Source organism: Streptomyces sp. NPDC033131 (assembly GCF_055578365.1).
On record NZ_JBVIPA010000018.1, the window covers coordinates 1 to 43,052 of the forward strand.

A 43,052-nucleotide genomic window follows, 5' to 3' on the forward strand; every position below is an offset into this window, starting at 1 on the left:
GTCGTCTCCAGTAGTCCCCGGCGTTCAGCGCCGCCATGCCGCCGGCGGAAACGGCGCGTTGGTAGGCGTGGACGAACGCGGTGACTTCCAAACCGACCGTGGGAGCCCCGGCCGGCATCACGGAACGGATGCCGTCGAGGAGGTCCAGCACCTGCCCGGTGGAACCGCACTCGTCCGGTGACAAATAGCCCAAGGCCTGAAGATGCGCCTCCCGATTCCACGGATCCCGGGCCTTGATCTCCCGCCAGACCGGCCCCACCTCGCCGTAAGGCTCCTGCTCACATCTCATCGCGGCCAGGAGCACGGTCCAGGGAGTGGGGTCGGCGGGTATCAGCTCGGCCGCGCGCAAGCAGGTCTCCCGGATGCTGCTCAGGTCCACGTGCGTTGCCTGCGCCCGCGCGTGCGTCACCTCCGACCAGGCGTGGAGCAGGAGTGCTCCTGGGTCCTGCGGGGATTGACGCAGCCAGATCTGTGGCAGTGCCCGCCCGGCTGCGTCGGCGAGCACTCCGAGGCGGTGCGCCTTACGGTCCCAGTCCTGCCCTGCGTCCAGGATCACCTTCTCCATCAGTGCGATGACCGTGGTGTCGAGTTCGCCGCGGGCCCAGCTGATGCCAAGGCGCCGCCGGACCCGGCCGAGGACCACGTCGTCGAGTTCGGGGGCCAGGCGAGGAGAGTTGCCTTTGCGTCGTCTGAAGGCGGCCATGCCATCGCTTTCTTCCTGTAGTGGGCTCCGAATACCGACGCCGCGGCATCCGGGGCTCCGCTGAACGCACGTCGGCACCTACCAGTGGCTGACAACTTCGTCGTTGGCGTTTCGGCCGATACCGCTGCGGACCAGAGAGACCGCCAAAACCAGCACGGCAACCAGCACCGACAGCAGCACCTGGATCCGTCCACCGCCCTCACTGTCGTCGGTGAGCATGTAGCCGAGCACGAACGTGATGATCGCGATGGCCGCCCACGTCAGGTACGGGAACAGCCACATCCGGACCAGGAGTCCCTCCGGGTTCTCGCGGAGGATGATTCTCCGCATCCTCAGTTGCGAGAAGCAGATGACCAGCCACACGAAGAGCGCGATCGCGCCTGAGGAGTTCAGCAGGAACTGGAAGACCGTGTCCGGCCACAGGTAGTTGAAAGTGACGGCGACGAAGCCGAAGGCGACGGAGGCCAGGATCGCGGCCTGCGGGACACCCCGCATGGTCGTGCGCGCGAAGGCCCTGGGCGCGTCGCCGCGCTGGCCGAGCGAGAAGGCCATCCGGGAGGCGGTGTAGAGACCGGAGTTGAGACAGGAAAGGACAGCGGTGAGCACGACGGCGTTCATGACCTGGCTGGCGTGCGGGATGCCGATCACGTCCAGGGCAGCGACGTACGAGCCCTTTTCGGCGATCGCCGGATCATTCCACGGCAACAGACAGACCACGACGAGGATCGATCCCAGGTAGAAGAAGCCGACCCGCCGGATCACGCTGCTGATGGCCCTGGTGACCGCACGCTGCGGGTTCTCGGACTCACCTGCGGCGAGGGTGACGATCTCGCTGCCCATGAAGGAGAAGACGACCAACAGCATGCCGGAGAGGATCGCGTCAGCGCCGTTGGGCAGAAAACCGCCGTGCGCGGTGAGGTTGGCGAAGCCGTCCCCCGGATTGTCCGAGCCGGGCAGTACACCGAAGGCCGCCAGTCCGCCGATGACGACGAAACCCGCTATGGCGACGACCTTGATGCCCGCGAACCAGAACTCGAATTCACCGAAGGAGCCGACCGATGCCAGGTTCGTGGCGGTGAGAACGACCATCACGACGAGTGCCCAGGCCCACTGCGGGAGGGCCGGTATCCATCCTTCGAGGATTACGGCACCCGCGGTCGCCTCGACAGCGAGCACCACGACCCAGAAGAACCAGTACAGCCAGCCGATCGAGAACCCGGCCCAGCGGCCGAGCGCCCGGTCGGCGTAGGCGGAGAAAGAGCCGGAGGTGGGGTTGGCCACGGACATCTCGCCAAGCATCCGCATCACGCAGACGACCAACGCACCGACCAGGGCGTACGACAGCAGAATGCCGGGTCCGGCCTTGGCGATGCCCGAGGCAGAGCCCACGAAGAGGCCGGCACCGATGATCCCGCCAATGGCGATCATGGACAGATGGCGGTTCTTGAGTCCAGCCTGCAGACCGTCCGAGCGATGAGTCTGCTCGCGGGTGCCAGGCGACAGGGCTCTCTTGCCGTTCGTCGTACTCATGAACATCCTTGACGTAAGGGGTTCGGAGATCCCAGGGGTTTTCGTCCGTCCGACCTGAAAATTGGGGACGGGGGATGAGCCGGGACGCGGCTGTGCGTGTGCGCTTCGAGAAACGGACTGGCGGTTCCCAGAAGCGCTACCGCAGGTCAGGGGGCCGCAGTGCCTCAGTGCCGCAGCACCAGTAGCCGGCCCGGTATGAGAGGCGCCGGGAACCCCGGCGGGGTTCCCGGCGCTTTTGGTCAGGCGCTGTCGACGACCGCGTCCTGCGGCGGGACTTCCGCGGAGCCGCCGAGGTAGGCGGCCTTCACCCGCGGATCGGCGGCCAGTTCCGCGGCCGGACCCTCCAGTGCGACCCGGCCGGTCTCCAGCACGTAGGCCCGGTCGGCGAGTCGTAGCGCCTGGCGGGCGTTCTGCTCGACGAGGAGGACCGCCGTGCCCTGGTCCCGGATCTGCCGCACGATCTTGAAGATGTTGCGGGTGAACAGCGGGGACAGACCGAGCGACGGTTCGTCCAGGGCGAGGAACCGCGGTGCGTTCATCAATGCCCTGCCGATCGCGAGCATCTGCTGCTCGCCGCCGGACAGTGTGCCCGCGAGCTGGTCGCGCCGCTCGGCGAGACGCGGGAACAGCTCGTACACCTGCTGTCGTCGCTGAGCCAGTGCCGCGGTGTCCTTGCGGGACAGGTAGCCGCCCATCGTCAGATTCGTGTCGACTTCGAGCGCGGCGAACACCCGGCGCCCTTCCGGCACATGGCCGAAGCCCATGCCCACGACGTCATGCGCCGGTGTACGGGTGATGTCCTTGCCGTCGAGCAGGACCTTGCCCGCCTTCGCCCGGTGCAGCCCGGTGAGGGTGCGCAGCAGAGTCGTCTTGCCGGCGCCGTTCGCGCCGAGGATCGCCACGATCTCTCCCGGCTCCACCCGCAGGGAGACACCGGACAGAGCCTCGATCGCTCCGTAGGAGGCATCCAGGTCCATGACTTCGAGCAATGCCATCTCAGTGGCCCTTCGCGAGAGTCGGGGCGGTGGACTCGCCGGGGCCGATGCCGGCGCCCTCGGCGTCTTCATCGTCGTCCTCGTCCACCCCGAGGTAGGCCTCGATGACGCGGGGGTCCTGCTGCACCTCGGCCGGCAGTCCCTCGGTGAGCCGCGTACCGGTCTCGATGACCAGCACCCGTTCGCACAGTCCCATGACGAAGGCCATGTCGTGTTCGATGAGTACGACGGTGACGCCCCGGTCCCGAATCCGGGCGACGAGTTCCATGAGTTCGGTCTTCTCGCTGGGGTTCATTCCGGCGGCGGGCTCGTCCAGGAGCAGCACCAGCGGATTACTCGCCAGTGCGCGGGCGATGTCGAGGCGGCGTTGATCACCGTACGACAGCTCGCGTGCGAGGCGTGTGGCCTTGTCGGACAGGCCCACGAACTCCAGCCAGTAGCGGGCCTCGCGACCGGCGCGCTGTTCCTCCTGGCGCTGGGCGGGCAGCCGCAGCAGTGAGGTCAGTACGCCGCTCTTCAGCCGCGAGGTCATGCCGACGAGGACGTTCTCGACGACGCTCATGTCGCCGAAGAGCCGCGCACCCTGGAAGGTGCGGGCCATGCCCCGCTGTACGACCTCGTGGGGACGACGCCCGACCAGCGACTCACCGCCCAGGAGGACTTCTCCGGAGGTCGGCTCGACCACGCCCGTCACACAGTTGAACACGGTGGTCTTGCCCGCGCCGTTGGGTCCGATGACGCCGAGGACCTCGCCGCGTCCAACGGTGAAGGCCACGTCGTCGAGCGCCATCAGCCCGCCGAACCGCATGGTCAGGCCGCGTACTTCGAGCAGCGGCTCGCCCGGTGTCACGGCGGTCTGCGGCAGCGGCGGTTCCTGCGCGGAGTCGGCGAGCCGCGCCCCGCGCCGGGTGCGCGCGGGCCACAGGCCCAGCGGCCGTACGAACATCAGGACGATGAGGAGCACGGCGAACAGGAAGATCCGCCACTCGTCGCCGATGCCCCGCAGCACTTCCGGCATGCCCTGGACGACGAGCGCGCCGAGGAACACCCCGACCAGGCTGCCGCGTCCGCCGATGAGGACCACCAGGAGGATCAGCACCGAGGTGAGGAAGGTGAAGCTGGTCGGGTTGACGATGCCGATGTAGGTGGCGAAGAAGGCCCCCGCCAGGCCGGCGATCACGCCGCCGACGATGTAGGCGAGCGCCTTGACCCGGATGGAGGGCACGCCCACCGCCTCGGCGACCTTCTCGTCCTCACGGACGCTCTCCCAGGCGCGGCCGATCTTCGAGCGGGTGAGGCTGGTGACGCCCAGACCCACGACGACGGCGATCGCCAGCACGAGGTAGTACATGCTGAGCGTGTCGTCGAAGGAGTAGCCGAAGAGCACCGGGCGGGAGGGGATGATGACTCCCTCCGGCCCGCCGGTGAACTCCAGGTTCTGGGCGGTGACCCGGACGATCTCGCCGAAACCGAGGGTGACGACCGCCAGGTAGTCGCTGCGCAGCCGCAGCGTCGGGTAGCCGATGATGAAGCCGCCCATGGCGGCGACCAGCATCGCTATCGGCAGGGTGAGCCACCAGTTGACGTCGTAGTTGCCGACCAGGATGGCCGTGGTGTAGCCGCCGATGGCGAAGAACGCCGAGTAGCCGAGGTCGAGCAGGCCCGCGTAGCCGACCACGACATTGATGCCGAAGCCGAGGACGACGTACAGCAGCACCTTGACGCCGACGTCGGTCCAGTAGTCACCCGCGAGATTGGGGAAGGCGAGGAGGATCACGGCGAACACGGCGAGGGAGGGCAGCTTGAACCGTGGTGAGTCCAGAAGTCCACGCATCGTTGTCACACCCTTTCTGCCACGCGCTCGCCGAGCAGACCGCTCGGTCGCACGACGAGTACGGCGATGAGCGTGCCGAAGACGACCACGTCGGTCCACCGCCCGGACACATAGCCGGTGGCGTAGGACTCCAGCAGCCCGATGATCAGCAGGATGGTGCGCTCGACGTTGATGCCCATCAGCCGTGCGGCGTCCTGGTCCATCGCCAGGGTGCGCATCGTGGTGCCGGTGACGGTGCGCTGCACGAAGAAGAACAGCGCGGCCATCAGCACCACGCTGACACCGAAGATGCCCAGCTGGGCGTAGGTCAGCCGGACGCTGTCGGTCAGCTGGATCGCGTTCTCGGCGGAGAGGAAGCCGATGTGCGGGACGCTCTTGAAGCCGGTGCCCTGCGACAGCGCGGTGCCGTACTCGACGGCGAGCGACAGTCCGAGGGCGGAGACCAGCAGCGACAGTTGCGGGGCCTTGAGCAGGGGCAGGTAGACGATACGGGCGGAAGCCACACCGAGTGCGCCGGTGACCGCCGTGGCCGCGACGAGCGCGACCACGACGAGGACACCGGCCGGCATGCCGCCGTTCGCCAGCAGGCTGAGCACTCCCAGTGCGAGGAAGCCGCCCACCATGAAGAAGTCGCCGTGGGCGAAGTTGATGAGCCGGATGATCCCGTACACCATCGTGTAGCCCAACGCGACCAGCGCGTAGAACGCCCCGACCGTCAGGCCGTTGAGCGTGTACTGGAGGAATTCGTTCATGTCGGTCTGTGTGCCGGCCCGGTCAGCCCGCGTCGACCCACGCGCCCGAGGCGTCGAGGGTCTTGCCGGGGACGAACTTGGAGTCCTTGACGACGGCGGTCACATAGACCGCGTTCTTCCGGTCGCCGTTCGGCTCGAAGTTGATCGTGCCGGTGATGCCCGCGTAGTCCTTGGTGGCGTGCAGCGCGTCGGTGATCTTCTGCGAGTCGGCGGACTTCGCCCGCCCGATGGCGTCGGCGATCACCTTGATCGCGTCGTACTCGTAGGGCGCGAACGGACCCGCGTCGGTGTCGTACGCCTTCTTGTACGCGGTGACGAACCCGGCGGCCGAGCTGATGAAGGAGGGCAGCGGGGCGGTCGTGGTGGCGAAGCCCTCGGAGGCCGAGCCGGCGGTCTTGATGACGGTCGCGTCCTGGGTCGCGTCGCCGCCGATGATCGGGACCGTGATGCCCAGCTCACGCGCCTGCTTGAGCACCAGGCCGGCGTCGGCGAAGTAGCCGGTGAAGTAGATCGCCTGGGGATCGGTGCTCTTCACCTTGGTCAGGAAGGAGGTGAAGTCCTTGGCGCCCGGGGTGATGGCGTCGAAGAAGACGTCCTTGCCGCCGAGCTTTCCGAGGCTGCTCCTGGCCGCCTCGGCGAGGCCCTTCGCGTAGGCCGTGTTGTCGTGGATGATCGCGACGTTCTTCGCCTTGAGGGACTCCACCAGGTACTTCGCGGCGAACTCGCCCTGCTTGTCGTCACGGCCGATGGTGCGGAAGACGTGCTTGAGGCCGCGGTCGGTGATCTGCACGTTCGTCTGCGCGTCGGCGATGAAGGGGACGTTGCGTTTGTCGGTGATCACGGTCTCGGCGATGGCGGCACCGGAACAGTAGCCGCCCGCCACGGCCACCACGTTCTGCGACATCAGCTTCTGCATCGCGGCGGTGCCGGTCTGCGCGTCGCAGGCGTCGTCGACGACCACGAGCTCGACCTTCCGGCCGCCGAGCAGGCCGCCGTTCTTGTTGATCTCCTTGGCCGCGAGCTTGGCGGCGTTCACGATGTCCGTGCCGGCGGAGGCGGAGTCCCCGGACAGCGGCGCGACCACACCTATCTTGATCGCGCCGGTCCCGCTGTCGCCGCCTGACGCACTGTTGCCACCACAGGCGGAGACCAGCGCGACACTGGTCAGTGCGACGCCGGAGCCAATAAATCTGTACCGGTTGTAAATCACTGGAATGCCTCCTAGAGCTGGATTCCTGCTACATGCAGGTATCTCTATGTGGTCGCACTGGGAGGCAATGAAGCATCTCCGCCGGCGGGTAGGCCGATACCTCCGGGCTACGTGGGCACAGACGGTAGATTTCCAAAACGCTTTGCACAACAGGGGTTTTAAATCGTTCGGATTCTTCTGACCAAGGGTGCGGAGATTCTCGGGAAACCTAAACGAGCGAAGGCTAGGGAGGAATTTTCAATTCGTACATGCTCCATCGCGTACGACAACCATCCGTCAATTGTCCGAAGCGGCGCTTGCGAACCGGGCAGAGTCCGTGCGTGGCGGAAGAGGCCGTCGCCGGGGCATGGCTGAGGTCGGTCAAAAGTCAGTGCGACCAGGGCGGTTGGGGTTGCCGACGCGCTGTGGAGAGTCGGCGTCGGTCGCCGTCGCAGGCGTTCAGCGCGGTGTTTCCAGCGGCTGGACCAGCGGGTTTGGGGTGAACCGCTTCCCGTTCGCCGCCGACCACCAACGCCGCTTTGGCGCCGAGCGGTTGTGCCAGGTCCCTCGCATTCGTACCCGCACGCGTCGGCACCCAATGGAACCGTCCGCCGCGTCGAAGAAGACGTCGCCGCTGCGCCCTGTCGGAGTGCGCGGACCCATCCGAACTCCGCTTAGCCTGCGGGAAATCCACGGCACGAACACCGCACGGAGAAGGAGTACGCCCGTCATGAGCGAACTTGTCCAGGAGCGCCGACTCGTCACGTCCATTCCGGTCCGAAGTCGCAGCAGCTGCCGGCCCGGAAGTCGGCGGCGGTCACCAACGGCGTCGGCGTGACGCTGCCGGTGTTCGTCACGCGCGCCGGTGGCGGCGTGCTGGAGGACGTGGACGGCAACTCGCTGATCGACTATCGGCGAGCTCGTGCTGGGCCGGCTGCGGGCGATCCAGGAGAGGTACGAGATGGTCGGCGACGTCCGCGGCCGGGGCGCGATGATCGCCATCGAGCTGGTCGAGCCCGGCACCAAGAACCCCGATGCGGCCGCCACTGGCGCGCTGGCCAAGGCCTGCCACGCCGAGGGCCTGGTGGTGGTCCTCACCGCCGGTGCGTACGGCAATGTGCTGCGCCTCCTGCCGCCGCTGGTGGTCGGCGAGGAGCTGCTCGACGAGGGCCTCGACATCGTCGAGGAAGCCTTCTCGCGACTGTGACCCGGAAAGTGGCTCCAGGCCGGTCCGGCTCGTTCGGCCGTGTCGTGCATCAGGGCGCGGATGGCCTGGTGGACCAGTGGAAGATGAAGGTTGTTACGCGTGAAAGCGAAGTCAACTGTTCAGATTGATACGGATCGAGTCGTCGTCACGGAGTGGTGCTTCGCCCCGGGCGCCGAGACGGGCCATCACGTTCATGCACACGACTATGTGGTGGTTCCCTTGATCACTGGAACGGTGCGCGTGGAGGAACCGGCAGGGGAACGCGAAATAGAGATGCACGCAGGCGTTTCCTACGCGCGGTCTGCCGGTGTCGCGCACAACCTCGTCAACGTGAACGGGTACGAATTCCGCTTCGTCGAAGTTGAGCTCAGGTAGAGCGCCACACCAGGCCGATAGGGCGTGTTCCCTCCCCCGATCTCGAGGATGATCCCCATGACCTCACAACCTTCAGTGCCGCCCCCGCCCGTCTCCGCCGCGACGGAGGACTGCCCCCGTGACGGCTTCCACCCAGCACTGGCCGACGGTCCGAGCGGCCCGCTGATCGAGGCGCGCAGGCGGGTGCACCACGTCCGTCGGACGGCGGTGGCCCTGGGCGACTCGTGGGCGGCAACGGCCGCGCGGTCCAGGGCGGTCAGCCGGGCCGGCAGCGGGCCGGGCTTCGCATCGGTGGGCACCGCGAGCGACACCGCCTCCAAGTCGGCGCCCTTCGTACCGGTCGAGAACTCCCCGTACCCCGGCGCGAACACCTTCTCCTCGGTCGAGCCGTCCATGTGCAGCTCGCGGACGGTCATCGCGCCTTTGATCTTGCTGTACGGTCCGTCGCCCGTGTGGTCCACGGCCTGGACGGTGACCTCCTCGAAGACGATCTCCGGAAGGTTCTCGGGGCGGTAGACGTCACCCTTCTCCGGGTCCGCCGGCATGATCATCGCGGCCGGTGCGTTGTCGCGGCCCGCCTGCCAGGTGCCCTCGGTGTCGGCGAGGACCCCGTTGTCGTAGTTGAAGACGTCCTCGCCGAGGTACCAGACGGAACCGTCGTCGGCCTGTGCGTACCAGTCGAGGGCGACCTCGTGGATCCGGCCGCCGGAGAACGCGGCGTACCGGCTGATGCGGGCCTCGACCGGCTTGCCGTCCACCTCGATGGTCTTCGTGCCGGGAAGCAGACTGACCTCGGTACGGAAGGGTTTGCCGTCCACCTGTCCGCCCATGATGGTCTGCGTGATCTCGCTGGTGGGGTGGAGCGGGTTGGTGATCCGGGTCGGGTGGGTGAAGCGCGGCTCGGTGAGGTCGACCCGGTCCTTCGCGGGCGCCGTGGGCAGGCAGGAGGAGCCGGTCCTGCCCGTGCTCGCGTCGAGGACGTGAACGCAGGCACTCGGCTCGGTCTGGCCGGCCGTCCCGCCCCCGTCCGCGGAACACGCGCCGGCCAGCAGCGCGGCGGCGGTCACGGAGGCTCCGGTCAGCAGGATTCGGCGGTGGGTGTTCATGGCGCCCTCCTTTGGGCGTGTGGCCTGCCCCGAGGGTCCCGCGCCCTCACTGAACGGACGCTGAACACACCTGAACGCATTGTCAGCGATCCGGGCGGGGCTTCGGTCGGCCGGCGACCGCGGGTTCGATGTGGCTGGTCGCGCCCATGATGGGGGTCCCCCCGCTCGAGCGAAGCCGAGAGTGGGGGAGGAGCCCCACAGTGTCGCAGCCCCGCGCCTCTAGGGGGCGCTGGCCAATGTCACCGTGAACCTCGCCCCGCCCAGCCCCGGCGCCGTCCCCACCGCCACTGTTCCTCCGTGCGCGGCCACCAGCTCCGCCACGATCGCCAGGCCCAGCCCGGCTCCTCCCTCTCCCCTGGCGCGGGCCTCATCCAGGCGTACGAAACGTTCGAAGATCCGCCCGCGCTCCCCCTCCGGCACCCCGGGCCCGTCGTCGTCCACGTCCAGGCGTACGACTCCGCCGACGGTTCCGAGCGCCAGGGCGACCCGGGAGCGGGCGTGGCGGGCCACGTTCTCGCCGAGGTTGCGCACCACTCGGCGCAGCGCGTCCGTGTCGCCAAGGACCCGCCCCGCCGACACCTCGCCGCTGTCGATCCGCAGCCCACCACCTCGCTCCCGCAACCGCCGGGCCTCCTCGAAGGCAAGGTCGTCGAGGTCGACGGGGCGCCGCCGTGGCCGGATCGTGTTCTCGTCGGCGTGGGCGAGCAGCAGCAGGTCGTCCACGAGGCGCTGCATGCGTACGGCCTCGTCGAGCACCGTCCCGGCCAGCGTCCCGGCGTCCGCACGCGCCGGATGGGCGAGGGCCACCTCGGCGTGCTGCCGGACCGTGGCGACGGGCGAGCGCAGTTCGTGGGAGGCGTCCGAGATGAAGCGCCGCTGCGCCATCTCGGCGCGTGCGACCCGCCTCAGCGTCCGGCCCACGGCCATCCAGGTCGCGGAGGCCGCCAGGACCAGCAGCGCCGGCAGGCCGATGAGCAGCATCCGCGTGACTGTCGATGTGGCCTCGGCGACCCCGGCGGGCGTACGGCCGTCCAGGACGGTCAGCCGCCGCTCGCCGTCCCGCGCCCCGACCGCCACCACCAGGAACGGGTCCTCGTCGAGCGGGGTGTCGACCTCGGTGCTGCCGCCGGGCCGCAGCCGGGCCAGCGCCGGCGCTCCCTCGACGTTCGAACTCGCCGCGACGACGGTCCCCTCCGCATCGACGACCTGCAGGAACTCCTCGTCCGGGTCGGCGACGGTGACGGCGGGCACCCCTCGGCCTGCCTCGATCACCCGAGCCACTCCCCGGGCACGGGACCGCGCGGCATCGCGTACGTCGTTGCTCAGCTCGGCCCGCAGCCCCAGCACCAGTGCGGCACCCCCGGCGACCAGGGCGAGAGCGACGGCCAGTACGGCGATGAGAGTGGTCCGCACCCGAACGGCCCGCAACCGCGCCCCGCCCCCACGGCCGGCCGGCTCACCCGCCATCCGGCACCAGCCGATGGCCGTGCCCCCGCAGCGTCCTCAGCGACTCCCGCCCGAAGGGGCGGTCGACCTTGTTGCGCAGCCGCCGCACGTACACCTCGACGATGTTCGGATCGCCCTCGAAGTCGTCGCCCGCCCCACACGTGGTCGAGGATCGTCCGCTTGGTCACGGCCTCGCCCGCCCGCCGCATCAAGAACTCCAGTACGGCCAGCTCCCGTGCGGTGACCTCGACTTGGCGACCGGCTCGGGTGACCGTGCGCGCGGCCGGGTCGAGGCGCAGGTCGCCCACGGCCAGCACGGCCGGCCGCTGGCGCGTCTCGCGCCGCATCAGCACCCGCAGCCGGGCGAGCAGCACCGCGTACGACACGGGCTTGGTGAGGTAGTCGTCGGCGCCGGTGTCGAGGCCCTCGATCTCGTCCCACTCGCCCTCCTTGGCGGTGGGCATGAGGATCGGCGTCCAGTCGCCCTCACCGCGCAACTCCCGGCAGATCCGGTAGCCGTTGAGGCGCGGCAGCATGATGTCGAGGACGATCGCGTCGTACGCGTTCTCACGTGCCATCCACAGTCCATCGACCCCGTCGAGGGCGACGTCCACGGCGAGCCTTCGGCCTCCAGCACACCCCTGAGCCCCGCGGCGAACCGCTCCTCGTCCTCGACGACCAGCACGCGCATACGGCTCACACTACGGGAGCGCCCGGCGGTGACAAGCCGAAGCGGTCGCGCGGGGAGCGGCTCAACAAGGAGATCCGCCGACGCGGGGACGTGGCCGGGATCTTCCCCGACCGCACCGCCCTGATCCGCCTCGTCCGCGCGGTGCTGGCCGAGCAGAACGACGAGTGGACCGAGGCCCAGAGATACATGGGCGTCGAACTCCTCGCCAAGGACCTTCTCCACCCCATCGTCGACCGTCTGCAGTCACAACCCGCTGTGTGACCCCACACAGGGCCGTTTTCTGTTCGGGCCGTTTCCGGACAGTCCAGCTTGCTCGCCGGCACCACGATCACTGAGCGGCAAAGGCGACCACCATCCTCCGGCGCATCGGACCCTCAATACCCGGATCGCCGATCGGCCACAACATCAGCGACACCCGCCGCCCCACCACTGACACCACAAAGACGAACCAGCGTCCGCTACACCCGGTGCGCGCGGTACCCGCCCGGACGCACTGCAGACGACGGCCCACAGCCAGCGAATGGGAGTGGCCGGGCCTGGATCCCACACACGCGACATCTCGCCGCCGTCTTGATCCCTGTCTGGTCCCTGGACCTTGGCTTCGAGCCCCGCCTCAGCAGCCCCAGAGGCCGACAAGAATCTTGATTACCTGTTCCACCGCAGGTCAGAGGCGTGAAGGAACGTCCGAAAAGCGCGGGACCCACGACATTCCGAACTCGCGAGCAGCGGATTCGGTCCGTTCAGCCGAAGTTGACGCCCCGGCACCCCACAAGGAACGTTTCCGCAGGTCAGAGACCTGCGCAGGTGGGGCGGGTGGGACTCGAACCCACGGCCGACGGATTATGAGTCCTTTGAGGATCTTGGCGGTCCTTGCCGATCAGTGCCGATTCACGCCGTTCTTGCAGGTCAGGCGTATGTACCTATGTCGGCCTTGAACGGTCCTTGTCGGTTGACTCCTGTCCTTGCGGTCCCTCCGTGGTCCCTACCGCTGCTTGAAGGTCTTCCCGACAGGGAATCCCGGACGTCGCTCCGGCTCAGCCGACATGGTCGAACCTCGGCGCAGCGGATTCCCCTTCCAGCGCACAGTGCGCCGCAGCGGACGACGAGGAAGGCTCGGGCGGGCTCGGGGCCAGGCGGACATCGCCTGGCCCCCGTACCTCCACCGGGCTGCTACACGGCGAGCCAGACACCTGCCTGGTCCGGTGCCGGCAGGCGACCTTCGACTGCCTCGCCGTCGGCATGGGGCCCGGACGCCTGGTCCGGGCCCCATGCCGACGATCGGTTCAGCCCGTGTGCCTCGTTCGCGGGTGTTGAGCCCATCGTCCGCTGAGGGTTACACCTGTGCCTTGGTCAGACGCCAGAAGCCGCAGTTGGCATTCGACCGGTCCCAGTAGGCGCTGGTGCACACGTCGATCAGGGCTTCGGTGGGCATCGGCCCGCCGCCGTTGGTCTCCAGGAAGCCGCCGACGTCGTAGAGGCTCCACAGCAGGACGATGTCGTTTTCCCGCACGGCCCGGTCGAGGGGGTTGGAGGTCTTGGCCAGGATCCGCCAGCTTGCGGTGCTCGCGCCCACCCGGTCGTTGCTGCTGTTGGTGGAGACGTCGTAGATCGCTGCCTGCGTCTGGGCGGCCGCGGCGCCGCCGCTGACGTCCAGGTAGCTGCCGGCGCCAAAGAGGTTGCGCAGGTGGATGATGTCCCCGCTCAGGACCGAAGCGCCGGTCTGCTTCCCGGACACGGAATCGATCTGCCACGTGCCGGAGCCGCTACTGCGGTTGCTCGTCGCGGCCGTTGCCACCTGGTACACGGCAGTGGGGCCCGCGCTGCTGCCCGTGTTGGCGTCGAGATACCCGCCCTGCCAGCTGTCGTAGCCGTTCTGGATGTGGACCTTGTCGCCGTACTGGAGCTCGCCTGCCATGACAGTCCCCTTGATCGTGACGGTTCCTCGTGCCGAGGAGAGGGAGTTCGCAAGTGGGTTACGCCTGATGGATCTTCCAGTCGGCGACGTTGCCCCCGCGGTTGAAGTAGGCGTTGGTGCAGACGTCGAGCTTGCCGCCCTGCGTACCGCCCCCGGCGTTCTGGTTAGTCTCCAGGAAGCCGCCGTTGTCGTCGTAGGTGTTCCACAGAAGGACCACGTCCCCCTCCCGGACGTTCTGGTCGCTGGGTGTGGAGTTCTGGGCGAAGATCCGCCACCGGCCGCTGCCAGGGGTGCGGTCCTTGGAGTCAGCTGTGGCTACGTCGTACTTGCCGCCGACGCTCTTCTGAACGCTGGTGGCGTGGTCAGCGGTGTCGAGATAACCACCGTCGCCGGCGTAGAGGTTGCGCAGGTGGACCAGGTCCCCGCTCAGGACCGGCTGGCCTGCGGCCTTGCCGGAAGCGGAGATGATCTCCCAGGTGCCCGTGCCCGTCGTGTCACGGGTGGGGGAGGCAGCAGTGGCCACGTGGTGCTTGAGGCCTGTCGAGGTGTGGCTGTTGAGGGTGTCGAGGTAGCCGCCCTGCCAGCCGTTGTACCCGTTCTGCAAGTGGATCTGATCGCCGTACTTGATCTCGTTCGCCATCCGGTATGCCCCTTGTTCGCCGATGTCTGTCTCAGACCCGGACAGTCCTTGCACAGAGCCCCGCCCTGCTGCGGCGCGCAGCCCCTGCTTCCGTCCAGACCGGTGGGTCGAGATCTCACACCGACGTTCGATGACGAGCGCCATCCCCCGATCCCCCTCCTTGTTCCTGCCGCGCTGTCCGGCTGGCCGCCCGAAAGGAGTGGCCTAGAACCCGGGGCTCACCCAGTGCGCCATGACTCCCGTACGTCCGTCGCCGTTGCTGATGACGGCGGTGTTGCCGCCACCGATGCGGTACGCGTGGAGCGTGATGACGTCATTGACGTCGAACTTCTCCAGGATCGTCTGCCCGGCGGTGGTCTGCATGACCGCGTTCCCGCCGGTCAGGGCTTCCGTGCCGGTGATGAGCCGGCCGTTCTTGAACAGTGCGGTGCGCACGAGTTCACCCGCCCCGCCGGTGTACGAGCGGGCGTGGTAGGAGATCTCCCACACTCCGGGGTGAGGGATCTTGAGTTCCTCGACCTCGGAGATCCGCTCATCGGCGCGGTCGGCGCCGGAGAGGGTGTGGTTGAAGTCGACCGGGGTGGTCTGGAGCCACGTCGAGCCCTGTCGGTAATTCGCTGGAGTCGTCATGCCATTCACTTCCTTTGCCGCGCCGGGATACACACTGTCCGTGCCGGGTGTTCATGCCGCCGACACCGGCCCTATGAGAGCGGCAGCACAGAGGTTGCGGTAGGCGACCCAACAACATGCAGGCCAATTCGGCCTTACGGGTTTATACGTCCTTCCGGCCCTGCGCCAAGGGCCTCCCGCACGCAGAAACCCTTCTCCATACAGGCATTCACCGCTTGGGGCGCTCCACAACGGCGGGAATACGGCCCTGCCACCACCCCTTCCGTCACCCACGGGAATGAACAACCACGCCCCCGTATTGACGTCGGCCCTGCCGTCATGGGCGAGGCATATCGGCCCCCGCCTCAGCTCATACGCACCGCGGGCCGGGCAACCGCGACGCACTGCAGCGGTTCCGCCTCGTCTCCTCTGGGCCCCGACCGCTCCCCAAACGCTGCTGCTCGGCAGGTACGAGCCCGAAGAGGGATGTCGGCCCGCACAGTCAGACAGAAGCCGGACCTCAACTTTGTCTCTCCTGCCAGGTCACCAGGTGAAGGCCACGCCGGTCAGAGTTTCCATCACCGTCAGGGCACCGAAGGCAGCAGCTAATCCCTTTCTCTCTGATCGGTCATGGGTGTCAACCAAGTGACCGACTGCTTCTCTTGTGGGCTACCGCGTTTCCGGCCTTGAGTAACTCGCGCGGGAGCGCATGGACCCCTGCGTCATGGCACGGGGGAGCTGCAAACATCACTTTCCAGATAATTTGCTCGGCCTATCAGTCTGCGTGTCTGTTTTGTTGTTCTCGTTGCGGACCAAGTACCGAGCACAACCTCGAACTGAAAGGCACGTGCATGGCTGATTGGAAGAAGATCTCCGGTGGGCTCTCGACGATCTCCGTCGGATCCAGGACGCACGTATGGGGGGTGAACAGCAGCGGTCAGATCTACCGGTACACCGGCCATGACGCGAACCCGTGGGTCGGTATCCCCGGCAGCGCGGTCGACATCGGCGCGGCCGCCGACGGCACGGTGTGGCACGTCAACTCCGCAGGTGGCATCTATCGCTACACCGGCGACCAGGGTTCCGTGAACTGGGTCAACGTCTCGGGTGGCCTGACCCGGATCTCGGCCGGGTCCAGGACCAACGTCTGGGGCGTGAACGCCAACGGACAGATCTACCGGTACACCGGCCATGACGCGAACCCGTGGGTCGGTATCCCCGGCAGCGCGGTCGACATCGGCGCGGCCGCCGACGGCACCGTGTACCGCGTCGACTCCGCGGGCGCCATCTTCCGCTACACGGGGGACCAGGGCTCTACCGACTGGGTCAGCGTCTCAGGTGGCCTGACCCGGATCTCGGCCGGGTCCAGGACCAACGTCTGGGGCGTGAACGGCTCCAACCAGATCTACCGGTACACCGGTCACGACGCGAACCCGTGGGTCGGTATCCCCGGCAGCGCGGTCGACATCGGCGCGGCCGCCGACGGCACCGTGTACTGCGTCGACTCCGCGGGCGCGATCTACCGCTACACCGGCGACCAGCCCTGACGTCATCCGTCACACAGCACGACGGGGGCTCGGGCCAGTATGGCCGGGCCCCTTTCGCCCTCCTGCCCCTCGACCGCAGGCCTGCAGAACCGCCTCGCCTCCCTCGGCGACCGACTCGACGAGTTGAGCCTCGAAGACGTCACCTATGCCTGCTCCCGACAGCCGTCGAGTGATGCCTGAGGGGCCGTCTTCTGTTCGGGCCGTTTCCCGTGCGCTCGACGGCGCCACGGCTACATGCGGTGCGCGCGGCGCCCGACCGGATACATCACGGACGACGGCCCACAGCCGCGGATGAGAAGCGCCCCGATCCTGGATCCCACACACGCGACGCAGTGTGTCGGCGCCGTCTTGGTCCCTGTCTGGTCCCTGGACCTTGACTTCCAGCCCCAAGACAGCCGCCCCGGAGGCCGACCACGGCCTCGATTGCCTGTTCCGTCGCAGGTCAGAGCCATCAAGGCACTTCTGAACAGCACGAGACCCACGAGATTCCCAACTCGCGAGCAGCGGATTCGGTCCGTTCAGTCGAAGTTGGCGCTCCGGCACCACACGAGGAACGTTTCCGCAGGTCAGAAGCCTGCACAGGTGGGGCGGGTGGGACTCGAACCCACGGCCGACGGATTATGAGTCCTTTGAGGATCTTGGCGACCCTTGCCGATCAATGCTCATCTTGGCCGTTTTCCCAGCTCAGACGCGGTTTGGCGCCTCAGTCCTTCTCGGCCCTTGTCGGTCTTTTCCAATCCTTATGTCCAACCTGCGTCCAGAACGCGTCCTGGAAGGACAAGCCCAACCAGCTTCCGAGACGATCGCCCCAGCTCGGGAGTGCGCCTCGAACTCGCCCGCAGCGGATTTCCCTTCCAACGCGCGAAGGCTCCACCCCGGCAGTCGGGGCGGAGCCTCTATGACCGGTGTCGTTGGCCAAGACGTCTGAACAGAGCATAGCCAGCCTTCAGGCTGACCGTTCTTCAGGGGCACACCGCGCTGCTGGGAGGTCGCTCTCGGCAGCGAGCTCTCCTGCCAGCTCACGGAAGAGTTGCCTCCGCGCAATTCACCTCCGCTCGCGCTGAGAGCAGACTTCGGCCCACGCGGGAAGATCCTCTACCGCCGGTTCACCTCCGCTTGTGCACCGCGACCCCGACCAGGGCGGCGTGTACGTCGGTTCACCTCCGCTCGCGCGGAGAGCAGGGACGGAGCGAGGCAACACCTATCGACGCGTGCGGTTCACCTCCGCTCGCGCGGAGAGCAGTGCAAGGCTCTTCCGGTCCCGCGGTTCTACGTCGGTTCACCTCCGCTTGCACAGAGAGCACTTCGCCCGCCAGTCCGCGATGTCCACCGTAAGCGGTTCACCTCCGCTTGCGCAGAGAGCACGAGGCTGGCATACCGCCAGTCGTCACGGGGACCGGTTCACCTCCGCTTACGCAGAGAGCACCGGCGGGCCGCGACTTCACCGGGACACGGTTCACCTTCACTTGCGCGGGGAGCACGCGATCTGCTCGACGGCTGTCTCCGCCACCAGCGGTTCACCTCCGCTTACGCAGAGAGCACATCAACTGGCCCGGCAACGGCTTCACGAACATGCTGCCGAACTGGCCGGGCACTGGATCACCTCCGCCGGGTTCGGGAGGTCGGACAGGTTCGCGGACGGTTCACCTCCGCTTGCGCGGAGAGCACTTGGGCAGCAGCGCGTTGGCGATGGCGACGCCCGGTTCACCTCCGCTTACGCGGAGAGCACATCGTCCACTCGAAGCCAGCGACCTCGTCCTGCGGTTCACCTCCGCTTGCACGGAGAGCACCTAGTCGTGCGGGATCCCGAAGGCCATCATCACGGTTCACCTCCGCTTGCGCGGAGCGCACAGCAGTACGGCCGAGGACGTGGCCGCGTACTCGGGTTCATCTCCCCTTGCGCGGAAAGCAGCCGCTGATCTTGACTGTGACCTCGCGGGCCATCCATTCATCTCAGCTTACGCAGAGAGCAGTCGTCCGAGATGAGCCCGTGGGCGCCGAGGTACGGTTCACCTCCGCTCACGCGGAGAGCAGGGTGCATGGACCCATGAGGACCATGCTGAGCGGTTCACCTCCGCTCGCGCAGAGAGCACGCTGACTTGCTGCCGTACTAGATCACGAGACGCGGTTCACCTCTTGGCTCTGACGTTGTTCAGCGGACCCGGCATGTTGGCTTCGAGCGGCCCCATTTAGTGAAGATCCCGTGTCGTCGCAACGCCTTCAAGTGGCCCCGGGGATTGTCTTGTTCTGGGACCACTTGTGAACCGCTTCGGCTTCAGAGCAGGCCGAAGGCGGGAGGGAACGGCTAGGGTCGAGGTCATGACAATCGATGACGAAGCCCTTGTGGCGGAGCAGATTGCCTACTACCGGGCCCGCGCGTCCGAGTACGACCGGGTCTATTCCGAGCGTGAGGACCTGCGGGAGCTACTGGCTGCGGTCGACGGCCTTCCGATCACCGGAGATGTACTGGAGCTTGCCTGCGGAACGGGTCAGTGGACTCGGGTGTTGGCCGCGCGGGCGCGCTCACTGACCGCTGTCGATGCCTCGCCCGAGGTGCTGGAGATCGCCCAGGAGAGGGCCGGCTTCCCCAACGTCCGGTTCGCCCAGGCCGATGTGTTCAAGTGGCAGCCGCCGCACCGCTTCGACGCCGTGTTCTTCGCCTTCTTCCTCTCCCACGTCCCGTTGTCCCGGCTGAGCGCCTTCTGGGACACCGTTGGTGCCGCACTCGCACCGCACGGCAAAGCGGTCTTTATTGACGAAGGCCCCGCCGAGGCAGCGCGGAAAGAGGTGGCCGCGAAACTGCGCCGGCTCGACGACGGCCGCGAGTACCGCATCGAGAAAATCTTCCATGACCCGGGAACACTCACCGGCGAACTCGCCGCGCTGGGCTGGTCGGCAGATGTCCGGTCCCGGGGAAACTTCATCGTCGGCGTCGCACAACCGCCGCCTGCGTCCGCCGCGTCCTGAAAGTGGCCCCGGGGCTTGGCTTGCGCCAGGACCGCTCGGGGCTTCGCGTCGCGGTGGTCTACTTTGGGTGTGGCTCCTTTGGAGGGACGAGCGTATCCAGGTGCGTTCCGCTGGTGGCGGGCTCCGCCCCGGGCCCGGCGGTCAGCGATAGTAGGGCTCGACCGCAGCCCGTACCTCGCCGAGCAGCGCGGGGCCGTCCTGCGGCACGGGCGGTCGGCTGCTGCCCGGCCTGATGTCCAGGAGCTGTTCGTTGGACAGGGCGAACACCACTCGCCGCAGCCCCGCCCATTGGATGACGGTCTCGCACATCCCGCACGGCTGGCAGCTGGTGTACATCGTGGTGCCTGCCGCCGTCTGCGCGTCGAGTTCACTTGCGGCCCACCTCGCCAATTTGAGTTCCGGGTGTGCAGTGACGTCGTTGTCGGTGAGGGTGGTGTTGTGCTCCTCGGCCAGGATCGTCCCGTCCGGTCCTGCCAACAGAGATCCAAAGGGCGGGTTGCCGCTCGCGCGTGCCTTGGCCGCGAGTGAGATGGCCTGTCGGAGGAGAGTGTGGTCGTCGGGTGTGGTCATGACTGCTCCATCGTGGTGCGGGGTGGAGTGCTGGGCGGGAGAAGGTGCGCGGCCATGGTGGCGAGTGCCTGCCAGGCCGCCTGCGGGTGACATGTCGCGTGGGGGTCGCCCTGGTAGGTGTCGAGGACGACGGACTTGGCACCCAGCAGCCGCAGTTGGTCGAGGTCGTCCATGATCTGGTCGATGGTGCCCTCACCGGCGAGCCGTCCCGCTCCGTCGACCGGTTCCTTGGTGAGCCGCAGGGCGATGCGGGGAGCCAGGGCGGGCACGGGCAAGTGTTGCTCGTCCGCGTACGTCTGCAGCCTGCCTGCGGCTTCGCGCAGCCACGGCACGGTGGGGTGCAGCGGATGCCATGCGTCTGCGAGTCGTACGGCCCGGCGCAGCCCCGCGTCGCTGTTGCCGCCGACCCACACCGGGATCCGGCGGTCTCCGTATGAGGCGGTGTCCTTCCAAGCGGCCCGGATGTCCCGCAGGTGGCTGTCGGTCAGCTGTCCGCGCTGTGAGAACGGAATGCCGAGGACGGTGAACTCCTGCCGCGCCCAGCCCACTCCCACGCCGAGGACCAGCCGGCCGCCGCTCAGCTCATTCAGATTGGCCGCCATCCGGGCGGTGAGCAGCGGGTGCCGGTAGGGAGCGATGAGGACCGTCGTGCCGAGCTGGATACGGGTGGTGAGGCCAGCCAGCCAGGACAAGGTGGTGATGGGCTCGTAGAAGGGTGCCGGATAGCGCTCGGCGACATCCGGCGTAATGGCGATGTGGTCCGAGATCATCAGTAGGTCGAAGCCCAGGCCCTCCACGGTCTGGGCCCAGCTTCGCAACACTCCGGGGTCGGTGCCCGGGCCGAAATTGAGGACGTTCACTCCGATCTTCATAGGGCCCAACCCTAGGCAGGGCGTATGGGTCGCCAGAAGGGATTCCCGCCTGTTCAGAGGCGGTTCGGCCGTGGATCCGCCGGTAGAATGGGCGTATGACCGAGAGTCTCGACGTGACGGACTGGGCGATCCTGACAGAAGTCCAACGGGACGGCCGGATTCCGTTCACCGAGCTGGCACGGCGGGTGAACCTGAGTGCGTCGGCGACCAAGGAGCGGGTGCGCCGGCTCGAGGAGGCCGAGGTGATCACCGGGTACCGCGCGGTGGTGAACCCGGAGCGGACCGGTTACCCGGTGATGGCGGTGGTCCGGCTCAAGTACCCGGGGCCGGGAACCCGGCACCAGCCGCTGCGCCGGCTGCTGGAGGAGCGCCCGGAGATCCTGGAGTGCCTGCGCACCACCGGAGACGACTGCTACGTCATGAAGGTGGCGGCCACGTCGATGGCCCACTTGGAGGAGATCGTCGACGAGCTGGCCGAGTTCGGCAGCACCACAACCAACCTCGTCCTCAGCCGGACGCTCCCGCTGCGCGGCCCGGGGGTGCCTCGGGTGAACACCGTCAGGTAGGCGCTGGCGTGGCGCGGACGCCACTCCATCGCCGGGGCCCGGCCTGGCGTCCAGCAGCGGCGACCATCAACTGCCCGTCATCCGCTGTCACAGGGAGATGGGACCGAGGTCGGCGGCGGTCTGGGCCAGTGCGCGGAGGGAGGGGCCGTCGGCGGTGGATCGCCACGTGAGGGCGTAGTGGATGGTGGGGGCGTCGCGAACGGGGAGGAAGACGATGCCGGGGGGACTGTTGTAGCGGGCGGCGATCTCGCCCAGCGGGTGGACACACTGTCCGGAGGCGACCAGGGAGAGAATCTCGTGGAAGGTCCGCGCGGCGGGCCCGCGCGGGATACGGCGGCCGAGCGGCGTACGCGTGGGGACCATGGTCGTGACCCAGTACTCGGGGGCGCCGGGGCCGAAGTCGACGACATGGTTGTCGCCGAGGTCCTCCAGTGACGCGGTGCCGCGCTCGGCCAGCGGATGGTCTGCCGCCACGGCGAGCACGCGGCCTCCGGTCAGCACGGTCGGGCCGACCCTGAGGTCCGGTTCGGCTACCGGAAGCCACAGCACGCGGCTGTGTTCTTTGTGCGGCGCGGCGCAAGTTCAATAGCGACGAAGCTGTTGTAGTAGGCGGGTGTTCATTGCTGAAGAGAGTGACGTCGTAGCCAACTCCGTTGGCTGGTAGGTGTATCGGTACGACCTGGAGTGTGCCCGGCACTTCGGCGCTCGACTGATATGCGCCGGTGGTCAGCCGGTGAAGGACTCGGGGCCGAAACGGCCCCATGCGACGAAGGCAGCCAGGGCGAGGTAGATCAGGTCGCCGGCGATCGTGGCCTTCTCGCCACGGCGCAGACGCATGGTGACCGCGCAGGCGAACAGCAGAACAAGTCCGGTGGCGGCCAGCGGCACCAGCACCGGCGCGATGTCGAGCACCGCGGGCAGAATCAGGCCGACCGCAGCCAGCAGCTCGACGGCGCCGATGGCCTTGAGAGTCCCGGGGCTGAACTCCAGGACCCACTGCGCAGAGGAGCCCATCGCGGCCAGCTTCTCCTGCGGCACGAACATCTTGGAGCTGCCCACCAGGCAGACAGCGGCGAGCACTCCAGCGATGATCCACAGCGCGACGTTCATCATCAACTCCCTGATCGAGGACTTCCGCACCCGAGACGAGGCAGCGACTCGGCCTGTGACATGCCCGAACCCAGACAGTGGAGAGACGTGGGTCACACCGTGCCGTGTCACAGGAGTGAGGGCCCTCTCGTCTTGGGGGTGAAGGCATCGACGAACGTGGAGGAGCACACGATGGACGCGCGATTGAACTACTTCGCCAACCCGGCCGCCGGCAAGGCGCTCAAGTACTTCATGTCGGTCGGCCGGGAGCTGAAGGAATCGCCGCTGTCGGCTACGACGCAGGAGTTGGTGGCGCTGCGCGTGAGCCAGATCAACGGCTGCGCGGTCTGCATCGACATGCACACCAAGGAAGCCGCCGCGGCCGGCGAGAGCGCGGTGCGGCTGAACCTGATCGCGGCCTGGCGGGAAGCGACGGTCTTCACCGCGGCCGAGCGCGCCGCGCTGGAGCTGGCGGAGCAGGGGACCAGGGTCGCGGACGCGGCTACCGGGGTCAGCGACGACGTGTGGGCGCGTGCCGCCCAGCACTATGACGAGGAGCAGCTCACGGCTCTCGTGCTGCTGGTCTCGTTCATGAACACGGTGAACCGGCTGAACATCATCACCCAGCAGCCGGCCGGCGATTACCAGGTCGGCCAGTTCCACTGAACCGCCACCGCACCCCTGGCCCGGGTCAGGCCTGCCGGGGCCAGGACGCCGTGGTCAAGGCGGGCAGGGCGGTCGCGGCACGAGCGTTGTCTGCTCCGCTCACACATCGGATGATCTTCGAAGGATGCCTCGCCGGCGCGGGTACGGCCGGGCACACAGACCGCAAAGGGGGGAGTCGGCGTGGGCAAGGTCGAGGAGTTCGAGGAGCTGCGGCCGCTGCTGTTCTCGATCGCGTACCGGATTCTGGGCAGCGTGGGCGAGGCGGAGGACGCGGTACAGGAGACCTGGCTCCGCTACGCTGCCTCGAGCACCCGGCCCGTGTCGGCCAAGGCATTCTTGTCAGCCACGGTGACCCGGATCGCGATCGACGTGCTGCGCTCCGCCCGGGTGCGGCGGGAGGAGTACGTCGGACCGTGGCTCCCCGAGCCGCTGCTGGACGATCCGTACCAGGACCCGGCCCGCGCGGCGGAGCTGGCCGACTCGGTGTCGATGGCGGCGCTGCTGCTCCTGGAGCGGCTCAGTCCGCTGGAGCGGTCGGTGTTCGTGCTGCGGGAGGTCTTCGCCTTCGGCTTCGACGAGATCGCCGCCGCGGTGGGGCGCTCAGAGGCGGCGTGCCGGCAGCTGCTCGTACGGGCACGCCGCCACATGCACGAGGGACGGCCCCGGTTCGAAGCGGACCGCCAGGAGCGGCAGGAGCTGGCGAGGCGGTTCTTCGAGGCACTGACGCAGGGAGACGTGGACGGACTGCAGAATCTGCTGTCTGCCGACGTCCAGCTCGTCGGGGACGGCGGTGGCAAGGCACCGCAGCTGGCCAGGGCCGTCACCGGCGCCGAGAACGTGGCCAGGCTGCTCGCCACTGTCTACCCGCTCATGGCCCGAATCGACATCACGTTCGAACCGTACGACGTCAACGGCCAGCCGGGCGCGCTTTTCCGCGACCGCGACGGCAAAATCCTCCACATCCTCGCCCTCGACACATTCGACGGGCAGATCCAGACGATCCGCGCGGTCATCAACCCCGACAAGCTCAGCCACCTCGGCCCGGTCGCCGACGCCTGGGCCGTCGACCAGGAAGTGAAGCAGACCCGTAAAACCCAGTGATCTCCCGACCAGCCTGACAGGGCAGGACCGGAGGTTTCAGTGCCGCATGCCGATGATCCTGGCGCACGGCTCGTCCGTGACGTCTTCCCGCGATATGAACCGCGCTCATCCACCGCGCAAGATCGATTATCGACACACCCACTGGGGGTTCAGTCATGATCCTGATCACCGGGGCCACCGGCGTCGTCGGCCGGGAAACCGTCCGCCTCCTGGTCGAGGGGGGAGCTAAAGTCGCCGCTGTCACCCGCGACCCGCACGCCGAATTCCCCGCGGGGACACAGCTCGTCCACCCCGCGAAGGTTCCCACCCTCGACGGAGTGGAGGCCATCCTGCTCAGCCCGCGTGCCGCCGGTTCCACCGCTGTCGACCTGTTGGCCCGCGCCCGCGAGACGGGCGCGGCAAGAGTGGTCGTATTGTCCGCCGTGACCGTGCAGTACCCGGCCGGGCACGCACGCTTCCGGAAGCAGTTCCACGCGGTCGAGGACATCGCCCGGGGGAGCGGCCTGGACTGGACGATCCTGCGCTGCGCCGATTTCGCCGCCAACACCCTGGCCTGGGCCGGGCAGATCCAGGCGACCGGGGCCGTGCGGGGGGCCTATCCGCACGCGAGGACCTCGACCGTCGACGAGCGTGACATCGCCGCGGTGGCCGCCCTCGCCCTGACCCACCCGCGGCACCGCGGTCAGACGTACCTGCTCACCGGAGAGCAGTCGCTGAGCCAGCCGGAGAAGGTCGCCGCGCTCGGCGCGGCGCTCGACCGGACGCTGTCCTTCAGCGAGGCCGCACCGGACGAGATCCGCCGCAGCATGCTCGCCGCCGGCCTGCCCGACGAGGTACCCGACCGGCTGCTTGGCTCGCTGGCCGACTACGCCCGCGAAGCCGGGCCCACCACCGACACCGTGCGGCGGCTGCTGGGCCGCCCGGCACGCACGTACGCCACCTGGGCGCACGACCACCGTGCCGCCTTCACCGCGGGAGGACCCCGATGAAACTCACGATCGTGGCCGCCACCGGCGGTATCGGACGGCACCTGGTCGAGCAGGCGGTATCCGGCGGGCATGACGTCACCGCCGTGGCCCGCCGCCCACGTGAACTGCCGGGCGGCGTCCGGACGGTCGCCGTCGACCTCACCCGCCCCGACATGCGCACGCTCGCCGCGGCGGTAGGCGGCGCCGACGCCGTACTGTCCGCGCTCGGCCCGCGAAACCCGCGCGCGGACGCGGGCATCACCTCCCGTGGTACCCGCGCGATCATCGCGGCGATGCAGGCCGAGCACGTCCGGCGGATCATCATCGTCAGCGCCGCACCCGTCGGACCGGTGCCGCTGCCGGGCCGGCCGACGCCACCCAGGCACGATCCCGGCGACGGCTTCTTCATGCGCCACCTGGGAGTCCCGTTGACCCGGGCCATGTTCGGCCGGCACTACGCCGACCTCGCCGTCACCGAGCAGATCCTGCGCGACAGCGGACTGCAATGGACGGTGTCGCGCCCGCCCAAACTCACCGACAAGCCCCTGACCGGCACGTACCGGACCGCGTGGAACCGCAACATCCGGGGCGGGTTGTCCGTGCCACGCGCCGACGTCGCCCACCACATGCTCGCCATGGTGAACCAGCCGGACACCATCGAGCAGGTCGTCGGAATCGCGAACTGACCAATACCAGCCACGCACATGCCCCGGGCGGCGGGTGAGAAGGCGAGCGACGACCCGCGACGGCAACCAACAAGGTCAGGAAGATGCCTCGGCCGTCCCGCCCGCCCCTTCGCCGCCCGGGTCCCCCATCACGAAAGAACGTGATCATGACGAAGTACGCCCGCTTCACCAGCCTCGTATGCGCAGGACTGTTCGCCGGATTCCTCACGTCAGTCCTCGTCCTGGAACTCTCGCTGCGCGGCTTCGACAGCACCGTCTACACCCAGGTCCGGCTGGTCGAACTCGACTCCCTCGACAAACTCGCCGTCGCCACACTCCTGCCGTCGCTGATCGCCACAGCGGTACTGGCCTACCAGACCTACCGAACCAACACCCGATGGCCGACCGTGGCCGCACTCGCCCTCCTGGTCCTCGTCCTCGGCCTCACGCTCATCGTCAACCTGCCCATCAACTCCGACCAGCTCCACTGGAACGCCCAGTCCCCGCCCTCCAACTGGACCGACGTACGGGACCGCTGGCAGATCGCCCACGCCGCCCGGACGGGGGCCGCGGTCCTCGCCTTCGCGGTCCTCGCCCTTGCAGCGCCGCTGCCTCGTACACGCCGTTCAAACTCGCCGAACACCTCGGCGCGGAGGGATCGGCTGCGCACATTAGGCGAGTGAGTCCAACGTCAGTGTGTGAAGGCAGAGTTGGACTCCCTCGCGACCGCACTCCATGTGAAGACCGACGATCCGCCAAGGGACTCACCGCATCTCGCTACGGGGCGGCCGACGGTGGGGATCACCGCGCTGCTGAGCGACGCCGAGCTGGTCACGCTCGTGATGATGCAGGCCATGCTCGGTCTCACCTCCGAGGCCAGGTGGCTCCGCCACGCCCGCTCCCACCTGCGGCATCTCTTCCCGTACCTGCCCAAGTAGCTCGGCTACAACAAGCGGCTGCGCAAGGCCGCCGAGCTGCTGCGTCGGGTCACCCGGCTACTGGCCACCGACACCTCCGTGTGGGGCGACGACGTGTGGATCGTGGACTCCACGCCGGTGGAGTGCGACGCTCCCTTGAGACCGTGAAACGCTCCGACCTGGCCGGATGGGCCGAGTACGGGTACTGCGCCAGCCGCATCCGCTTCTTCTGGGGCCTGCGCCTGCACCTGGTGTGCACCCTCCGGGGCCTGCCCGTCGCTTTCGCCCTGACCGGGGCCAAGGCCGACGAGCGCGAGACCCTGCTGGACCTGCTCGCCGCCGAACCGGGCCTGACCGCCGCCCGGCCTGGACAGACGCTGATCGGCGACAAGAACTACTTCGGCCGGGGCTTTGAGCACGAGCTGGCCGGGCAGGACATCCAGCTGGTTCGGCCGGCCCGCAAGGGCGAGCCGGAACGGCCCGGCGCCGCTGTTCAAGCCGTTGCGGCAGGTCATCGAGTCGGTCAACGAGACCTTCGAGGGCCAGCTCGACCTCGAACAGCACCGAGGCCGTACACCGGGCGGCGTGATAGCCCGCGATCACCTGGGTCACGGACCCGAGCGCAGATGATCTATCTGAGTGCGTTCGCCGAAGCCGCCGGCCCGGCTGTCACACACCGACAGTGATTGAGCATCGGAACACACTCAGCTACCGGCGGTCCGCAACCCGAGCAGTTGGGCTGGACAAGCCGTCCTCGACCGCCCCGACATCCTGCCGGCATGAACCACGGGGCACCCACGAGTGGACCGGGACCGTCCGGGACCGTTTCCTCTTGGGGCAGTTCCTGGCACCCAGGGGGCGCGGGGAGGACGAACGATCCCGGCCCGCAACGCTGAGGCCGGTCGGACCATCTCGTAGCCGCCCACTGGCTCGTCATACCTCGTGGCCACGTCTCAGAGCCTCGTCACGCGACTCATCAAAAAGCCCCTGGGCCGTTTCCAGTACGGGCCGTTTCCCGCAGCTCCGGCCGACCTCAGTAGCGGCTCTGTGATCCAACCGCGCAGGCCCAGCCTCCTGCCGCCTCACTGTGCCGATTTCCCTTCCCACCCATGACGCACGTCGACTACACGGCTGGCGGAACAGCCCCGTCCGTTTCCCTGCGTCCTGCGAGCGTCCCGAATCAAGCACCCGCCCAGCCACAGGAGCCATGTGCGGCGGGTTCACCGCCAACAGAATGGAACATCATTGCTGGTCAGAGCCGTCCGAACACCAACGCCAGCCACGAGGCCGAACTCACGAGCAGCGGATTCAGTCCGTTCAGGCGAAGTTGACGATCCGACAGGAGAAAATGAACGTTTCCGCAGGTCACAAGCCTGCGCAGGTGGGGCGGGTGGGACTCGAACCCACGGCCGACGGATTATGAGTCCGCTGCTCTAACCGGCTGAGCTACCGCCCCATAGCGGCGTGTCGCGTACACGTGTGCGCGCCGTCTGCCGCAGCATAGCCGCTCATACGATCTCCTGCTTCGGATGGTCGACTTCGCCTGCCCTGGAGGACTGCGGCGCGCTGAGCCCGGTTCCCACGGACATGAAAAAGGACCCCTACGGGGCCCTCGTTCACCTTGCTCTCCCGACTGGACTCGAACCAGTAACCTGCCGGTTAACAGCCGGCTGCTCTGCCAATTGAGCTACGGAAGATCGAAGCTCCCCCGACTGGACTCGAACCAGTAACCTGCCGGTTAACAGCCGGCTGCTCTGCCAATTGAGCTACGGAGGATTGCCTCGCTGCATCGAACGTTGCTCCCTGGGTATTCGCCAGGGGGCGGGCGGTCGCTGCGACACATACATTAGCGCAAGCAGGGGGGTGCTCCGCCAATCGGTTCCCCTCTGGCATCGATGCCGCGCCGGAGACCAACACGAGGGAAGGGTGGCTGTCATGCGCTACCGGCTCACGTTCGTCGTCGGACTCGCTCTGGGTTACGTGCTGGGCACGAAGGCCGGACGCGAGCGCTACGAGCAGCTGAAGAAGTCCGCCCGCCAGGTCGCGCAGAACCCTGCCGTCCGCAACACCGCGGAGACGGCGGCGCAGCAGGGCCGCCAGTACGCGGGCAAGGCGTACCACGTGGTGAGCGAGAAGGTGGGTGACCGGGTGCCCGACTCGGTGGCCCAGCGGGTGCGGTCACTGCGCGATCACCACACGAACGGGGCCGCCGGGGACGACTGGGGTACCAGCAATACCTAGTGGTCCGGGGCGTACCGGGGGCCCTTCGACGGACAGGGGCCCCCGAGCCGACACGTTCACCCCCTGCGGTACGGCAGAATTTTGGCCATGGGGATAGTCGCCGGGTTGGACAGTTCGCCCGAATTCACTCGTATCGTCGTCTGCGACACGGACACGGGCGCCGTGCTGAGGCAGGGCTACGCGCCGCATCCGGTGGAGAACGCCGACGGCGGGGCGCGGCCTTCCGACGTCGATCCGCAGGCCTGGCTGCTGTCCCTCGGTGAGGCCGCCGGTGGCGGGCTGCTGGAGGGCGTGCAGGCCATCGGCGTGTCCGCGCAGCAGAACGCGGTGGTGCCGCTGGACTCCCAGGGCAACACGGTGCGGCCGGCGATGGTCGGCGGGGACCGGCGGGCGCAGGTCGCGGCGGCCGATCTGGTCGACGCGCTCGGCGGGCGTGAGGCGTGGGCGCAGGCCGTGGGCTGTGTGCCGCAGGCCGCGCAGCCGGTCGCCAAGCTGCGCTGGCTCGCCAAGACCGAACCCGAGGCCGCCCAGCGCACGGCCGTCCTGCTGCAGGCCCACGACTGGCTGGTGTGGCAGCTGCTCGGGCGGCCGGTGAGACGGACCACCGATCGCGGTGGGGCTTCCGGGACCGGGTACTGGTCTGCCGCCACCGGCGCCTACCGGGCCGATCTGGTCGAGCTGGCGCTCGGACACCAGGTCATGCTGCCCGAGGTGATCGGGCCCTCCGACGCGGCCGGTACGACTCCGGAGGGGCTGCTGATCTCCGCCGGTACCGGCGAGACGATGTCCGCCGCCTTCGGGCTGGGGCTGAGTCTGGGTGATGCGGTGGTGTCGCTCGGGGCCTCCGGTTCCGTGATGGCCGTGCACCCCGAGGCGCTCGTCGACCAGAGCGGGATGATCACGTCCTTGGCGGACGCCACGGGCATGCACCTGCCGGTCGTGACCACGCTGAACGCCGTACGGACCCTGCGCGGGGCCGCCGAGATGCTGGGGCTCGCCGATCTGGAGAGCCTGTCCGACCTGGCGATGAAGTCGACGCCGGGGGCGCACGGGCTGGTGCTGCTGCCCTATCTGGAGGGTGAGCGGACGCCGAGTCTGCCGCACACCGCCGGGACGCTGGCGGGCCTCAGGCGTGAGTCGATGAAGCCGGAGCATCTGGCACGGGCCGCGTTCGAGGGCATGCTGTGCGGGCTCGCGGACGCGCTCGACGTGATGCGCGGCCGGGGTGTGGAGGTGCGGCGCGTCTTCCTGCTGGGGGCGGCGGCCGAGCTGCCCGCCGTGCAGGCCGCGGCGCCCGCGCTGTTCGGCGCGCAGGTCGTCGTACCGCAGCCGGCGGACTACGCGGCGATCGGCGCGGCCCGGCAGGCCGCCTGGGCGCTCGGTGTGTCGCAGGGGAACCTCGACCCGCGCAACCCGCCGGCCTGGCAGGGAGCGGCGGCGCAGGTGCTGGAGCCCGGCGAGGATCTGGCGGTGGGGCAGGCCGTACGGCAGCAGTTCGTGTCGGTGCGGGAGCAGACGCATCCGGGGGCGTTCCGGTCCTAGCGGAACATAAGACTCCGGTATGAGCCGGGCCCGGAAGGCCGCGGGAAGCAATGCTGTCGGCTTAATCGGTTGAGGTAACAGGGGTGGAGTGTCCGACGATAGGGGCCAGGGGCAACCAAACCCCGCCCCCACCGCCGACTCCGAGAGACCAAGCGTGCTCATACGACTCCTGCGGACCTATCTCAGGCCCTACAAGAGACCCATCACCCTTCTGGTGCTGCTGCAGTTCCTGCAGACCTGCGCCACCCTCTACCTGCCCACGCTCAACGCGGACATCATCGACAGCGGCGTCGTGAAGGGCGACACCGGCTACATCCTCTCGTTCGGCGCGCTGATGATCGGCATCTCGCTCGTGCAGGTCGTGTGCAACGTGGGCGCGGTGTACTACGGCGCGAAGACCGCGTCGGCGCTCGGCCGGGACCTTCGGGCCGCCGTCTTCGACCGGGTGCAGTCCTTCTCGGCGCGCGAGGTCGGCCAGTTCGGCGCGCCCTCGCTGATCACCCGGACGACCAATGACGTCCAGCAGGTCCAGATGCTGGCCCTGATGACGTTCACCCTGATGGTGTCGGCGCCGATCATGTGTGTGGGCGGCATCGTGCTGGCGCTCGGCCTCGACGTGCCGCTGTCCGGGGTGCTGATCGCGGTCGTGCCGGTGATGGGGATCTGCGTGACGCTGATCGTGCGTGCCCTGCGCCCGCTGTTCCGTTCCATGCAGGTGAAGCTGGACACGGTGAACCGGGTGCTGCGCGAGCAGATCACCGGCAACCGCGTGATCCGCGCCTTCGTCCGGGACGAGTACGAGGAGCAGCGGTTCAGGAAGGCCAACGCCGATCTGACCGACACCGCCCTGGGCGCCGGCAACCTGCTCGCGCTGATGTTCCCCATGGTCATGACGGTGGTGAACCTGTCGTCGATCGCGGTGGTCTGGTTCGGCGCGCACCGCATCGACGGCGGGGAGATGCAGATCGGTGATCTGACCGCGTTCCTCGCCTATCTGATGCAGATCGTGATGTCCGTGATGATGGCCACCTTCATGTTCATGATGGTGCCGCGCGCCGAGGTGTGCGCCGAGCGCATCGAGGAGGTCCTGGGCACCTCTTCGAGTGTGGTGCCGCCGACGGCCCCGGTGCTCGAGCTGCGCCGGCACGGTCATCTGGAGATCCGCCGGGCGGGCTTCCGCTACCCGGGGGCCGAGGAGCCGGTGCTGAAGTCGATCGACCTGGTGGCCCGGCCCGGCGAGACGACCGCCGTGATCGGTTCGACCGGCAGCGGCAAGTCGACGCTGCTCGGGCTGGTGCCGCGGCTGTTCGACGCGACCGACGGCGAGGTCCTCGTCGACGGTGTCGACGTGGCGGCCATCGACCCGGTGCTGCTGGCGAAGACCGTCGGCATGGTGCCGCAGCGGCCGTACCTGTTCGCGGGCACCGTCGCCACCAATCTGCGCTACGGCAATCCCGACGCGAGTGACGAGGAGCTGTGGCACGCGCTCGAGGTGGCGCAGGCCAAGAGTTTCGTGAAGGGGCTGGAGGGCGGGCTCGACGCGCCGATCGCGCAGGGCGGCACGAACGTGTCGGGCGGTCAGCGGCAGCGGCTCGCGATCGCCCGCACGCTGGTGCAGCGTCCGGAGATCTACCTCTTCGACGACTCCTTCTCCGCGCTCGACTACGCGACCGACGCCGCCCTGCGCGCGGCGCTGGCCGACGAGACCGCCGAGGCGACCGTCGTGATCGTCGCCCAGCGGGTGTCGACCATCCGGGACGCCGACCGGATCGTCGTCCTCGACGAGGGCCGGGTGGTCGGCACCGGCAGGCATCACGAGCTGATGGCGGACAACGAGACCTACCGGGAGATCGTGCTCTCCCAGCTCACGGAAGCGGAGGCTGCCTGATGGCCGGGCCTGCGGGACGGATGATGGCCGGGACCGGTCCCGACCACCGTTCGATGGACTTCAAGGGATCGGGCAAACGGCTCCTCACCCACTTCAGGCCCGAGCGGCTGACCATCTACGCGCTGCTGTTCTGCGTGACGGTGAGCGTCGCGCTGTCGGTCGTGGGGCCGAAGATCCTCGGCCAGGCCACCGACCTGGTCTTCGCGGGGATCGTCGGGCGGCAGATGCCGGCCGGTCAGACCAAGGCGGAGGCTCTCGAGGCCATGCGCGAGCGGGGCGAGGGCTCCGTCGCCGACATGCTCCGCAGCACCGACTTCACCCCGGGCAAGGGCATCGACTTCGGTGCCGTCGGGGAGGTGCTGCTGCTCGCGCTCGCCGTGTTCGTGGTGGCCGGCGCGCTGATGCTGGTGGCCACCCGGCTGGTGAACCGGGCGGTCAACCGGACCATGTACCGGATGCGCGAGGACGTGCAGACGAAGCTGTCGCGGCTGCCGCTGTCGTACTTCGACAAGCGGCAGCGCGGCGAGGTGCTGTCCCGGGCCACCAACGACATCGACAACATCGGGCAGACCCTGCAGCAGTCGATGGGCCAGCTGATCAACTCGGTGCTCACCATCATCGGCGTGCTCGTGATGATGTTCTGGGTGTCCTGGCTGCTGGCGCTGGTCGCGCTCGTCACCGTGCCCCTGTCGTTCGTCGTCGCCACGCGTGTCGGCAAGCGGTCGCAGCCGCACTTCGTGCAGCAGTGGCGCTCCACCGGCAAGCTGAACGCGCACGTCGAGGAGATGTACACCGGGCACAACCTGGTCAAGGTGTTCGGCCGTCAGGAGGACTCGGCGAAGCAGTTCGCCGAGCAGAACGACGCCCTGTACGAGGCCGGGTTCAAGGCGCAGTTCAACAGCGGGGTCATGCAGCCGCTGATGATGTTCGTGTCGAACCTGAACTATGTGCTGGTCGCGGTCGTCGGCGGGCTGCGGGTCGCCTCCGGCGCGCTGTCCATCGGTGACGTGCAGGCCTTCATCCAGTACTCGCGGCAGTTCTCGATGCCGCTGACCCAGGTCGCGTCGATGGCGAACCTGGTGCAGTCGGGTGTGGCCTCGGCCGAGCGGATCTTCGAGCTCCTGGACGCCGAGGAACAGGAGGCGGACCCGGTGCCGGGTGTGAAGCCGGAGGAGCTGCGCGGGCGGGTGGCGCTGGAGCACGTGTCGTTCCGGTACGACCCGGAGAGGCCGCTGATCGAGGATCTCTCCCTGACGGTGGATCCGGGCCACACGGTCGCCATCGTCGGCCCCACGGGAGCCGGCAAGACCACCCTGGTCAACCTCCTCATGCGGTTCTACGAGGTGTCCGGCGGGCGGATCACCCTCGACGGCGTCGACATCGCCCGGATGTCCCGGGACGACCTGCGCGCCGGTATCGGCATGGTGCTGCAGGACACCTGGCTGTTCGGCGGGACGATCGCCGAGAACATCGCGTATGGCGCCGCGCGCGAGGTCACGCGCGGGGAGATCGAGGAGGCGGCGCGCGCCGCCCACGCGGACCGGTTCGTGCGGACGCTGCCCGACGGGTACGACACCGTGATCGACGACGAGGGCAGCGGGGTCAGCGCGGGTGAGAAGCAGCTCGTCACCATCGCGCGGGCGTTCCTGTCGGACCCGGTGATCCTGGTCCTCGACGAGGCGACGAGTTCCGTGGACACGCGCACCGAGGTGCTGATCCAGAAGGCGATGGCCAAGCTCGCGCACGGGCGTACGTCGTTCGTCATCGCGCACCGGCTGTCGACGATCCGGGACGCGGACACGATCCTGGTGATGGAGAACGGGTCGATCGTGGAACAGGGCGCGCACGGCGACCTGCTGGCGGCCGACGGGGCGTATGCGCGGCTGTACCAGGCGCAGTTCGCGCAGGCGGTGGCCGAGGTGGACTAGCCTTTTCGCCCCCGCCGCCCCTTCCCGTCCCGTCCCTGAGGGCTGCCGCCCCCAGACCCCCGCTTCGGCCCGAAGGGCCTCGTCCTCAAACGCCGGAGGGGCTGAAAAATCAGCCCCTCCGGCGTTTGAGGAGCGGGGTCTGGGGCGGAGCCCCGGAAGGACGGGACGGGACGGGACGGGAAGGGGCGGCGGGGGCGAAGAAGCTGCTGGGTCAGTCCAGGTAGCCCCTCAGCTGGTCCGCGAAGGCGTGGTCGCGGAGTTTGTTGAGGGTCTTCGACTCGATCTGGCGGATCCTCTCCCGGGTCACGCCGAAGATGCGGCCTATCTCCTCCAGGGTGCGCGGGCGGCCGTCGGCCAGGCCGTAGCGGAGTTGTACGACCTTCCGCTCCCGCTCCCCCAGCGTCGACAGGACCGCCTCCAGGTGCTCCCTGAGCAGCAGGAACGCCGCCGACTCGACCGGGCTGGCGGCGTCGCCGTCCTCGATCAGGTCGCCGAGGGCCACGTCGTCCTCCTCCCCCACGGGGGCGTGCAGGGAGACGGGTTCCTGGGCCAGGCGCAGCACCTCGCTGACGCGTTCCGGCGCCAGGTCCAGGTGGTCGGCGACCTCTTCCGGGGTCGGTTCGTAGCCGCGTTCCTGGAGCATGCGGCGCTGGACGCGGACGACCCGGTTGATCAACTCGACGACGTGGACGGGCACTCGGATCGTGCGGGCCTGGTCGGCGAGGGCGCGGGACATGGCCTGGCGGATCCACCAGGTGGCGTACGTGGAGAACTTGTAGCCGCGGGCGTAGTCGAACTTCTCGACGGCGCGGATCAGGCCGAGGTTTCCCTCTTGGACCAGGTCGAGCATGGTCAGTCCGCGGCCGACGTACCGCTTGGCGACGGAGACCACGAGCCGCAGGTTCGCCTCGATCAGACGACGCTTGGCCATGCGGCCCATCACGACCAGCTTGTCCAGGTCGAGGGCCAACTCGCTGTCAAGGTCGGGGGTGTTGCCGAGCTTTTCCTCGGCGAACAGGCCGGCCTCGACCCGGCGGGCGAGTTCGACCTCCTCGGCCGCGGTGAGCAGCGGGATGCGGCCGATCTCCCGCAGGTACTGGCGGAACAGGTCCGAGGAGGGGGCGCCCGTGTCGGCGCGGCCCCGGCGCGGCTCGGGAACCTCGACGGGTTCGTTGACCTCGACGGGTTCGGGGGCCTCGGCGCTCTCCAGCGCGTCGGCCGACGGGGCTTCGGGGTCCGCCTCGGGGTGGTGCGCGGCACGGTTCTGCGGCGGAACCGCGAGGAGGACCTCGGTCTCCGCGTCCGGTTCCGTGCCGTCCGTACCGATCTCGGTCTGGGTGAGGGTCTGGGTCTGCACGGGGGCGACCTCCAGGATGATCGCTGCTGAGGTGTGCGGCAGCGCTACTTCGGGAGCGGAGTCGGCGGCCTCGCCGCTGTCCGTCCCGTACGCGATGAGCGGAACCGCGGGGGTGTGGGACCCGTTGGGGACGGATCGGCCGCGCTCCGAGGACTCAGGCACCGGAACCCAGTGTGGAGTACGACACATCGCCGCCACGAGGGGCGTGCGGGGACTTTTTGCGTCCGGTCCGTGACCGGGTGGTTACGGGTGACGCTCGCCGTCCGGCCTCAGAGTGCCGCGGGGCCCTGCTCCTGGAGTGCTCTGTCGTACCGCGTGAGGATCATCATCTCGTTCTGGATGGCGGCGACCTGGGCCGGGTCCCCGTGCTGGCCGAGCCGGGTCAGGGCGCTCTGCAGATCGGGGATGCGGCGGGCCACGGCCCTGCGGCGTACGGTCACGAGCTGTTCGCCCGCGTAGTTCTCGTCGACCGTCTTGCGCATGATCGCCTCGACCGCGAGTTCCGTGACCATCGCGCGGACGGTGTCGTCCGGTGCCGCGTCACGGACCCGGACCAGGTACTCCTGCGGGTCCTGGGTGCCGAATTCGACGCCGCCCGCCTCCATGACGGCCTGCCGGACGGCGGCGTAGGGCGGGGCGGTGAACTCGTCGATGCCGTACGCGTCGAAGGCCGGGGAGACCAGGTCGGGGCGCTGGAGTGCGAGTTTGAGGAGCTCGCGCTCGGTGGCGTAGACGGGGTTGCGGAGGTTGAGTGCGGGGCCGGACACGGCGGGCCGGGACGGGGCGTCGTACTGCTGGCCGCGGACGCGCTGCGGTGCCGGGCCCTGGCCGCCGCGGTCGCGGGCCCAACGGGCCAGCTGGGCGACCCGCTTGACGACGAACTGGGTGTCGAGGATGCCGAGCATGCCGGCGAGCTGCACGGCGACCTCGTGCTGGGCGCCGCTGTTCTTGATGCGGGCCACGATGGGGGCGGCCTCGTCCAGCGCCGCCGCCCGGCCGGCCGGGGTGTCCAGGTCGTAGCGGACGACGATCTGGCGCAGCGCGAACTCGAAGAGCGGGGTGCGGGGTTCGACCAGGTCGGCGACCGCCTCGTCGCCCTTGGCCAGGCGCAGGTCGCAGGGGTCCATGTTGTCCGGGGCGATCGCGATGTACGTCTCGGCGGCGAACTTCTGGTCGTCCTCGAAGGCCCGCAGGGCCGCCTTCTGGCCGGCCGCGTCGCCGTCGAAGGTGAAGATCACGCGGGCCGAGCCGTTGTCCATGAGGAGGCGGCGGAGGATCTTGATGTGGTCGGTGCCGAAGGCCGTGCCGCAGGTGGCGATGGCCGTGGTGACGCCGGCGAGGTGGCAGGCCATGACGTCCGTGTAGCCCTCGACGACCACCGCGCGGCTGCTCTTGGCGATGTCCTTCTTCGCCAGGTCGATGCCGTACAGGACCTGGGACTTGCGGTAGATCGCCGTGTCGGGCGTGTTGAGGTATTTGGGGCCGTTGTCCGCCTCGTACAGCTTTCGCGCGCCGAAGCCGACGACCTCGCCGCCGATGTCGCGGATGGGCCACATCAGACGGCCGCGGAAGCGGTCGATGGGGCCGCGGCGGCCCTCCTGGGAGAGACCGGAGAGCAGGAGCTCCTTGTCGCTGAAGCCCTTGCCGCGGAGGTAACGGGTGAGGTGGTCCCAGCCCTGGGGGCTGTAGCCGACGGAGAAGTGCTCGGCGGCGGCCTGGTCGAAGCCGCGCTCGGCGAGGAACTTGCGGCCGGTGTCGGCCTCGGAGCTGGTGGCCAGCTGTTCCGTGTACCACTGGGCGGCGACCTTGTGGGCCTCGACCAGGCGGATGCGTTCGCCGCGCTGGTGGGAGGGGTTGTACCCGCCCTCCTCGTAGCGCAGGGTGATGCCGGCCTGGGCGGCGAGGCGCTCGACCGCCTCGGAGAAGGAGAGGTGGTCGACCTTCATCACGAACGTGATGGTGTCGCCGCCCTCCTGGCAGCCGAAGCAGTGGAAGAGTCCCTTGCTCGGGCTGACCTGGAAGGACGGCGACTTCTCGTCGTGGAAGGGGCACAGCCCCTTGAGGTTTCCGCCGCCGGCGTTGCGCAGCTGGAGGTACTCGGACACCACGGCGTCGATCGGGACCGCGTCCCGTACCGCCTTCACGTCCTCGTCGTTGATCCGTCCTGCCACGCGTGAATTCTACGGGTGTGGTGTGACAGTCGATCGCACTCGTGGGGTCACGAGGCCAGGCTGTCCAGCGGAACGTGCGGGTTCGCCAGCGCCTCCGTGTCCACCGGGGCCTTGTTGCGGATCAGCTGCTGGATGGGCTCTGTGACGTCCCACACGTTCACGTTCATCCCCGCCAGCACCCGGTTCTCCTTCACCCAGAACGCGATGAACTCACGCTTTCCCGCGTCCCCCCGGATCACCACTTCGTCGTACGTCCCCGGGGGCGCCCAGCCGCTGTACTCCATCCCCATGTCGTACTGGTCGGAGAAGAAGTAGGGCACCCGGTCGTAGGTGAGGTCGTGGCCGAGCATCGCGCGGGCCGCCGCCGGGCCGCCGTTGAGTGCGTTGGCCCAGTGCTCGACGCGCAGCCGGGTGTCGAAGAGGGCGTGGTGGAAGGAGGCCACGTCACCGGCCGCGTAGATGTCGGGGTCGGAGGTGCGCAGCCGTTCGTCGACCATGACGCCGCCGCCGTGCGCGCGCTCGGCGATTGCCAGGCCCGCCGCCTCCACGAGGGCGATCCGCGGGGCCGCGCCGACCGCCGCGAGGACGTCGTGCGCGGGGTGCTCCTCGCCGTCGTCGGTGCGGGCCGCGAGGACCACGCCGTCCTGGCCGACGATCTCGGTCAGCCGGGCGCCGAAGTGGAAGCGGACTCCGTGCTCGCGGTGCAGCTCGGCGAACAGGTTGCCGAGCTCCGGGCCGAGGGCGCCGTACAGCGGGGTCGGCTCCGGCTCGACGACGGTGACCTCGGCGCCGTACTCGCGGGCCGCCGCCGCGACCTCCAGGCCGATCCAGCCGGCGCCGGCGATCACGATGTGGCCGTTGTCCCGGCCGAGGGCGGCCAGGACGCCCTTGAGGCGTTCGGCGTGGGAGAGGCGGCGCAGGTGGTGGACGCCGGCGAGGTCCGTGCCCGGGATGTCCAGGCGGCGGGGCTCGGCGCCGGTGGCCAGGAGCAGTTTGTCGTAGCGGACGACGGTGCCGTCCTCGCCGAAGCGGACCGTCTTCGCGGTCCGGTCGACGGCGTCGACGGTCTGGCCGAGGTGCAGCTCGATGTCGTTGCGCGCGTACCAGGCCGGTTCGTGGACGAAGACGCTGTCGCGCTCCTCCTTGCCGAGGAGGTAGCCCTTGGAGAGGGGCGGGCGCTCGTACGGGTGGTCGCGTTCGTCGCAGATCAGTATCACGCGGCCGGTGAAGCCCTCCGCTCGGAGCGTCTCGGCCGCCTTCGCGCCGGCGAGACCGCCTCCGACGATGACGAATGTCTGATCCGCGTCGACCACTTGATGCCTCCTCGTAAGGGTGCCGCCACATGCGAGCGTCCCGCACGCAGCGTGATGCGGGAAGAGGGAGTGGCCCGTTCAGGCCACGGAGTGTCACGTACGGGCTGGTTTCACGTCACTCGGGTCTCAGCCCGTCTCAGCCCTCTCACAGGTGTCCTGTCAGTCGTTCGTGCAGTGACCGGGCCGCGACGTCGGTGAGGGCCGCGATCTGGTCGACGATCACCCGTTTGCGGGCGCGGTCGTCGGACGCGCGGTCGAACAGGGCGCGGAACTGGGGGTCCAGGCCGTCCGGCGCGCGCACGGTGAGCGCCTCGGCCAGCTCCGCGACCACGATCCGCTGGTCGGCCCGCAGCCGCTCCTGTTCGGCGCGCTGCATGACGTACCGGTCGGCGACCGCCTTGAGGACCGCGCACTCCAGGCGGGTCTCGTGGGGTACGACCAGTTCGGCGGTGTAGCGGGTGAGCCGCCCGGTGCCGTACGCCGCGCGCGTGGCGGCCTCGGCGGCGAGGCAGAAGCGGCCGATGAGCTGGCTGGTGGCGTCCTTCAGGCGGGCCTGGGCGACGGCCGAGCCGTCGTAGCCGTGCGGCCACCACTCCTGGTCCTGGAGGCGGTCGAGGGCCTCGGCGAGCTCGGCGGGGTCGGTGTCCTCGGGGACGTACCGGCCGATGGCGACCGCGAAGACCGCCTGGCGTTCCGGCTCGGCGTGCAGGCAGTTGGGGTCGATGTGACCGGCGTGCAGTCCGTCCTCGACGTCGTGGACCGAGTACGCCACGTCGTCGGACCAGTCCATGACCTGGGCCTCGAAGGTGGTGCGGGTGCCGGGGGCGTCCTTGCGGACCCAGTCGAAGACGGGGCGGTCGTCGTCGTAGACGCCGAACTTCGGGGACTTCGGGTCGGTGGGGTGGGCGCCTCGGGGCCACGGGTACTTGGTGGCGGCGTCGAGGGCGGCACGGGTGAGGTTCAGGCCGACGGAGCCTTCGGCGGTGAAGCGCTTGGGCTCGATGCGGGTCAGGAGCCTCAGCGACTGGGCGTTGCCCTCGAAACCGCCGCAGTCGTCGGCGAATTCGTTGAGGGCCACTTCGCCGTTGTGGCCGAACGGGGGGTGGCCGAGGTCGTGGGAGAGGCAGGCGGCCTCCACCAGGTCGGGGTCGCACCCGAGGGCCGCGCCGAGCTCTCGGCCCACCTGGGCGCACTCCAGGGAGTGGGTGAGGCGGGTGCGGGGGCTGGCGTCCCACGCCTGGTTCCGGGTGCCGGGCGTCACCACCTGGGTCTTGCCGGCGAGTCTTCTCAGGGCGGAGGAATGCAGGACGCGGGCGCGGTCGCGTTGGAAGGCGGTGCGGCCTGGGCGTTTGTCCGGTTCGGTGGCCCAGCGGTCGACTGACGTCGGGTCGTAGCCGGGGGGCAGGATGTGGTTCTTGTGTGCGGGGTCGGTGCCTTCCATGTCTCGACAGTAAGCGCAGGTAGTGACAATCGGGGGTGCCTACGCGTCTGCCAGGACCTGTTGTGTGGCGGGTGCGGGTGTGGGGTGGCTTGGCGCGCAGTTCCCCGCGCCCCTTGGTGGGCATGCCTGGCCGGCGTCTTCAGGCCGAGGCCAGTTCCGCTTGGCGCGCAGTTCCCCGCGCCCCTTGGTGGGCATCCGTGTCCGGCGTCTTCAAGCGGACGCCAGTTCCGGTGCCTCGCGGGTGCGGGTGTGGGGTGGCTTGGCGCGCCGTTCCGCGCGCCCCCGTTTGTCGCTCAGGCGGTTTTCAGGCGGAGGCCAGTTGCGGTGCCGGCGTCGTTGCCGTTGCCGTTGCCAGGGACTGGTCGTAGCGGTGCAGGACCAGGCGGGCCATGGCCGGGTGGGTGCCCAGGGGGGCAGCGGCTGTCCAGGGGGCGGCTTCCGCGCACTGGGTGGCGAAGAGGCCCGGGGCCGTGAAGTAGGAGGCCACGGCCACTCGGTCGCGGCCTCGGGCCGTGAGGGCGCGGACCGCCGTGTCGACCGTCGGGGTGGCGGCGGAGGCGTAGGCGGGGACCACCGGTACGCCCAGGCGCTTCGACAGGAGGTGGGCCGTGCGGCCCGTGTCGACGGCCGCCTCCGGGTCGCGGGAGCCGGCCGCGGCGAGGACGACCGCGCTGGTGCGGCGGGTGGTCTCGTCCATGTGGGTGGGCCAGCCGGCCTCGACCAGGCGGGCGTGCAGGGTCTCCACGAGGAGGGGGTGGGGGCCGAGCGGGCCGGCCACGCGGGTGCGTGCCCGGGCGGCGGCCGCCATCTCGGGGATGTCGCGCTTGACGTGGTAGCCGCGGCTGAGGAGCAGCGGTACGAGGACGGCGTCGCCGGTGCCGAGGGAGGCGAGGGTGTCGGGGAGCAGGGGCTCGTTCAGCTCGATGTGACCGAGGTGCACGGGCAGACCGGGGCGCAGCTCGCGGACCCGCTCGACGAGCGTGTGGACGGTCCTCAGCGTGCGCGGGTCGCGGCTGCCGTGGGCGACCAGGACGAGCGCCGGCGGCTCGGGGCGCCGGCGGCCGTCGAGCGAGACGAGGCTGAGCTGGGTGGCGAGCTGGCTGCTGATCCGGTTCATGATGTGCGCCGTACTGTCGAGGTCGGCCCCCGGGAGCGGCAGGGCTCCGACGGGGCGGGTCGTGGTCTTCTCACCAGGAACGTTCGACTTGCTCGTCTTGCTCGTCGCCGTCATGAACCGATGGTGGCCGCGGGAGGTTGCCGCCCCGTTGCGCGGGAATGACGGGTGTTTTCGAGGGGTTCACGGTGGGGTGCAGGGGGGCTGTGAGGTGGCGTGACCTGCCGTTTCGCAGGTCGCAGTGAAGCTGGTCACAGAGAGTGTGGCGAACCGGGGGGCCTTACAGGACGTCTCTGACTGTCGAAGCCGACCGGGGAGGGACCGTCCGATGCGACTGCCGAGGCCGCTCAGACAGCTGCGCAGACCCCGCCTGCCGCGCACCCGTGCCGGGCAGCGGCGGCTGGTGCAGGCCGTCATGGCCGGGTGCGTGCTGGCGCTGCTTCCGGCGACCTGGATGTACGTCGCGACGGGCGACCGGCTGCGGACGGCGGCGGACGTGCCGCGCTCCGAGGTCGCCGTCGTCTTCGGCGCCGGCCTGTGGGCCGGGGAGCCGTCGCCGTATCTGGCCCACCGGCTGGACGCGGCGGCGAAGCTGTACCGCGAGAACCGCATCGAGGTCGTTCTGGTCACCGGTGACAACAGTCGCGTGGACTACGACGAGCCGGACGCGATGCGCACGTATCTGACAGAGCACGGGGTGCCCGACGGGCGGATCGTCAGTGACTACGCCGGCTTCGACACCTGGGACTCCTGCGTCCGCGCGAAGAAGATCTTCGGTGTCGACCGGGCCGTGCTGATCAGCCAGGGCTTCCACATCCGGCGGGCGGTCGCGCTGTGCCAGGCCGCGGGGGTCACCTCGTACGGTGTCGGGGTCGACGCGGTCCACGACGTGACCTGGTACTACGGGGGCGCCCGGGAGATCTTCGCGGCGGGGAAGGCGGCCCTGGACGCCGTGTTCCGGCCCGATCCTCGGTTCCTCGGGCCTCGGGAGCCGGGGGTCACCGAGGCGCTCGCCAGGGCCTGTCCCGCGGATCATGCCGCGGACGCGGGGGGGGGGGGGGGGGGGGGGGGGGGGGGGGGGGGTGGGGGGCGGGGGGGGGGGGGGGGGGGGGGGGGTTGAGGGGGGAGGGGGTGGGG

34 protein-coding genes, 3 tRNA genes and 4 pseudogenes are annotated in these 43,052 nt (G+C 69.0%); 17 read left to right on the forward strand and 24 right to left on the reverse strand.

From position 1 onward, the window contains the following. From ACZ5XS_RS22960 to ACZ5XS_RS22985, 6 genes are all read right to left on the reverse strand, one after another. A partial coding sequence (locus tag ACZ5XS_RS22960) for a hypothetical protein (protein ID WP_468654084.1) occupies positions 1–703 on the reverse strand: 703 nt, incomplete at its 3' end. A 78-nt stretch (positions 704–781) separates the two neighbouring features. After that, complete coding sequence (locus tag ACZ5XS_RS22965) at positions 782–2,233, reverse strand: amino acid permease (RefSeq protein ID WP_468654086.1); 1,452 nt, start codon at positions 2,231–2,233, stop codon at positions 782–784. Between the two features lie 239 nt (positions 2,234–2,472). Next, on the reverse strand, positions 2,473–3,228 hold the full coding sequence (locus ACZ5XS_RS22970) for an ABC transporter ATP-binding protein (RefSeq protein WP_468654087.1): 756 nt from the start codon (positions 3,226–3,228) through the stop codon (positions 2,473–2,475). 1 nt (position 3,229) lies between these two features. Beyond that, a complete protein-coding gene (locus ACZ5XS_RS22975; protein ID WP_468654089.1) occupies positions 3,230–5,062 on the reverse strand; it encodes a branched-chain amino acid ABC transporter ATP-binding protein/permease in 1,833 nt (610 codons plus the stop codon). A 5-nt stretch (positions 5,063–5,067) separates the two neighbouring features. Next, the gene (locus tag ACZ5XS_RS22980) at positions 5,068–5,814 is read right to left on the reverse strand and encodes a branched-chain amino acid ABC transporter permease (RefSeq protein ID WP_468654091.1); all 747 of its coding nucleotides are present in this window, start codon (positions 5,812–5,814) and stop codon (positions 5,068–5,070) included. A 22-nt stretch (positions 5,815–5,836) separates the two neighbouring features. Continuing rightward, on the reverse strand, positions 5,837–7,024 hold the full coding sequence (locus ACZ5XS_RS22985) for a branched-chain amino acid ABC transporter substrate-binding protein (RefSeq protein WP_468654093.1): 1,188 nt from the start codon (positions 7,022–7,024) through the stop codon (positions 5,837–5,839). An 889-nt stretch (positions 7,025–7,913) separates the two neighbouring features. Between ACZ5XS_RS22985 and ACZ5XS_RS22990 the strand changes: the two are divergent. Both ACZ5XS_RS22990 and ACZ5XS_RS22995 read left to right on the forward strand, forming a co-directional pair. Beyond that, positions 7,914–8,210, forward strand: a pseudogene (locus ACZ5XS_RS22990) (aminotransferase class III-fold pyridoxal phosphate-dependent enzyme); the annotation flags it as partial. A gap of 99 nt (positions 8,211–8,309) precedes the next feature. Continuing rightward, a complete protein-coding gene (locus ACZ5XS_RS22995; protein ID WP_468654095.1) occupies positions 8,310–8,585 on the forward strand; it encodes a cupin domain-containing protein in 276 nt (91 codons plus the stop codon). Here ACZ5XS_RS22995 and ACZ5XS_RS23000 read toward each other — a convergent pair. The 3 genes and pseudogenes from ACZ5XS_RS23000 to ACZ5XS_RS23010 all read right to left on the reverse strand — a co-directional run bounded on the left by ACZ5XS_RS23000 (position 8,501) and on the right by ACZ5XS_RS23010 (position 11,828). Next, complete coding sequence (locus tag ACZ5XS_RS23000) at positions 8,501–9,691, reverse strand: hypothetical protein (RefSeq protein ID WP_468654097.1); 1,191 nt, start codon at positions 9,689–9,691, stop codon at positions 8,501–8,503. The two genes, ACZ5XS_RS22995 and ACZ5XS_RS23000, sit on opposite strands and share 85 nt — an antisense overlap. Positions 9,692–9,910: 219 nt before the next feature. Continuing rightward, entirely contained in the window at positions 9,911–11,158 is a 1,248-nt protein-coding gene (locus ACZ5XS_RS23005; RefSeq protein ID WP_468654099.1) for a sensor histidine kinase, read from the reverse strand. Next, positions 11,148–11,828 (reverse strand): annotated as a pseudogene (locus ACZ5XS_RS23010) (response regulator transcription factor). Before ACZ5XS_RS23010 ends, ACZ5XS_RS23005 begins: the two are co-directional and overlap by 11 nt. A 54-nt stretch (positions 11,829–11,882) precedes the next feature. Here ACZ5XS_RS23010 and ACZ5XS_RS23015 point away from each other — a divergent pair. After that, positions 11,883–12,089 (forward strand): annotated as a pseudogene (locus ACZ5XS_RS23015) (transposase); the annotation flags it as partial. A gap of 1,072 nt (positions 12,090–13,161) precedes the next feature. Here the strand turns inward: ACZ5XS_RS23015 and ACZ5XS_RS23020 are convergent. The 3 genes from ACZ5XS_RS23020 to ACZ5XS_RS23030 all read right to left on the reverse strand — a co-directional run bounded on the left by ACZ5XS_RS23020 (position 13,162) and on the right by ACZ5XS_RS23030 (position 15,013). Then, the gene (locus ACZ5XS_RS23020) at positions 13,162–13,743 is read right to left on the reverse strand and encodes a hypothetical protein (protein WP_468654101.1); all 582 of its coding nucleotides are present in this window, start codon (positions 13,741–13,743) and stop codon (positions 13,162–13,164) included. A 58-nt stretch (positions 13,744–13,801) separates the two neighbouring features. Next, entirely contained in the window at positions 13,802–14,383 is a 582-nt protein-coding gene (locus tag ACZ5XS_RS23025; RefSeq protein WP_468654102.1) for a hypothetical protein, read from the reverse strand. Between the two features lie 204 nt (positions 14,384–14,587). Further along, positions 14,588–15,013: a hypothetical protein gene (locus ACZ5XS_RS23030; protein ID WP_468654104.1), complete on the reverse strand. Its 426-nt coding sequence runs from the start codon at positions 15,011–15,013 to the stop codon at positions 14,588–14,590. An 830-nt stretch (positions 15,014–15,843) separates the two neighbouring features. On the opposite strand from ACZ5XS_RS23030, the gene ACZ5XS_RS23035 reads away from it, so the two are divergent. Both ACZ5XS_RS23035 and ACZ5XS_RS23040 read left to right on the forward strand, forming a co-directional pair. Then, entirely contained in the window at positions 15,844–16,539 is a 696-nt protein-coding gene (locus ACZ5XS_RS23035; RefSeq protein WP_468654106.1) for a tectonin domain-containing protein, read from the forward strand. A gap of 2,319 nt (positions 16,540–18,858) precedes the next feature. After that, positions 18,859–19,506, forward strand: a complete 648-nt coding sequence (locus ACZ5XS_RS23040) for a class I SAM-dependent methyltransferase (RefSeq protein ID WP_468654108.1) — start codon at positions 18,859–18,861, stop codon at positions 19,504–19,506. Between the two features lie 141 nt (positions 19,507–19,647). Here ACZ5XS_RS23040 and ACZ5XS_RS23045 read toward each other — a convergent pair whose 3' ends face one another. Together ACZ5XS_RS23045 and ACZ5XS_RS23050 are read right to left on the reverse strand one after the other, a co-directional pair. Further along, positions 19,648–20,076: a nucleoside deaminase gene (locus tag ACZ5XS_RS23045; protein WP_393462749.1), complete on the reverse strand. Its 429-nt coding sequence runs from the start codon at positions 20,074–20,076 to the stop codon at positions 19,648–19,650. After that, positions 20,073–20,948 carry a TIGR03619 family F420-dependent LLM class oxidoreductase gene (locus ACZ5XS_RS23050; protein ID WP_468654110.1) on the reverse strand — a complete coding sequence of 292 codons (876 nt, stop codon included), beginning with the start codon at positions 20,946–20,948 and terminating at the stop codon, positions 20,073–20,075. The genes ACZ5XS_RS23045 and ACZ5XS_RS23050 overlap by 4 nt, the downstream gene beginning before the upstream one ends. Before the next feature lie 95 nt (positions 20,949–21,043). Here ACZ5XS_RS23050 and ACZ5XS_RS23055 point away from each other — a divergent pair, with 95 nt between their 5' ends. After that, entirely contained in the window at positions 21,044–21,514 is a 471-nt protein-coding gene (locus ACZ5XS_RS23055) for an Lrp/AsnC family transcriptional regulator (RefSeq protein WP_468654112.1), read from the forward strand. Between the two features lie 87 nt (positions 21,515–21,601). Here ACZ5XS_RS23055 and ACZ5XS_RS23060 read toward each other — a convergent pair whose 3' ends face one another. Continuing rightward, entirely contained in the window at positions 21,602–22,063 is a 462-nt protein-coding gene (locus tag ACZ5XS_RS23060; RefSeq protein ID WP_468654114.1) for a LysR substrate-binding domain-containing protein, read from the reverse strand. A gap of 177 nt (positions 22,064–22,240) precedes the next feature. After that, positions 22,241–22,624 (reverse strand): DoxX family protein, encoded by a 384-nt coding sequence (locus tag ACZ5XS_RS23065; protein ID WP_468654337.1) that lies wholly within the window; start codon positions 22,622–22,624, stop codon positions 22,241–22,243. 171 nt (positions 22,625–22,795) lie between these two features. On the opposite strand from ACZ5XS_RS23065, the gene ACZ5XS_RS23070 reads away from it, so the two are divergent. The 6 genes and pseudogenes from ACZ5XS_RS23070 to ACZ5XS_RS23095 form a co-directional block, all read left to right on the forward strand. After that, entirely contained in the window at positions 22,796–23,269 is a 474-nt protein-coding gene (locus ACZ5XS_RS23070) for a carboxymuconolactone decarboxylase family protein (RefSeq protein WP_468654116.1), read from the forward strand. A 180-nt stretch (positions 23,270–23,449) separates the two neighbouring features. Further along, a complete protein-coding gene (locus ACZ5XS_RS23075; protein ID WP_468654118.1) occupies positions 23,450–24,370 on the forward strand; it encodes an RNA polymerase sigma-70 factor in 921 nt (306 codons plus the stop codon). Positions 24,371–24,525: 155 nt separating this feature from the next. Next, the gene (locus ACZ5XS_RS23080; RefSeq protein ID WP_468654120.1) at positions 24,526–25,359 is read left to right on the forward strand and encodes an NAD(P)H-binding protein; all 834 of its coding nucleotides are present in this window, start codon (positions 24,526–24,528) and stop codon (positions 25,357–25,359) included. Next, positions 25,356–26,024 (forward strand): NAD(P)-dependent oxidoreductase, encoded by a 669-nt coding sequence (locus ACZ5XS_RS23085; RefSeq protein WP_468654122.1) that lies wholly within the window; start codon positions 25,356–25,358, stop codon positions 26,022–26,024. Before ACZ5XS_RS23080 ends, ACZ5XS_RS23085 begins: the two co-directional genes overlap by 4 nt. Positions 26,025–26,170: 146 nt before the next feature. Continuing rightward, on the forward strand, positions 26,171–26,686 hold the full coding sequence (locus ACZ5XS_RS23090; protein WP_468654123.1) for an anthrone oxygenase family protein: 516 nt from the start codon (positions 26,171–26,173) through the stop codon (positions 26,684–26,686). Between the two features lie 15 nt (positions 26,687–26,701). After that, positions 26,702–27,517: pseudogene (locus ACZ5XS_RS23095) on the forward strand (IS982 family transposase); the annotation flags it as partial. A 785-nt stretch (positions 27,518–28,302) separates the two neighbouring features. Here ACZ5XS_RS23095 and ACZ5XS_RS23100 read toward each other — a convergent pair. The 3 genes from ACZ5XS_RS23100 to ACZ5XS_RS23110 all read right to left on the reverse strand — a co-directional run bounded on the left by ACZ5XS_RS23100 (position 28,303) and on the right by ACZ5XS_RS23110 (position 28,696). Further along, positions 28,303–28,376, reverse strand: a tRNA-Ile gene (locus ACZ5XS_RS23100). 168 nt (positions 28,377–28,544) lie between these two features. Continuing rightward, positions 28,545–28,617, reverse strand: a tRNA-Asn gene (locus ACZ5XS_RS23105). Positions 28,618–28,623: 6 nt separating this feature from the next. Further along, a tRNA-Asn gene (locus ACZ5XS_RS23110) sits at positions 28,624–28,696 on the reverse strand. 159 nt (positions 28,697–28,855) lie between these two features. Between ACZ5XS_RS23110 and ACZ5XS_RS23115 the strand changes: the two genes are divergently transcribed. From ACZ5XS_RS23115 to ACZ5XS_RS23130, 4 genes are all read left to right on the forward strand, one after another. Beyond that, on the forward strand, positions 28,856–29,161 hold the full coding sequence (locus ACZ5XS_RS23115; RefSeq protein WP_468654125.1) for a YtxH domain-containing protein: 306 nt from the start codon (positions 28,856–28,858) through the stop codon (positions 29,159–29,161). A gap of 87 nt (positions 29,162–29,248) precedes the next feature. After that, positions 29,249–30,703, forward strand: a complete 1,455-nt coding sequence (locus ACZ5XS_RS23120) for an FGGY family carbohydrate kinase (RefSeq protein WP_468654127.1) — start codon at positions 29,249–29,251, stop codon at positions 30,701–30,703. A 154-nt stretch (positions 30,704–30,857) separates the two neighbouring features. Beyond that, on the forward strand, positions 30,858–32,591 hold the full coding sequence (locus ACZ5XS_RS23125; protein ID WP_468654129.1) for an ABC transporter ATP-binding protein: 1,734 nt from the start codon (positions 30,858–30,860) through the stop codon (positions 32,589–32,591). Continuing rightward, positions 32,591–34,519, forward strand: coding sequence for an ABC transporter ATP-binding protein (locus tag ACZ5XS_RS23130; protein WP_468654131.1), 1,929 nt, complete (start codon positions 32,591–32,593; stop codon positions 34,517–34,519). The genes ACZ5XS_RS23125 and ACZ5XS_RS23130 overlap by 1 nt, the downstream gene beginning before the upstream one ends. 211 nt (positions 34,520–34,730) lie before the next feature. Here the strand turns inward: ACZ5XS_RS23130 and ACZ5XS_RS23135 are convergent, their stop codons facing one another. From ACZ5XS_RS23135 to ACZ5XS_RS23155, 5 genes are all read right to left on the reverse strand, one after another. Then, entirely contained in the window at positions 34,731–36,038 is a 1,308-nt protein-coding gene (locus ACZ5XS_RS23135; RefSeq protein ID WP_468654133.1) for an RNA polymerase sigma factor, read from the reverse strand. A gap of 107 nt (positions 36,039–36,145) precedes the next feature. Beyond that, a complete protein-coding gene (gene dnaG, locus ACZ5XS_RS23140; protein WP_468654135.1) occupies positions 36,146–38,047 on the reverse strand; it encodes a DNA primase in 1,902 nt (633 codons plus the stop codon). A 47-nt stretch (positions 38,048–38,094) separates the two neighbouring features. Beyond that, a complete protein-coding gene (locus ACZ5XS_RS23145; RefSeq protein ID WP_468654137.1) occupies positions 38,095–39,360 on the reverse strand; it encodes an NAD(P)/FAD-dependent oxidoreductase in 1,266 nt (421 codons plus the stop codon). A 145-nt stretch (positions 39,361–39,505) separates the two neighbouring features. Then, complete coding sequence (locus ACZ5XS_RS23150) at positions 39,506–40,801, reverse strand: deoxyguanosinetriphosphate triphosphohydrolase (protein WP_468654139.1); 1,296 nt, start codon at positions 40,799–40,801, stop codon at positions 39,506–39,508. A gap of 304 nt (positions 40,802–41,105) precedes the next feature. Beyond that, positions 41,106–41,918 (reverse strand): sirohydrochlorin chelatase, encoded by an 813-nt coding sequence (locus ACZ5XS_RS23155; protein ID WP_468654339.1) that lies wholly within the window; start codon positions 41,916–41,918, stop codon positions 41,106–41,108. A 325-nt stretch (positions 41,919–42,243) separates the two neighbouring features. Here ACZ5XS_RS23155 and ACZ5XS_RS23160 point away from each other — a divergent pair, with 325 nt between their 5' ends. Beyond that, positions 42,244–43,035 carry a SanA/YdcF family protein gene (locus ACZ5XS_RS23160; protein ID WP_468654141.1) on the forward strand — a complete coding sequence of 264 codons (792 nt, stop codon included), beginning with the start codon at positions 42,244–42,246 and terminating at the stop codon, positions 43,033–43,035. Positions 43,036–43,052 lie beyond the last annotated feature (17 nt).

Excerpts from the sequence above, each read along its gene's own strand:
- ACZ5XS_RS23080 (WP_468654120.1), top strand. The coding sequence starts at position 24,526 with ATGATCCTGATCACCGGGGCCACCGGCGTCGTCGGCCGGGAAACCGTC.
- ACZ5XS_RS23020 (WP_468654101.1), bottom strand. The coding sequence starts at position 13,743 with ATGGCAGGCGAGCTCCAGTACGGCGACAAGGTCCACATCCAGAACGGC.
- ACZ5XS_RS23050 (WP_468654110.1), bottom strand. The coding sequence starts at position 20,948 with ATGAAGATCGGAGTGAACGTCCTCAATTTCGGCCCGGGCACCGACCCC.
- ACZ5XS_RS23130 (WP_468654131.1), top strand. The coding sequence starts at position 32,591 with ATGGCCGGGCCTGCGGGACGGATGATGGCCGGGACCGGTCCCGACCAC.
- ACZ5XS_RS23150 (WP_468654139.1), bottom strand. The coding sequence starts at position 40,801 with ATGGAAGGCACCGACCCCGCACACAAGAACCACATCCTGCCCCCCGGC.
- ACZ5XS_RS23090 (WP_468654123.1), top strand. The coding sequence starts at position 26,171 with ATGACGAAGTACGCCCGCTTCACCAGCCTCGTATGCGCAGGACTGTTC.
- ACZ5XS_RS22965 (WP_468654086.1), bottom strand. The coding sequence starts at position 2,233 with ATGAGTACGACGAACGGCAAGAGAGCCCTGTCGCCTGGCACCCGCGAG.
- ACZ5XS_RS22975 (WP_468654089.1), bottom strand. The coding sequence starts at position 5,062 with ATGCGTGGACTTCTGGACTCACCACGGTTCAAGCTGCCCTCCCTCGCC.
- ACZ5XS_RS22970 (WP_468654087.1), bottom strand. The coding sequence starts at position 3,228 with ATGGCATTGCTCGAAGTCATGGACCTGGATGCCTCCTACGGAGCGATC.
- ACZ5XS_RS22980 (WP_468654091.1), bottom strand. The coding sequence starts at position 5,814 with ATGAACGAATTCCTCCAGTACACGCTCAACGGCCTGACGGTCGGGGCG.
- ACZ5XS_RS23155 (WP_468654339.1), bottom strand. The coding sequence starts at position 41,918 with ATGAACCGGATCAGCAGCCAGCTCGCCACCCAGCTCAGCCTCGTCTCG.
- ACZ5XS_RS23005 (WP_468654099.1), bottom strand. The coding sequence starts at position 11,158 with ATGGCGGGTGAGCCGGCCGGCCGTGGGGGCGGGGCGCGGTTGCGGGCC.
- ACZ5XS_RS23055 (WP_468654112.1), top strand. The coding sequence starts at position 21,044 with ATGACCGAGAGTCTCGACGTGACGGACTGGGCGATCCTGACAGAAGTC.
- ACZ5XS_RS23160 (WP_468654141.1), top strand. The coding sequence starts at position 42,244 with ATGCGACTGCCGAGGCCGCTCAGACAGCTGCGCAGACCCCGCCTGCCG.
- ACZ5XS_RS23070 (WP_468654116.1), top strand. The coding sequence starts at position 22,796 with ATGGACGCGCGATTGAACTACTTCGCCAACCCGGCCGCCGGCAAGGCG.
- ACZ5XS_RS23025 (WP_468654102.1), bottom strand. The coding sequence starts at position 14,383 with ATGGCGAACGAGATCAAGTACGGCGATCAGATCCACTTGCAGAACGGG.
- ACZ5XS_RS23000 (WP_468654097.1), bottom strand. The coding sequence starts at position 9,691 with ATGAACACCCACCGCCGAATCCTGCTGACCGGAGCCTCCGTGACCGCC.
- ACZ5XS_RS23120 (WP_468654127.1), top strand. The coding sequence starts at position 29,249 with ATGGGGATAGTCGCCGGGTTGGACAGTTCGCCCGAATTCACTCGTATC.
- ACZ5XS_RS23085 (WP_468654122.1), top strand. The coding sequence starts at position 25,356 with ATGAAACTCACGATCGTGGCCGCCACCGGCGGTATCGGACGGCACCTG.
- ACZ5XS_RS23040 (WP_468654108.1), top strand. The coding sequence starts at position 18,859 with ATGACAATCGATGACGAAGCCCTTGTGGCGGAGCAGATTGCCTACTAC.
- ACZ5XS_RS23035 (WP_468654106.1), top strand. The coding sequence starts at position 15,844 with ATGGCTGATTGGAAGAAGATCTCCGGTGGGCTCTCGACGATCTCCGTC.
- ACZ5XS_RS23030 (WP_468654104.1), bottom strand. The coding sequence starts at position 15,013 with ATGACGACTCCAGCGAATTACCGACAGGGCTCGACGTGGCTCCAGACC.
- ACZ5XS_RS23045 (WP_393462749.1), bottom strand. The coding sequence starts at position 20,076 with ATGACCACACCCGACGACCACACTCTCCTCCGACAGGCCATCTCACTC.
- ACZ5XS_RS23065 (WP_468654337.1), bottom strand. The coding sequence starts at position 22,624 with ATGAACGTCGCGCTGTGGATCATCGCTGGAGTGCTCGCCGCTGTCTGC.
- ACZ5XS_RS23115 (WP_468654125.1), top strand. The coding sequence starts at position 28,856 with ATGCGCTACCGGCTCACGTTCGTCGTCGGACTCGCTCTGGGTTACGTG.